The sequence below is a fragment of the Chryseobacterium echinoideorum genome (assembly GCF_007474535.1).
In the GTDB taxonomy this organism is placed as follows: domain Bacteria; phylum Bacteroidota; class Bacteroidia; order Flavobacteriales; family Weeksellaceae; genus Chryseobacterium; species Chryseobacterium echinoideorum.
This window is the reverse complement of the sequence record NZ_VKNW01000009.1, coordinates 1-56,849: the sequence shown is the minus strand read 5'-3', so window position 1 is coordinate 56,849 and position 56,849 is coordinate 1. Positions and strand designations below refer to the sequence as shown.

Below are 56,849 nucleotides of genomic sequence, written 5' to 3'. Positions count from 1 at the left end.
AACAAACAATTGCCGTCTGCCGAAGAATTGCCGATTTACCTGCCATATTGGGCCCGGTCACCATAATAATCTGCTGAGAATCTTTATCTAAGAAAATATCATTTGGAATATATTTTTCGCCTAAAGGAAGTGCATTTTCGATGATCGGATGTCTTGCTTCTTTCAGATCAATCGCAAAACTTTCGTTGAGAATAGGCTTAGTATAACTTTCAGATACAGCGAGTTCAGATAATCCGACAGCAACATCAAGCTGAGCAATAATATTAGAGTTTTCCTGAATTTTATCTATATAAATCATCGTATCGCTGCAAACCTTACGATAGAGTTCGTTTTCCAGAACACTTATTTTTTCTTCCGCTCCTAAGATCTGATTTTCGTATTCTTTCAGCTCTTCGGTGATGTACCGCTCCGCATTTACCAAGGTTTGTTTTCGCAACCATTCCGCAGGAACTTTATCTTTATGGGTATTCCTTACCTCAATAAAATAGCCGAAAACATTGTTGAAGTCTATTTTCAGACTGGAAATTCCGGTTCTTTCGATTTCTCTCTGGCACATTTCGTCCAGAAACCCCCTTCCTTTGCTTTGAAGTCCTCGCAAATGATCTAGCTCTTCAGAAATATTTTCTTTGATCACATTTCCTTTGGCAAGATTCACCGGAAGCTCTTCATTCAGGTGGTTTTCGAGCAAAAGAATAAGTTCTTCTAAATTATTTAAAGGTTCAAGCCATGCCAAAACATCTGCATGAGGATGGATCAATTCTTTAATTTTCTGAATATTGATTAAACTCTGCCGAAGATAACCTAATTCTTTCGGTGAAATTTTTTCAGCCGCCAGTTTTCCCATCAATCGGTCTAAATCTGAAATGGAACGCAATAAAATTGAAATTTCATATTTAAGCTGGTCGTTTTCGTTAAGGAAATCAATCAGAGAAAGTCTTCTGGAAATTTCATTTACAGACTTTAAAGGCAGGATAATTCTTCTCCTCAACAGTCTTCCTCCCATTGGTGTGGAAGTTTTATCAATAATATCTAAAAGAGATTTCCCTTTCGGATTACTGGGATAAACAATTTCCAGATTTCTCAGCGTAAAATGATCCATCATCAGGTAATCTTCCTGCGGAATGATCTGGATTTTGGTAATATGCGAGAGCAGATTATGATGGGTATCTTCTACAAGATAAGCAAAAATAGCTCCTGCAGCTGTAATTGCCAGTTGTGAACTTTCTACTCCAAAACCTTTTAATGAATTGGTTTTGAAATGATTTGTCAGTTTTTCGTAGGCAAAATTGTACTGATAAGCCCAATCTTCCAGTTTGAAAACATTCTTATTCTTAAGTTGCTCAGGGATCTGAACGCTACGCTGATAAATAATCTCGCTAGGGTCGAAAGTACTGACAATGTGAAGCAACTTTTCAAGATTTCCTTCACTAACCAAAAATTCCCCGGTAGAAACATCTACCATAGCGATTCCGTATTTTTCTTTTTCTTTATGAAGCGAAAGAAGAAAATTATTTTTTTTGGAAGTCAGAACCTGGTCATTAAATGTTACTCCTGGAGTTACCAGTTCTGTAACACCGCGTTTCACAATTCCTTTTACCGATTTTGGATCTTCCAGCTGGTCGCAGATAGCCACTCTCATCCCGGCTCTTACTAGTTTTGGAAGATAAGAATCTACAGAATGATGCGGAAATCCTGCCAATTCTATGTGTCCTTCTCCGTTGGCTCTTTTCGTTAAAACAATTCCCAGGATCTGGGAAGTTTTCACGGCATCCTGACCGAACGTTTCGTAGAAATCTCCCACTCTGAAAAGCAAAAGTGCATCAGGATATTTCGCCTTGATGGTATTGTATTGTGTCATTAAAGGAGTTTCTTTTTTCGCCGCTTTTGCCATGGAATCTGTCTTAAAATTGGGATGGTAAAAGTAAGAAATAAAACAGAAGCATTCAAGGAGATAAACTCCAAGATGCTCATCAGAATAAAAACTCTAAAAATAGTATCTTTGCAAAAAGAAACCAACCAAATATGACCATCAAAGAAAAACAGCAGGAAATCATTGACGAGTTTGCCTTTCTGGAAGACTGGGAACAGAAATATGAGTATATTATTGATCTCGGAAAAGAACTGAAAGGGCTTGCTGATGATAAAAAAACAGACGAAAATCTAATTAAAGGCTGCCAAAGCAAAGTGTGGATTGATGCTGACTTTAAAGACGGAAAATTGTTTTTCGATGCAGATTCGGACGGTATTTTGCCTAAAGGAATTGTTTCTCTTCTCATCAGCATTTACAGTGGTCATTCTACACAGGAAATTCTGGATTCTGATTTTGATTTTATTTCACAAATCGGTCTGCAGGAATTTTTGTCGCCTTCCAGAGCCAACGGATTGATGGCAATGACCAAACAGATTAAGTTTTACGCAGTTGCTTATCAATTGAAATCATAAAGCGTGACCAGAATTTTAGCATACCGTTTTTCAGCATTTGGAGATGTCGCCATGACCGTTCCTGTTTTCAGAGAGTTTTTGGAACAGAATCCTGATGTAGAAATCGTGATGGTTTCCAGAAAGAATTTCGAACGCTTGTTTACTGATATTCCGAATGTTACATTCCACGGAATTGATGTTGACGATTATAAAGGTTTTTTTGGAGTAAGAAGGCTTGCTAAAGAATTAATCCATCTGTACAAGCCAGATTATGTCGCAGATTTGCATGATGTAATCCGCACCAAAATTTTGAATAAAATATACACCAGAAAAGGTTTTAAAGTTTTCAAAATCAATAAAGGAAAACAAGAAAAAGAAGAGCTTACCGACATCTGGAATCTGAATAAATTTCGTCTTAAAAAAACAACGGAACGGTATGCGGATGTTTTCCGGGAAATGGGTTTCCAAATAGAGCTTTCACATCAGCTTCGCCCCAGTTCAGAAAAAAAATCCGGAATTGGCTTTGCGCCATTTGCCCAGCACCAAGGAAAAATGCTGCCTTTAGAAAAGTCATTTGAACTGGTAAAAATTCTTTCTGAAAAAAATACAATTTATTTTTTTGGCGGCGGTAAAAAAGAGATTGAAACCCTAGAACAATGGGAACAGCAGATTCCGAATACTAAAAGTCTCGCAGGGAAACTAAGTCTTTCGGAAGAGCTTGATAGAATTTCAAAACTTGAAGTGATGATCTCTATGGATTCTGCTAATATGCACCTAGCAAGCGTTGTAGGAACAAGATGTGTTTCCATTTGGGGATCTACGCATCCTTTTGCGGGTTTTTTAGGGTTTGGACAGAGCGAAGATGATACAGTACAAATCAATGATCTCAGCTGCAGACCGTGTTCGGTTTTCGGAGATAAAGAATGTTTCCGTGGAGATTGGGCTTGTCTTGGAGAGATCAGCATTCAGCAGATTTTAGAAAAAATATAACTGATGAAGATCTCTGTATGCATTCCCATCTATAATTTTGATGTGCGAGAACTGATTACGGATCTGAAACATCAAATTGAAAAAGATGCTCTTAATGCAGAAATTATTCTTATAGATGACGCATCTGGCTCTCAATTCAAACAAATCAATAAGGAAATCTCTCAACTCTGTGATCAGTCAGTTTTTCTTGAAAAAAATATTGGAAGATCTAAAATAAGGAATCTGTTTTTACAATATGCAAATGGTGATTACCTGCTTTTTCTGGATTGTGACGGAAAATTGGTTTCTAAAAATTTTTTGAAAAATTATTTTGAATTTTTAAATTTAAACACTACCTCTTCAGTTATTTACGGAGGAAGAACTGCAGTGCAAAAACTAACTTCTCCACAGTATATTTTAAGATGGAAATTTGCCTCTGAAAGAGAAAATCTGTCTTTAACTGAAAGAGAGAAAAAGCCTTATTTAAGTTTTCAGACCAATAATTTTGTAATCAGCAGAAAAATTTTTGAACAAGTACAATTCAACACTTCTCTTTATAAATATGGTTATGAAGATCTGATTTTTGCCATGGATTTAAAAGCGCTCCATATTCCGATTAATCATATTGAAAACCCGGTTTTAAATAACGATATTGAATCTAATGAAATTTACCTGAAAAAGGTGGAAGAATCTGTGGAAAATCTCACTATTTTACTGAAAGACGAAACATTCAACTCAAAATTATCTGAAATAAAAATTGTAAAAACCTATCAGTTGATCTCTGGTATTGGTATTTTGAAATTTGCTGTATCTGCAATTTTATCTGTTTTTGAAAATAGTTTTAAGAGGAATCTTTTGTCGACTAATCCAAATCTACGGTTTTTAGATTTATATAAGCTGGGATTGCTTTTAAGGGTAATGAAATAAAAAAAATCTCCCTTAAAAAAGAGAGATTTCTGTGGGTCCTGAGGGATTCGAACCCCCGACCCTCTGGGTGTAAACCAGATGCTCTGAACCAACTGAGCTAAGAACCCGAATTTTTTTGAAAGGTTTCGTTTCCTTTTCTGTGGGTCCTGAGGGATTCGAACCCCCGACCCTCTGGGTGTAAACCAGATGCTCTGAACCAACTGAGCTAAGAACCCTCTTTGTCGCTGTTTTCTCGATTAGAGTGGTGCAAATATACGACTTATTTAGAAATCTCCAAATTTTTTTCTAAAAATTCTCCCACTACAAAGTTGCTTCCACCAACAAAAATCATTTCTGATTCCCTACAATCTTGTTTTGCAGAAAGATAGGCTTCCTGCACAGAATCAAAAATTTTATAATTAATTTTTGTCTTCAATAGTAAATCTTCATAGTCTTTTGGATGACGACCGCGATGAATGGCTGGTTTAGCAAAATAAAACCTGGAATTTTCAGGTAGCAAAGCCATCACCTCATCTATTTTTTTGTCATTCACAAAACCCAAAATAACATGCTTGTGTTTATCAATATTTTCCAACTGTTGAAAAACATACTCCAATCCCGCCTGATTGTGTCCGGTATCGCAGATGATAAGCGGATTTTTTGAAAACTCAAACCACCTTCCGATAAAACCCGTGTTTCTCTGAACATTCAGCAATCCTTTTTCAATGTTTTGTTCAGAAATAAGTACGCCCAACTTCTTTAATTCTTCAATCAGTGCTAAAACAACTTTGATATTTTTCACCTGATAGCTTCCTTCCAGATCTGATTTTAAATCTGCCTCTATGTGCGTTGCATCAATTAATAGAGAATTTTCTTTTTCAGCTTTAGCTTTAATAATACTCTTAACCACTTCATTATCGTCTCCAAAAATTACAGGAATATTATTTTTAATAATTCCCGCCTTTTCAAAAGCTATTTCTTCAATAGTATTCCCCAAAATATTCTGATGATCAAGCTGAACATTGGTAATTGCGGAAACTAAAGGTGTAATAATATTTGTAGAATCTAACCTTCCGCCCAAACCTACCTCAATAATAGCAAAATCAACTTTCTGACGATAAAAATATTCGAATGCCATGATGGTGGTAAATTCAAAAAAAGAAGGCTGAATATCCTCTGGTAGATGCTGCAGTTTTTGAATAAAATCAACCACAAACTGTTTGTCACAATTTTTACCGTTTACTTTGATTCTTTCGGTAAAATCAATAAGGTGAGGCGAGTTATACAATCCTGTCTTGTAACCCGACTCCTGAAGAACCGAAGCCAGCATATTGCTTGTAGACCCCTTACCGTTGGTTCCGCCAATATGAACGCATTTTATTTTATCCTGCGGGTTTCCGAAAAAAGCACACAGTTTCCTGATATTATCCAATCCTGGCTTATAAGCTTTTTCACCATCAATCTGATAATTCGGAGCCTGCACAAAAAGCCACTCTACCGCTTCCTGATACTGTTCGTTTGTCATAATGCAAAATTCTCAAATCTTTTATTATTCTGAAACAATATTTTTTGTTTTTTGTAACTTTTTTCCGTTCTCTTCGTCTAATGGAGGAAAGCCAATACAAACACACCTATGAATGAGTTTGTGTAATTTGAAAAGAATAAATATTTCATCATTAAATCGCCATTGCAAATTTTGAAGCAAAAATCCCTGTAAATGTTGGCGAATATATATGACCTTTAAAAAAATAAACATCTACGTATGAAAAAAGTTTTGACGATTATTTTAGGATTATCCTTTGCCGGAATAAGTGCTCAGGAAAAATGGTCTCTGAAGGAGTGTGTAGATTATGCCGTGAAACACAACCTTCAGGTAATTCAAAATGAATATTCAAAACAAATACAGGATACCAATCTGAAAATTGCTCAGAAAAACTATCTCCCATCTGTAAGTGCAAATATGGGAAACAATGTGAGTTTCGGACAGGCATCTTTAGGAACGGGAAGTATCAGAAACGACAGATTCAGCAATAATATAAATATTGGAGCAGATGTTTTGATTTTTAACAACGGAAGACTGGAAAAAACAATAAGGAAAACAGAGTTCGATGTAGAAGCCAGCCAGTATGATATTGAAACAATTAAAAATGATATTTCGCTTCAGATTGCAAGACAATATTTAACTACCTTGCTCAATAAAGAGATTGTGAAAATCGCTCTAAGTGCAACAGAAAACGCTAAGAAACAATACGACAGAGCAAAAATCACTACGGAAGTTGGAACTACAGCGCAAACTATTGTTGCAGAAGCAGAAGCAGCATGGGCAAGAGAAAAACAAAACCTGAAAACTGCCGAAATCAATGTAGACAGAAGTCTATTTGCTTTAGCGCAGCTTCTTCAGCTTAAAGAATATAAAGATTTTGATGTGGAAGATGTGGAAATTTCCGAAACATTGAGTCCGCAGCTTATTTCGACAGATGATGTTCTGGAAACAGCTTATGAAACACAACCACAGGTAAAGGCCGCACAAAGCAGAATAAAGTCTGCAGAAGCTCAGACAGAAGTTACAAAAACAGCTTTCTGGCCAACATTAACCGCAAGCATTGGCATTGGAACATTTTATAACAACCTTTTGAATACCAATAATGTCGGAAGCAGTTTATTCTATGTGAAAGAGGGAAGTCTTTTTCAACAATATAAGGATAATTTCGGGCAACAGGGCGGAATCAATCTCAACATTCCAATTTTTAATAAAGGAATTACCAAACTTCAGGTAGAACAGTCAAAGATCAACGAATTTATTGCTAAAAATGCTTTGGAACAGCAAAAACAAGCTGTGAGACAAAATGTACAGCAAGCTCAGTTTGATGTAGATGCCAATTATGAGGTATATCTTGCCGCAGTAGAAGCCGAGAAAAGCACAAAACTGGCAATGGATTTTGCAGATAAAAGCTATGCAGCGGGACGTACAACTATTTATGATCTTAATATTGCAAGAAACAATTACGCTAATGCACAGGGTTCTGTGGAACAGGCAAAATATAATTATATTTTCAGTTTAAAATTATTGAATTTCTATGCAGGAATTCCGCTAAGCTTGTAAAATGTCTGTTCAGTCTTTACAAAATTATTTACCCGAGAACACTCTTCCATATTTAAAAAAATGGTTTTCAGATCATTATATTCATATTAAAATAACAAGAAACAGAGAGTCAAAGCTTGGAGATTACAGAAAACTGAAAGATCAGTCTCACGAAATTACCATCAACTCTACCCTTTCTCCACAGCTTTTCTTTTTTGTGCTTACTCATGAGCTGGCTCATCTCATCGCCTTTGAAAAATATGGTCGTAAAATAGCTCCTCATGGTACCGAATGGAAACAAACTTTCCGCCTTATGCTTTTAGAAAGCATTGATGTTTATTCAGAAGATTTAAAACCTTTCATTGCTAATTTTTCTAATGCTCCAAAAGCCAATTTTATGGCAAGTCCTGAATTGGTACAGTATTTTGACATGAGAAATGAAGATGATGGTTCAGTATATATCCATGAGCTTAAAAGTGGGGATCATTTTATATACAGAAGCGGAAAATACGTTTTGCAGGGTCTGATTAAAAAGAACTATCTTTGTATTCATCTGGCTACGGGAAGAAAGTATTCTTTCAGACCTTTGGCGAGAGTGATAAAATGCAGTTAAATATGTCGAAATCAGATCAATACTGCGTGATAATGGCGGGAGGAATCGGGAGCAGATTCTGGCCTTTAAGCACACAGAAATTTCCAAAACAGTTTCAGGATATTTTAGGAACGGGTCGTACCATGATCCAGCAGACCTATGACAGAATCAGCAAGATTATTCCTAACGAGAATATTTTTGTAATTACCAATAAAGAGTACACGGCGATTTCTCATCAGCAGCTGCCGGAAATTCCGGAACAAAACATTGTGGGAGAACCACTTATGAAAAACACCGCAGCCTGCAATCTTTATATGGCAAATAAAATCGCAGAGATCAATCCTGAAGCAACGATGATTGTTTTACCGGCAGATCACTTAATTTTAAAAGAAGAAACTTTCCTTGAAAAAGTAAAGCTGGCTTTTGAAATAGCCTCCAAAAACGATTACCTGGTAACACTAGGAATTACCCCAACAAGACCTGATACAGGATATGGATATATCCAGTTTGTAGAAACGAAAAATTCAGATTATTATAAAGTAAAAACATTTACCGAAAAGCCAATTCTGGAAATTGCCAAAAGTTTCCTTGAAAGTGGTGATTTTCTTTGGAATGCCGGGATTTTTATCTGGAATGTACAATCTATTCAAAAAGCTTTTGAAAATTTTCTTCCGGAAATGACACAGCAGTTTACCGTGTGTGAATACAATGCGGTCAATGAAACCAGCTGTATTGAGCTCATTTACCCTAAAATCCAGAAAATATCTATCGACAACGGAATTTTAGAAAAAGCGAAAAATGTGTATGTGATTCCTGCGGATTTAGGATGGAGCGATCTAGGAACTTGGACTTCTGTTTTCGAAAACAGCGAAAAGGATCAACATGATAATTCAATTAACATCAAAACTGCCCTCACTTACGATTCTAAGGGAAATATTATTCATATTAAAAATAATAAAGCTGTCGTCATAGACGGATTGAAGGATTTTATCGTTGTAGATACAGACAAAGTTCTTTTAATCTGCCCCAGAGAACACGATCAGCAGATTAAAGACTATGTTTTAGATCTGAAAAGCCTCAAAAAAGGCGAAAAATATATGTAAAATATGGCATGATTTGTGTCGAATTTCCAAAGCTATGACATTATATAAAAGTACTTTTTTTTCTGTTTTCTTATTTCTTGGGATATTTTCTTTTTCTCAGGAGAAGAAAAAATTCGTCAACGTGGAAGGAGTTTTATCTAAAATTTCACCTGATCACCAAACAGCAGATTTCTGGGTTTTGGTACATAACAGCTACGGAAGAAATAAAGAAATAAAAGTTTCCGGGACAAAAAAAGATTATACTCCGCAGTTTTCAGGATTTAGTCTGAGACCGGGAGAAAACAGCTTCTTTTATATCGTTTCAGGAAAAGGTGATCAAATAACTTACATTACTGATATTAAAGACCTTAAAGGCTTCATCGGAAAGGTAAACAATGTAGATGAGGCTGCCTTATCTGCTGTTCTGGAAGGATATATGATAGATGAGCAGTTTGTAGATGTTGCAGCCAATCATTACGAAGACAAAAACAATTACTATCTGGATTTGGGTAAAGTTACCTCAACCGAATGTCCTTACCAGAAGACCCATTATACATTAACAGTCAGCAAGGCGACAGGAAAGATTTCGAATGTAGAAGACCACGGATCGTATATGGAAGTGTATACTAAAAACTGCAAAAACAACCCAAGACTTTTAAAATTAGAAAAGAAAGAAGAACCAAAAGATGAACCATCAAAACAGTCTGCTAAAAAAAGAAGATAATTTTTACGAAACCGAGAGACTTCTCATTCGTCCTATGTCTCTGGAAGATGCCGATTTTATTTTTGAGTTGTATAATATGCCTTCTTTCATCCAATATATCGGAAACAGAAATATACTTACTGTTGGTGATGCAGAGACTTATATTCAATCTAAATTTTTACCTCAATTTGAGAAGCTGGGCTTTGGGAATTATCTCATTATTTTAAAAGAAGGAAATCATAAAATTGGCGGGGTAGGAATATTTGAAAGAGAAGGTCTGGATGTGATGGATATTGGTTTTTCCGTGCTTGAAAAGTTCGAAGGCAAAGGTCTGATGTTTGAAGCTGCACAAAAGATCATCTCAGTAGGAATGAGTGATTTTGGGTTAAAAAAAATTTCAGCCATTACAACTAAAGACAATTTTTCTTCCAGAAAACTTATTGAAAAACTGGGTTTAAAGTTCAAAAAAATGGTTACCATCCCGAATGACACAAAAGAACTGATGTATTACGAAACAGAATAAAATACAAATAAATATTCTTATCACGTATTCCGTTACAAAATCTTAAATTCGCAAAATATATTTATATCTCAACAATGAAAAAAACCTTATTTACCTTAGCTCTTCTTACCGGAGCAAACCTCGTATTCGCGCAAAAATCTTATACCGATGAGCAGAAAGCCTCCTATTATATCGGTCTTGATATCGCAGAAAATATGAAAAGACAGGGGTTCCCTGCGGATGCAGAACTTTTGGCACAAGGCATCAAAGATGCTCTTACCGAAAAACCTGCACTTTTCCCGAAAGAAGAAATGGGAACTTTCCTGCAAGGCTTTATGCAAAAGCAAAACGAAAAGAAACAAGCCGAAGCCAAAGTAAAAGCTGAAGAAAACAAAAAAGCAGGAGCAGATTTTCTTGCTAAAAACAAGCTGAAAAAAAATATAAAAACTACGGCAACCGGTCTGCAATACGAAGTTTTGAAAGAAGGTGATGGCAAAACAAAACCAACAGCTTCAAATACGGCAAATGTAATGTATACAGGAAAGCTGATGGACGGAACTGTTTTTGACTCTACCGATAAAAATGGAGGAAAACCTATTGAGCTCAACCTATCCAGCGTAATTCCCGGATGGACAGAAGGAATACAGCTTATGAGCAAAGGAGCTAAATACAGATTCTATCTTCCTTCCGATCTTGCGTATGGAGATAATGGAGCAGGAAACGTAATTCCTCCCGGAGCAACACTTATTTTTGATGTTGAGCTGGTAGATTTTAAATAATCATATATACTCTAATCTCTCAATTTAATTGATAAAAACCCTTTCATTTTTTTATGAAAGGGTTTTTTAGTTTTCGTTAAGCGTTTTTCATAATAATCGTCATCATCAAAGTTCATCATAAAATCAATATTTTATCAATTGATTTGCATAAAATGATATACCGATTTTGATCATTAATGAAAAAATAAAGTTTCTTACGTATAAAGACTATATGCTTCGAAAAAATTACCCTTCTAAAATTTGGGCTGCATGATCTTTTGTTCGAACTTTATCAATAACCTGTGTACAAACCCCTTTTTCATCAAAGATAAAAGTAGTTCTTACAATCCCCATAAATTCTCTGCCCATGAATTTTTTCATTTGCCAAACTCCAAATTTTTCGATCACATCATGGTTCTCATCTGCAATGACATCAAAAGGCAATTCATATTTATCACTAAAGCTTTTCTGTCTCTTCACAGAGTCTGCACTTACACCAAGCAATTGATAACCTTGGTTCTTCAGTTCAGAATAATGATCCCTCAAACTGCAGGCTTCTGCTGTGCAACCCGGCGTACTTGCTTTTGGATAAAAGAAAACAACAAGCTTTTTTCCAAGCAGTTTTTCTGATTTAACCGGCTCTCCATTCTGATTTATTCCTTCAAATTGTGGTAATTGGTCTCCTACTTTCAGCATAATGATTTATTTTTGTTCAAATTTAGTGTTTTCAATGACAAAAAAGCAAAGAGCAGAGTTGGTTCAGACCGAACTGGAAAAATTATATCCGGAAGTTCCTGTTCCGCTGGATCATACTGATCCTTATACATTAATGGTTGCCGTAGCACTTTCTGCACAGACAACAGATAAAAAAGTGAATCAGGTTACACCGGAACTTTTTGCTGTTGCAGGAACTCCGCAAAGAATGGCTAATCTGGAAGAATATCAGATCAAAGAGCTTATTAAAGAAATAGGGCTTTCTAATACGAAAGCCAAAAACCTGAAAAGAATGGCAGAGCTTCTCCTGGAAAGGCACAACGGAGTGGTTCCTCAAACCTATGAAGAGCTGGAAGCACTACCGGGAGTAGGTCATAAAACGGCTTCCGTAGTCATGAGTCAGGGATTTGGATTTCCCGCATTTCCTGTAGATACGCACATTCACAGATTGATGACGCAATGGAAACTCACTTCAGGCAAAAACGTCGTAGAAACCGAAAAAGACGCCAAAAACCTTTGGAAAGAGGACGTATGGAATAAACTACATCTTCAGATTATTTTTTACGGAAGAGAATATTCGCCTGCAAGAGGAAAAGGAGAAAAAGATTTTATTACGAAAATGCTGTTCGAAAAATAAGGTTTTTCTTTCTGATTACTGTTTTCAGATTTACAACTTAAAAAGTACACAGCCAAAATAAAAATATAATGAAATACAATGTCTTTACCACGAGCTGATTTAAAGTGTAAGTAAAACTAAAAAGTCACAAAAATTAATTTGTGACTTCTATTTTTAATGAGGTATTTCTTCTACCAGAATTTCGTTTCCGGCTTTGTCGTAGTAAATACAGGTGAACTGACCCAAATCGACAATCCATTTTTCAATTCCTGTTTCGGCGCAGTCTTCACAAAACTTCTTATAATCTGTTTCTCCCCTTTGATGGCTTTTCAGTTGTTGTATGAATTTCTCTTTATCCGTTTGATTTTCAATTGTCAGATCAGAATATTTAGGTTCAGACTTAGTAGCGAAACCATTTTCGCCAAAATATTCTGTATGGCTGTCTTTTACCCATGTTTCAAAAGATTTTACTCCTAATTCTTTGATCTCTTTAATGTAATCCGGAAAATCGGCTCCCGATTTTACCTTGCGGTGTGCTTTTTCAATTTGCTCTACTGTAAACATTTTTTTTCGTTGTATTTTTAATTTAATTATTTCTGCTTCTTCGCCCAAAGTTCCATTTTTCTGTTCAGAACATCCAAAGGAAGACATCCCTGATTCAGAATTTCATCATGAAATTTAGCCAGACTGAATTTTTTTCCCAATTCTTTCTGATATTTTTCTCTCAGTTCTCTTATTCTCAAAGACCCGATTTTGTACCCTAAAGCCTGTCCCGGCATTGCCATATATCTTTCAACTTCTGCAACTGCACCGGCTTCGTCATAGGCAATATTGTTCAAAAAGTAAGTAATTGCCTCTTCTCTGGTCATTTTACCTGTGTGAATTCCTGTATCCACAACAAGACGAACGGCACGAAGCATCTGGTCGCTCAAATATCCCATTTTCTGATACGGATCTGTATACAGACCGAATTCCGGACCTAAAGTTTCACAATAATGAGCCCACCCTTCTCCATAAGCTCCAAACCAACCGAATCTCATAAATTTTGGTAGATTGGTATTTTCCTGCTGTAAAGAAACCTGATAATGATGTCCCGGAATTGCTTCATGTAAAAAAAGAGATTCCATTCCGGAAGTAACATTGAATTTTGCAGGATCAGGAAGCGGCATATAAAATATTCCCGGGCGTTTTCCGTCGGGCGTTCCCTGAATGTATTCTGCACTTGCGCTTGCTTCTCTGAATTTTTCGGTCTGTCTGATCTCAAATTTAGTTTTAGGCGTAACGCTAAACATCGTTTTGAGTTTAGGAGTAATTTTAGCAAGTATCCCGTTAAAACCATCCAACACTTCTTTGGAGGTCTTGTAAGGCATTGCTTTAGGATCTGTTTTTACCGATGTAATAAACTGTTCTAATGTTCCGTTGAAACCTACCTGCTGCTTTACCTTTTCCATTTCAGAACGCAACATTGCTACTTGCCCCAATCCTATTTTATTGATTTCTTCGGGTGATTTATCAGTAGTTGTCCAGCTTTTAGCATAAAATGCATAAATATTTTCCCCATTAGGAAGACTGTTGTAACCATCAGTTTCTCTTGCTTTTGGCAGATATTCCTTTTCAAGAAAATCTCCCATTTTTTGATAAGCCGGGATGATATTTTTTAAGATAGACTCTCTGTAAAGTTTCGTCAGCTTTTCTTTCTGCTCTTTAGTAAAACTTTTGGGGAAATTATTGATCGGTCCGTAGAAAATATTTTTTTCCATATCTGTTGTCACAATTTCTTCTGATCTCATCTGGGGAATCATTTTTACAACAAGCTTTTTAGGTAAAACCATTTTATTGTTGATTCCTTCTCTGAAATTCTCTGTTGCGGCATTCATCCAGTCGGGAAACTTTTCCATTCTCTTGAGCCAGTCTTCATAATCTTTTTCGGTATTGAAAGGCTGACTTCCCTGTCCGCTTCCATATAAAGGAAAACTCAAAGGCAAACCTCCGAATTGCGTAAAAGGAATGTACTCCGGATGATAAGCGAAAGTTTCAATTTTATCATTCAGTGTAAAATCCAAAACATCATACACCACTTTATCTTCGTCTGAAAGAGTATTATAATCAACATTTCTCAGCTGAGTAAGCACAGAATTGTAAAATGCTATTTCACCCGAAATAAAATCTTTGTCAATATTAACCGGCAACTGATCATTGTATCTTAAATCTCCTTGAGAAGTGGCTTCTAAAGGATAAAGTTTTAAATATTGCTCATAATATTTGGAGGCAATAGAATCAATATTTGTAGGAGTAACTTTCGTAAGGGGCGAATCTGATTTTTTGCAGGAAGAAATTCCCAGTGCAATAAATATCCCCAGTGCAGCTTTCACTATAATCTTTTTCATAGGCTGATTTTTAATTTAATGTTCATATACTATTCGTTCAACAATAACTTTCCTGAGCCGAACGAAGTTGATATTAACAGTGGTCTGTAATCAAAATCATTATCCCTGATTTTGTATACATATTTATTTTTTAAATATTACAGAAACAAAAATAACCAATATCAGGATGTAAATTGATTTTATTACGCAGAATTTCATAAAAAAAATTTCAAAATATTTTTCACATTCACACATTTTTCTATCTTTGTCTGAACCATTTAACACTCATCGTATTACTGTTCTTTTTTTAAGAAATAATGAAAGGGATTTTAAAAATTTACCATCCGGACGAAACACTTAAATACAACATAAAAAGCTCTTACTGCAAGGCTGTTTATAGTAATCAAAAACACTTACTGGAAGTAGAAATCATCACAGATGACAGTCTGGATCATGTAGATGATGACTCGCTGCAATACAATTTTCCTCAAATTTCTATGGAGATTTTCGATTTCCCGATAGATTCTGATGAGATTGAAGGCAAAACTTTCCTCATCAATGACTCTGAGGAAGAAAGTTATACAGAAGTAGATTTATTTGATGATGAAGACGCTTTTATCTATGATAATGAATTGTGTTTTGAAAAAAATGACGAAAACGAACTTCAGGTAATCTGGAAGGGTACAATAGATGATTTTTACACCGGCTCAGATAGTCCTCTTCCTTTTCGTATGAAATGTGAATTTAAGCAGGATGAGATCATCGTAGACGAAGACTAAAAATAAATCTTATTAAAACAATATAAATTTCTTTTCAATATTTTGGAGAGAAATTTGCTTTTTAGGGAAAATACTCTCAAAAATAATTTTTTAAGCTTATTTTAAGATAAAATCTGATAATATTCGTTTATTTTTGTCGTTTAAACTATTGTAAATTATCATATAATGCTGCTAACGGAACTTACACAACTTTTGTTTGCACAGGCAACAACGCCTGCTGTTACAATTAATAAAACCGAATTTTCATTTTGGGAAATCCTCTTTCACGGTGGTGCTTTCGCAAAAATCGTGATGGTAACAGTTCTTACATTGGGTGTTTTCTCTGTATATCTTTTTTTTGAAAGATTTTTCTTCATCAGAAGAATGGCTTCCAAAACAGATTCTAATTTTATGAATAATATTGAAGACTTCATAAGAGACGGAAAAATAGAAGCTGCAGCAGATTATTGCAAAACCCAAAACTCCCCGGAATCCCGCATTCTGGAAAAAGGAATCTCAAGACTGGGAAGACCTGTTTCTGATATTGTCAGCGCAATGGAATCTCAGGCACAGATCGAAGTTGCCAATATGGAGAAAAACCTCAACCTTTTGGCTGCCGTACCCAGTATTGCTCCGATGTTAGGGCTTTTAGGAACGGTAATCGGGATGATTATTGCATTTTTTGATCTATCTCATTCTGAAGGAGCTTTTTCGCCAAAAACACTTTCAGAAGGTATTTACACAGCACTTGGACAAACAGCCGTTGGTTTGGCGGTAGCAATTCCTGCCAACTTTTTTTATAATCTTCTATTGACGAAGATTGATAAATTTGTTTTGAGAGCTCAAAATATATCGGGAGAATTTTTAGATATTATTAATAAACCTTTATAATTAAAAGGGATGAAAATTCAGAGAAGAAATAAAGCACACCCGGAATTCAGTTTAGCAGCGATGACAGACGTTATCTTGCTGATGCTGATTTTCTTTATGATTACCTCATCAGCGGCTAATCAAAGTGCAATTGATGTGAAGTTGCCACAAACCGCAAGTGTGGAGAATAATATTCCCAACCCGATGACAGTAAGTGTAAAACCCGATGGCACTTATTATGTGGATGACAGACCTGTAAGCCGGGAATTGGTAGAGCAAACTATCGTAAGTGATTTACAAAACAAATCTGCAAAATCTTTCACCATAAGAGCAGATGAAAGTACGATGCATAAAGACGTTGTTTTTCTAATGGAAATTGCCGAAAAACATAAACTGAGCATTGCTATTGCAACGGTAAAAGAATAAGAAATGAGAGGTTACACTATAGACAGAAACGAAGAAAATAAAGACAAAATCAAAAGTGCGGTAATTTCTGTGCTGATCTGGTCTGCCATTTTGTTATTCGTTTTCATCTACAAAATGAAACCTAAACCTTCTGAAAAAGAACCCGAAATTGTTACCACAATGCTTGTCAATTTTGGAGACAACAGAAACGGAGCCGGCATTGATGAACCCGCCAATCAGGAAGGGAGTTTAGCTGCACAAGCTATAGAAAACAGCAATGAACTCGTAGAAAATTCGGCTTCTGAACCTAAAACGATTATTACTCCGGATCCCAAACCGGAATCAAAAAAAACAGAGGCAAAAGACAGAATCATTACCGGAAATAATACCAAAGTTACAGTTCCCAAAAAAGAAGTTTCGGAAAAAAATAAAAAATCTACCGCAAGTTCTACGGTAAAAAGCACTAAAAGCTCAGCCAACACAACCAATTCCAAAACAGGAAGCGGGGATGGAAAAGGAACTGCAGCAATCGGAAATCTGATTAAAGGACGAGGCACAAAATCCGGAAGTCAGGGAACCGGAACCGGAATCGGCAACAACGGAGACCCTTTAGGCGGTGACGGAAATGGGGACAGTAAAGTAGGAATCGACAGAAGATTGGTAGGATATATTCCGGGAACAATGGGAAGAGGTGGTACACAGCCTGGTCATAACTGCTCAGCAAGCGGATCAATCACCATTGCATACACCGTTGATAAAGCAGGAAATGTAGTCACTGCAAGAAGATCAGGCGGAACCTCAGATCCTTGCGTAGTTTCCACTTCGGTTGGTTGGGTAAAGAAATATGTAAAAGCAGAAAAAGCGTCAGTATCTTCTACTGGAACCTATAATATAACTTTCTAAAAATACAAAAGCACTTTATTCAAGTGCTTTTTTTATTTCGCTGATCCTGTTGATAATGGGGAGTGCAAAAATACCGCTGGTTTTAAGATAAATCTCATAAAAGGTTTTTGCCTTGTCTAAAAAATCATTGTTATTGAGTACTTTTCCGTTGTAATAGAAAAGATTTCCAAGCATTTCATAATAATCTTTGTGATCACGCTCTTGTCTTTCCTGAACGATTTCAATGATCTCTTCTTTTGTTTTTGAAGAGAGGGTCACAAAATCAAACTTGAAAATATCTTTCATTAACGAATCAAAATCAAGTTCTTTTTGCATTAAACTTTCTTCAGGCTTGTCTAAAATCAGTTTTTCCAATGCTTGAGTTAACTGACGTATGAGTCTTAAGGTGAATTCTTTATCTGTTATCATTTTTCTGTATTTATCATTTTATCAATATCTGGCGTTGAATCTTTTTTAGAAATAAAACCAATAGTCCCTTCTTGGCTTCGATACATTTTAGATGCTAATTTTGCTCCAATAATAGCTCCTGAAAAAAGAATTAAAATGGCAATAATAAGAGTGACGCTTTTTGGATTCATAAAGTATATTATTGCTGAAATGACTGCTCCAATCAAGAAAGGAGAAAGAAATATTTGAACCCAACCGATTAATTCTATAAATTTCTCAAAGATATTACTTCTCATAATTAAGCAAAAAACATATAAGCCAATAAAATAGCAGTGATCACGCCTACCAAATCTGCCAAAAGCATCGCAATTACAGTATATCTCGTATTTTTAACAGCTACTGCACCGAAGTAAACTGCAATCACGTAAAATGTCGTATCCGAACTTCCCTGAAGTACGGCTGCCAATTTCCCTTGGAAACTATCGGGTCCGAAAGTTGCCATTGTATCCATCATCATTCCGCGGGCTCCGGAGCCTGATAAAGGTTTAATTAAAGCTGTCGGAAGTCCGTCTACAAATCTTGCATCAAGGCTGAAAAAATTCGCTACCCATTTCATGCCATCAATGATGACTTCAAAAACTCCGGAAGTTCTCAAAAGCGAAATGGCAATCAGCATTCCTACTAAATAAGGAATAATTTTCACACTTGTCGTAAAACCTTCTTTAGCACCATCAATAAAAGCATCAAATACATTTATTTTTTTATAAAGAGCTCCCAAAACAATGGCAATAAAGATAAAAAGTATCAATCCGTTGCTCAAAACCTGACTGAAAGTATCCAGATTTTCTTTGCTTAAACCAACTAAATAAGCGACAAGAAGCCCGACAAGCAAAGAAATCCCGCCGATATAGGCTAAAAGAACAGGCTGTAAAAGGTTTATTTTCTGATAAATTGATACAATAATCATTGCTGCCAATGTTGCTGCAAAAGTCGCTATCATACAATAAAGAAATATGTCTGTCGGATTTTGTGAACCGGCAGAAGCTCTCAATGCAATAATAGAAACAGGAATAAGGGTCATCCCTCCTGCATGAAGACAAAGAAACATAATCTGCGAATTGCTCGCTGTGTCTTTATTGGGGTTTAATGCCTGTAAACTTTCCATTGCTTTGAGTCCGAAAGGAGTTGCTGCATTATCTAAACCTAAAAGATTGGCGCTGAAGTTCATCAGCATATGTCCGAAAGCAGGATGGTTTTTTGGAATTTCGGGAAATAATCTTGAGAAAAAAGGCTGAATTAATCTGCTTAATAAATTGATTCCGCCTGCTTTTTCAGCAATCGCCATAAACCCCATAAAAAGAGCCATAATTCCTATTAATCCCAAACAAATTTTCACAGCGGTCTCAGAAGTTCCAATGACACCATCGGTTTGCTGAACCCGGTAGACCTGAACATTTTGCTTAAGAGAATCTGTTTTGTAGTGAATCCTGTTATTTACAAAATCACTGCTCTTCGTGAGACCTTCTTTTACAACAGGTGAAAACTCGTTCATCGTTTGAGTCGCAATTCGTACCGTATCTCCACCCCTTCCAACAACCATATCATTGAAAATGGTCTTATAATGACCCGAAGAAATATATTTAACGCTTGCAACGGCAATTGCAATAATGATAAATGCTGACCAAATTCTACTGAGAACCATTTTATTGAATTAATTTTAGAAAAGATAATAAATTAAAAGTAAAACCTAAAAAAACTTTTACTTTTTGAACTATTAAGATTGATTAGATGTTAAAATGATTAAGCGTAACTTACCTTAAATATTAGTTTTTTTAATCGTTAAAATCAAAAGTTATTTTTCATCCAAATACACCAAGAAGCCTTCAAAATCATCGTCTAAACTTTTTAAGACTTTTGCATGAGCCGTTTTTTTCTGCAATTCATCAATGAAAAAGCTTTTCTCAAAAAACTGCCGGTGGATTCCGGGTAAAAGTTCCATGAAATAATCCATCCCGATTTTATTGTTATGCAGATCCATTTTGGTTTCTAAAGGCTCATTCGGGAACAATTCTTCATGAAGATCTGTAATTTTTTTGCAGAAGTTAAAGGCTTTCTCCGGAGAAGATACTTTACTGCAGTACATCATAATAAGACAGCACCAAAAAGCATGTCTGAATGCATTTCCTTTTCCGTTTTTAGATGCTGTTTTAGGATAGAGCTTCTGCGCAATAGAAAAAGCTTTTACTGTTGCATAAAAACTTAGAACCGAAAAAAGAGGATGTGGCAAAACAGCAGATAAAAGCTTGAGAATTTTTTTGAAACTCATGCTTCGTATCGTATTGAAAATCACTTTAAAAGTTCTCATAAACTGCTGTTTTGTGGTTTAACTTCAATATAAAGCTATACAAGTTTTAAAATTAGATTAAATTATTATGGGTATTACAACAAAAAATCTCTCCCAAACTGAGAGAGATTTGTTTTATTAGTTGAAACTTTATGCTTTTGCAGCCAATAGATTTACTGTCTTAGATACTTTATCTTTTATTTCTGTTCTTTTCACGATAAAATCTACAAAACCTTTCTGTTGTAAAAACTCTGAAGTCTGGAAGCCTTCCGGTAGATCTCTTCCGATGGTCTCACGAATTACTCTTGGTCCTGCAAATCCGATCAACGCTTTTGGTTCTGCCATGATGATATCTGCTGTCATTGCAAAAGATGCGGTAATTCCTCCAAAAGTAGGATCACAAAGATAAGCAATGTACAAAAGTCCAGCTTCAGAAAGCTGAGCCAGTTTTGACTGTACTTTTGCCAGCTGCATCAAAGAGTATGTAGCTTCCTGCATTCTTGCTCCACCAGATTGGCAGATAATCATATAAGGAAGTTTTTTCTCCAGACAGTAATCTACTGCTCTTCTGATTTTTTCTCCCATTACAGAACCCAAAGAACCTCCGATAAAAGCAAAATCCATACACGAAACGACCAGTTTGGTTCCGTTGACATCACCGACCGCATTTCTGATAGAATCTGTAAGTTTTGTTTTTGCTTTTACTTCCTTCAAACGGTCTGTATAAGATTTGGTATCTTTGAAATTAAGCATATCAATGCTTTCAACATTAGCGTCCAGCTCTGTGAATTTGCCTTCGTCAAAAAGGATGTCAAAAAACTCTGCACTCCCTATTCTTACATGAAATCCGTCTTCAGGAGAAACATAGTTGTTTTTTTTCAGCTCCTCGTGTTCCACAACTTTTCCCGACGGAGTCTGATGCCAAAGACCTTTCGGCACATCCTTTTTCTCGTCTGTAGAAGTGGTAATATTTTGTGCTTTTCTTTTAAACCAGTCGAATGCCATTTATAAAATTTTAGATTTTAGATTTTGAATTTTAGATTTTAAAGGTCATTTAAAATTTATAATCCAAAATTTACAATTTATTTAAGCGTATTTACGTTATTTAAATCTTCAAATGCCTTTATCAGCCTTTTAGAGAAAGTTTCTTCTCCTTTTCTGATCCAAACTCTTGGATCATAGAATTTCTTGTTTGGCTTATCTTCTCCATCAGGATTTCCGATCTGAGTTTTCAGATATTCGATATTTTCTGTCATATAATCTCTGATTCCTTCTGTATAAGCAAACTGAAGGTCGGTATCAATATTCATCTTAATTACCCCGTAATCAATTGCTTCTCTGATTTCTTCTAAAGTAGAACCTGAACCACCGTGGAATACAAAATTGATTGGCTTTTCAGCAGTACCAAATTTCTCCTGTACAAACTTCTGAGAATTATCTAAGATTTTCGGAGTTAAAACTACGTTACCCGGTTTGTAAACTCCATGAACATTTCCGAAAGCAGCTGCAATTGTAAAATTGTCAGAAATAGCTTTAAGCTTTTCGTAGGTATATGCTACATCTTCCGGCTGAGTATATAATTTAGAATTGTCAACATCAGAATTATCAACACCATCTTCCTCACCTCCGGTTACCCCGATTTCAACTTCCAAAGTCATTTGCATTTTTGCCATTTTCTCGAAATATTCAGCTGAAATTTCAAGATTTTCTTCTAAAGATTCTTCAGAAAGATCAAGCATGTGAGAAGAATAAAGTGATTTTCCTGTTTGCTTGTAGAATTCTTCGTTAGCTTCCATCAAACCGTCAATCCAAGGCAACAATTTTTTTGCAGCGTGATCTGTATGCAGAATTACCGTTGCTCCGTAAGCTTCCGCCAAAGTATGAATATGTTTAGCTCCTGCAATACCTCCCAAAATAGCAGATTTCTGCGCATCGTTGCTTAATCCTTTTCCTGCGTTGTAAGCAGCTCCTCCGTTGGAAAACTGAATAATAACAGGTGAATTTAATTTTGCAGCAGTTTCCATTACAGCGTTTACGTTGCTTGAACCGATTACGTTTACTGCAGGTAATGCAAATTTATTTTCTTTTGCATACTGAAAAATATCTGTAACTAACTGACCTGTGGCAACTCCTGCCGGGAAAATTCTGCTCATATTTTAGCTTTTATATAAGATTAAGTTTAGTTTAAAAAATTCTTGTAAAGATAATATTTTTTGATCAATAATTAATTTCTTTTGTCTCTCCCCCACAGAAGCTTCTGTCGGATGGTTTCATAGAAGCTGAGATTGTCCGGCTGTACCAGCAAAATCTGGAAACCTGCTTTTCTGATCACAATTTCCTGATCTGTTTCAATATGAATCAATCTTGAATCTAATGAAAGTGAATATTGAGGAACGCGGCTTTCAACTTTAAATTTAATTTCTACTTTATCATTAACGACCAAAGGTCTCACATTGAGATTGTGTGGTGCAATGGGTGTGATGACAAAATTTTCGTTGTTGGGAGAAATGATAGGACCTCCGCAGCTTAATGAATAAGCAGTAGATCCTGTTGGGGTAGAAACGATAACTCCATCACCCCAGAAAACATTCAGAAATTCGTTATTAATGTAAGAATCTACCGTAACCATGGATGTTGTTTCTTTTCTGGAAATCGTAACATCATTTAATGCATAAGGAAAAAATGCATCTGATCTTGGAGATACTACTTCAATCACAGAGCGGCGGCTGGTTTTTATATTTCCTTTCAGTATAGAATCTAATTCTTTGAAAGCTTCTTCTTTGGTAAAACTTGCCAAGAAACCCAGTCGTCCGGTATTAACCCCGACAATCGGAATTTCCAGATCTTCAATAAAAGTTAATGAGTTTACAATAGTTCCGTCTCCTCCAAAAGTAAAGAATAAGTCTACTTTTTTCTCGATAAGGTCCTGTTTATGGGCAAAAGTCTCAAAAATCTTTGAAAACTGAAGCGCTTCTGCCATTTCGTTATACAAAACAGACTGTACTCCCCTGCTTTCCAGTTCAGAAATAAATTTGCTTAAATATAAAAAAGTATCAAGATCTTTTTTCTGAGAATAAATGGCTGCCTTCATATTAGATTTCTATAAATTTCTGTAAAAAGCCGAACCGGTCTTTCAACAAATCTGTTTTTTCGTCAGAATAGTATTTCTCTACAACTCTGTAGTCGTATCTGTCGAATGTTGCATCAATGGAAGCCAGATTTTCATTACTCATTTTTACAGTAACCTGTATCACCTCATCAGAAATCATACTGATAAAGCCTCCGTAAAATTTTGAGTTGTTGCTTTCAACAATATTGGCAATTTCTGTCATCGAATATTTTCTGGCAGGAATTTCTACGGTAATAATGGCTCCTGTTTCTGAAAAAAGAGGGTATCTTGACAATGTCTGAAAAACATCATCGCAGGTTATATATCCTAAGTACTTTTCAGATTTATTGATAACAGGTATCACATTCGCATTAAAAGTATAAAAAAGACGAATGCTGTCTAAAATATTATTGTCCTCAAAAATAGCAAAACGCTCAATCTGATGTTCCAGATTTTTGAGCAGACCCTCTTCTTCGTAGAGAAAGTCTTTGGCAATCGCACCATAAAAGTGATGAGATTTTTTGATGAAAATATGTGTATATCCAAATGCTTCTATTGTTTCTCTTGCCGATTCTATAGAGTCAGTAAGGTGAAAACACGGAAAATCTTTTGAGACATAGTCCTTGATAAACATTGTGCTAATTTATAAAAAATTCAACGAAACCATTTCCTAATAATAAAGTTTTTTTTTGAAATTTTAAAACTTTGAGTTAAAAATTTTGTCGGATTATAAAAAAAACGTATCTTTGTCGCCTTTCATTTTTACTTTTTATTAGATTTATTTCAAACTGCACTGTCTTTCGGACAGAAGCAGTTTTTTATTTTAGGGCTTTTGCAAACTCCCACATCACAATACCACCACAAACACTTACATTTAGAGAATGTTTGGTTCCCAATTGCGGAATTTCAAGAAAGGCATCAATATTTGGAAGTGCCTCATCACTGATTCCGTCAACTTCATTTCCTAAAATCACTGCATATTTTTTAGATTGTTCAATCACAAAATCCGAAATCATTTTGCTGTCTGATGTCTGCTCAATTCCGAGAATTTCAAAACCTTTATTTTTCAGATCGTCAATTGCCGTATTAATATCTTTTTCATAACTCCAGTCAACACTTTCTGTAGCTCCCAGAGCTGCTTTATGAATTTCACGGTGCGGCGGCTGTGGTGTAATACCGCAGAGTACAATTTTTTCAACCAAAAACGCATCTGCCGTTCTGAAAGCTGCTCCTACGTTATGCATACTCCTAACATTGTCTAAAATAACTACTAAAGGAATTTTATTGGTCTTTTTAAATGTTTCTACATCTATTCTGTTGAGTTCCTCAAGTTTTAATTTATGTACCAAAATAATTGATTTATTTCTTATTATTTATTTACGAATTCTTCTTTGACATTGGATTTTAATCTTTATAATATTGAAACCCTTCTTATTTCTTTCCGCCCATAATCTGATGTACATTCCTTTCGATATTCTGAGCAATAGCTTCCATCGGAATATCATTTTCATCATTATTAAAAGGATCCTCAATTTCTTCTGCAATGAGTTCCAGACTCATCAGAACATAATACACAAAAACGGTAAGCGGGATCATAAAATATCCGAGATTAATGACATACGCCACCGGCAATGCCAAAACATACAGAATGATAAACTTTTTAATAAATGATGAATAAGAATAAGGAATCGGTGTATTTTTAATTCTTTCACAGCCTCCGCAGACATCCAGAAAACCCGAAAGCTGAGTATCCAGAAACAGCATTTCCGTATCCGAAATCTTTCCTTCTTTTTTAAGCTGATATAATTTGTGGGAAAGAAGCACGATTAAATCCGAAGGTCCGTGATTCGTCAGCGATTTTTCAATTTCAGAATAATCTTCGTCTAAGGCAAGTCTGGTAGATTCTTTTGAAAGATGTTTTGCCAGAAAGTGAGGAAAATATTTTACATATCTTGCGATCTGATGCGCAGATTGCCTGTCATCCACAAGAATCGTATTGATTTTTATGGCAAAATTACGGGAATCGTTCACCAGTTTTCCCCAAAGCTTCCTGCCTTCCCACCATCTGTCATACGCTGTATTGGTTCGGAAAACCAGTAGTAATGACAGGACAAAACCCAGTAAAGAATGAATCATTCCTACATTGCTGACTTTTGACTTTGATGTTAAATGAAAATATTCAATCTCAAGATATTGCACACCATAAGAATATACCGACATCAAAACCATCGTCGGAAATAGGATTTTTAAAGTATCACTTTTATGTAAGCTGAAAAGAATTTTCAGAAAATGTTTCGTATTATAAACTCTCATGCAATTATTGTCTTTTGCAAAGATAATTGATAAAAATTTGCCTATGGAATCTGTTCAGGGATTTTATAGACCTTTTGCTATTGAGAAGCCGCTTTTTCAAAAACAGAAAGAATTTTTACCTCTTCATTTTCCCAGCAAAAAAAATCTGCGGCATTTTCCAGCTCGTACTGGTAGTTATTTCTGCCTTTATCTAAAACTTTTTTTACTGCCTCTGCAATTGACCCGGGTTGATGATTATGAATAATTTCCCCTACATCAAACTGCTTTTTGATATTTTCCATTTCCGGAAACGGTGTCAGAATCAAAGGCACCCTCGCCTGAATGCAATCTAAAACTTTATTGGGTAAAGAATAAAAATAACTTTCTCCGCCATTTTCTTCGATACTCATTCCGCAATCTGCCAATAATGTTTCTTTTCTCAAATCCTCCGGTAATAGTTTTCCTAAAAACTGTACCTTGTCCTGAAGTTTTTCCTGAGTCACCAATGCTTCATATTCTTTTTTCATGGGTCCGTCGCCTGCAATTTTAAAAATGACATTTTCAAGATGATGCATTGCCAAAATGGCTTTGTCAATTCCTCGAAACGGATTAATAGCGCCCTGATACAACAATATTTTTGGCTGATGATCCGAAATCTTCATATTCAACTCTATTTTTCTCGGCGAATTCTGAACAATAACCGGCTGAATTTTATACTGATCCTGAAACCATTTCCCATAGCTTTCGCTTGCCGTTATCATAAAATTCAATTTCGGAACAATTTTATTTTGCAGATACCGCCACAGTTTTTGAGACATTTTGCCCTGGATGGCAGGCATTTCGGAAAAAATTTCATGACTGTCAAAAATCAGAGGGATATTCCTTTTTTTTGAAATTAAATAATTCGGAAGAAGTGCATCCAGATCATTTGCGAGAAGAATGGTATTATTATCAGTTTTTGATTTAAGACAATGATACAACTTCCAGTTAAATTCAAAATAAGCCGTTTTTAAACTTTTTGAAAGCAGTGGAATCCTTGAAAAAGGATAAGGACGCTGCATGATGGCTTCTCCGCCCCAATTATTTCCGATAAGCTCAACATCATATCCCTTTTCATGTAAAGTTCTGCAGACTTTTTCTATTCTCTGATCGGTGTAAAGGTTGCTAAAAGCAGAAACAAGAACTTTTTTATAAGCCATTATTTCTTTTTTGCAGTCAGTAGATGGTAAATTTGCACAAAACAAATAATCCCGTTGGGAATAATAACCGGCCAAAGCATCCCGCTGAATACACCATATACCACAAAACAGATGCATCCGATAAGGTTAACAATTCTTATTTTGGTTAAATCTTTAAGAATAAAACTTAAAACAATAAAAACAGAAGCGGTATAACCAATATAAGTAGCGATTTCGGGATTCATGAGGAAAATTTGAGAACAACAAACTTAATCATTTTCAGGAAGATAAAAAACTTTTTTCTGCCATAAAGTCATTAATTGTTTTTTGGTAAAATATTTGTAATTTAGATAACGAATACAAAGCAACGCTGCTTTTATTCTAATGAGATAAATTATGGATTATAAGTTTTCACAAGGTTTGAGCCAAGTGTTCAAGCAAAGCAAAAATGAAGCTCGAAGGCTGAAAAGTGAATTTCTTAATACAGAACATCTACTTTTAGGTATTATAAAAACAGAAAACTCTGCAAAAGAAATCCTTCAGAACCTTAATGCGGATTTAACACAAATCAGAAGAAAAATTGAAACTTTAAATACAGCAAGTTTAAACCCTATTTCTGAAGAGGTTACCAATATTTCTTTCACTAAAATGGCAGATCATGCCGTAAAACGTGCAGAACTGGAATGCAGACAGTATAAAACAAATGAAATTAATACCGTTCATTTGCTTTTAGGTATTCTGTATAAATATGAAGATCCTACTTCCAATATTTTGGGAGCTTACGACGTTGACTATGAAGGAGTTTCAAAAGAGTACCAGACTATGCTGAAAAATTCTGGTCAATCCCCTCAAAATTCTGCTTATGATGACGATGATGACAGAGAAGATTTTGAGCAGATGAGAAAGCCGACAGGGAATTTGGGTTCTGCCAAAAGCAAAACTCCCACATTAGACAATTTCGGAAGAGATCTTACCTCTTTGGCACGTGATGGGAAATTAGATCCTGTGATCGGACGTGAGAAAGAAATTGAAAGAGTTTCTCAGATTTTATCAAGAAGAAAGAAAAACAATCCTTTGCTAATTGGTGAACCAGGTGTCGGTAAATCTGCAATTGCAGAAGGTCTTGCGCTAAGAATTCAACAGAAAAAAGTTTCAAGAGTTCTTTTTGGCAAAAGAGTGATTACGCTGGATCTTGCAAGTTTAGTTGCAGGGACAAAATACCGTGGTCAGTTTGAAGAAAGAATGAAAGCCATCATGACAGAGCTTGAAAAGAACCGTGATGTAATTTTATTCATTGATGAGCTTCACACTATTGTAGGGGCAGGAAGTTCTACTGGAAGTTTAGATGCTTCCAATATGTTCAAACCGGCTTTGGCCAGAGGTGAAATTCAATGCATTGGAGCTACAACGCTAGACGAATACCGCCAGTATATTGAAAAAGACGGAGCTTTAGAAAGAAGATTTCAGAAGGTAATGGTAGAGCCTACTACTATTGAAGAAACTATTCAGATTCTGAATCAGATCAAAGATAAATACGAAGAGCATCACAATGTAGTATATACTCCGGAAGCAATTGCTGCTTGCGTAAACCTTACCTCAAGATATATTACCGATCGCTTTTTACCAGACAAAGCAATTGATGCAATGGATGAAGCCGGATCTCGTGTATATATCAAAAACATGAAAGTTCCTACAGCCATTATTGATTTTGAAAAGAAAATTGAAGAAATCAAAGAATTAAAGCAAAAAGCTGTTAAAGCACAGGATTATCTGGAAGCCAGAAAACTGAAGGATGAGGAGGAGCGTTTACAAATGGAACTGAATTCTGCTCAGGATCAATGGGACAAAGATGTTAAAGAAAAGAAAGAAACCGTTTCAGAAGAAAATGTTGCAGAAGTTGTTTCTATGATGAGTGGTGTTCCCGTAACTAAAGTGGGCAAAAATGAGCTTGATAAGCTGGCTCAGATGGATGAGAAGCTCAACGGAAAAGTAATCGGACAGGAAGATGCGGTGAAAAAAGTGGTAAAAGCCATTCAGAGAAACAGAGCCGGACTGAAAGATCCTAACAGACCTATCGGAACCTTTATTTTCCTTGGAACTACAGGTGTCGGAAAAACCGAGCTTGGTAAAGTAATGGCAAGAGAGCTTTTTGATTCTGACGAAGCTTTGATCAGAATTGACATGAGTGAGTACATGGAAAAATTTGCCGTTTCAAGATTGGTGGGTGCGCCTCCGGGATATGTTGGTTATGAAGAAGGCGGACAATTGACTGAAGCCGTAAGAAGAAAGCCTTATGCAGTAGTTCTTTTGGACGAAATTGAAAAAGCCCATCCTGATGTATTCAATATTTTACTTCAGATTTTGGATGAAGGTCACGTTACCGACAGCTTGGGAAGAAAAATTGATTTCAGAAACACCATTATTATCCTGACATCCAATATCGGAACAAGAGATATTAAAGATTTTGGCGATGGTGTTGGCTTTGGAACCAATGCTAAAAAAACCAACTCAGACTCAAGAGCGAGAAGCACTATTGAAAATGCTCTTAAGAAAGCATTTGCTCCAGAATTTCTTAACAGAATTGACGATATCATTATTTTTAACTCTCTTGAAAAAGATGACATTAAGAAAATTATTGATATTGAACTCAACAAACTGTACGGAAGACTTGAAAAACTGAATTATAAAGTTGAGTTAACTGACGCAGCCAAAGATTTCATTTCAGAAAAAGGATGGGATAAAGATTTCGGGGCAAGACCGCTGAAAAGAGCTATTCAGAAATATATTGAAGATTTGTTAGCAGAAATGCTGGTTAATAAACAATTAACCGAAGGAGAAACCGTTGTTTTGGACTTGAATGAAGCGAAAGACGGCTTAGAAGGTAAAACTTCAAAACCTAAAAAATCATCTGCTGAAAAGTCACAGTCTTAGATTAAATAACTAAACTATAAAAAAAGAAAGCATCGGAGAATTTCTCCGGTGCTTTTTTGATTTATAAAAAATAAAGGTAATTCACTAAAGTCCTATCACAAATCCAATATTAGGAACTAGACCACTTGAGAAAATACTCGAATTTTCTTTCCACAAAACATTATACATCAGCCCAAGCTGTAGATAAGAATTATTGCCGATTCTCTGCATATAACCTCCACCAAGATACAAAGCGTCTTCGTTTTCAGTGGTTTTAAAATCATAAAACTTATCTTTATAATTAATGAAATAATGCTGATAATTGGCACTTACAAAGAATGTTCTTGCAATATAATAATTCAAAAAAGGACCTACTCCAAACATCGTTGAACTGTAAGCATTCGATTTCTGCCACGAAATACTTCCCAAAACTCCGCCTTCAAGATCATCGGTAAGTCTGTATCCCACTCTTGGAGCAGCTGAAAGGTTAAGATAATTATTGTTTCCGAAACCAAATCCGACGCCTCCTCCGAAAGTCCAACGGTTATTTTCAGGAGACGTATCTGCCGCAACCTGAGAAATCAGCAACCCTGAACATAAAACACATAAAGAAATAATTAGTTTTTTCATATATAAATCGTTTTTATCAATGTTTAAAATTATAACTTTTCTGCGAATCTTTTTAGTCGTATTTTTGCCGCATCAAACTAAGAACTCCCGTTAAGAGTTTCGTAAAATTGAAATAACATGAAAGTAGTTGTAGGATTATCCGGAGGAGTGGATTCTAGCGTTACAGCATATTTGCTGCAACAACAAGGACACGAAGTGGTGGCTTTGTTTATGAGAAACTGGAACGATGCTTCGGTAACATTAGAAGATGAGTGTCCGTGGATAGAGGACAGCAATGATGCCTTAATGGTGGCTAAAAAACTTGGAATTCCGTTTCAGGTGATTGATATGAGCGATCTTTACAAAGAAAGAATCGTAGATTATATGTTCGATGAATATCAGAAAGGAAGAACCCCCAATCCTGATGTTCTGTGCAACAGAGAAGTAAAATTCGATGTTTTTATGAAGACGGCAATGTCTCTGGGCGCAGATAAAGTGGCCACCGGACATTACGCAAGAGTAGATTCTACTTTTGACAAAAACGGAAAAGAAATTTTTCACCTTTTAGCCGGAAAAGACAATAATAAAGATCAGTCCTACTTTTTATGTCAGCTGAGTCAGGATCAATTGTCTAAAGCTTTGTTTCCGATTGGAGAATTAACGAAACCTCAGGTTCGGGAAATCGCTAAAGAAATCGGCTTGGTAACGGCAGATAAAAAAGATTCTCAGGGATTGTGTTTTATCGGAAAAGTAAGTTTACCGCAGTTTTTACAGCAACAATTGATTCCGAAAGAAGGCGAAATTGTGGAAATTTTTAAAGATTCTCCACTTTTTGCTGAAGAAATGCCTGAATTTTCATCAAAACAGGAAGAATTGGAATATCTGAGTCGAAAAGTCAATTATAAAAAACCCGACGGTAAAGTGATCGGAAAACATCAGGGCGCTCAGTTTTTCACGATCGGACAAAGTAAAGGACTTGGAATTGGCGGACATAAAGAAAGCTGTTTTATCATCTCCAGAGACATGGAAAACAATATTCTTTTCGTAGGAGAAGGACATCAGTTTCCCGGTTTGTTGAAAAGGGCTTTAAAAATTGATAACTCTGAACTGCACTGGGTCCGGGAAGATTTAAAACTGAAAAACGGAGAATCAATGGAAGTAATGGCAAGATTCAGATACAGACAGCCGTTGCAGAGAGCAACTTTGTATCAGTTTGAAGAAGGATTCTATGTAGAATTTGAAGCACCGCAGTCTGCTATTGCAGAAGGTCAGTTTGCATCTTGGTACATCGGTGAAGAACTGATTGGAAGCGGAGTAATTTCTTAAAACAAATTTATTTAAATAATAATCCTGAAGCATTCAGTTTCGGGGTTTTGTTTTTTCTCTATTATCTTTCCAACTAACTTATCAGCCAGTCTTTAAAATCTTTCACGCGGTCGCGGCTTACGGTAATTTCTTCCTTTGGTTGAAATTCAAGCTCAACTTTATAATTGGGCGAAGTGTGAATATTTTTGATGTAATCTGAATTGATGATAAACTGTCGGTTTACCCGGAAAAATTTCTTTTCATCCAGAACATCTTCCAGTTCTTCCAGCGTAAAATCCGAAGGATATGTTCTTTCCAGAGTCTGCAGATAGACAATTTTATTTTCACTGAAAAAACAGCTTACTTCATGCGTCTGAACGATTTTCAGGTTATATCCGATTTTCACTAAAATTCTGGAAAGCGTGCTTTTCTCCTTTTTAATTAATTGCTTAATTTCTAATGAATTAACAGAATTATCTGAAGGAATAAATGACTTGAATTTCTCAATTGCTCCTGCAAGATCTTCTTCCATGATTGGTTTCAAAAGATAATCTATACTATTGAGTTTAAATGCTTTTAAAGTATACTGATCGAAGGCCGTTGTGTAAATAATAAAGGCTTTGGTTGAGATTTTATCGAAAATATCAAACGAAAGACCATCACCCAAAACAATATCCGAAAAAATAAGCTGCGGATGATCATTTTCAGCAAGCCATTCTACTGCGGCTTCCACGGAATCCAGATTGGCAACTATTTCTAAATCAGGAAACAAACCTAACATTCTTTCAAGCTTTCTTGCAGCCGGCTTCTCATCTTCGATAATGACAGTTTTAATCATTTCTGAGGTATAATTTCAAAGTTAAATGTAATGCTAAAATTAAATAAATATTTCCGTTAAGAAACTAATGTTTTTTCAGATTATTCATTTCATTCTTGATGGCATTCTGTTCCCATTCAGAATTCAGAACAAATAATTTTACTGCTTTTACTGTAAGAACAACTGCCCAAACCGTCAGAACCAGTGATCCGTGAAAGGTATAGTCGGTGTTTATCCATTTAATAAAATTTCTTCCTAAGATAATTATTGCCACAATACCAAACCACATACAGTTTTTGTAGAATGATTTAAGCTCTTTTACTCGTTGCTGCGCTGATGTATGATTCATGATAACAGATTATTAATGATGGTTGATTAAAGTGATTTTGACTGATTTTTTTCCTGTTCCATGAGTTGGTTTATTTTTCTTTCCTCCCATTCTTTTCCGATTCCAAAAGTATTTAAACCATGAATTGTTAAACCCAATCCCCATCCCAACATTGGCCAGTAAAACCACAAATGCTCCGGTGATGTAAGTAGATTGATGATAAGTAAAAAAGGGATGACCAAACAATATGAGATCAGATTTCCGTAAAAACTTTTTAAGTCTTTAACTCTCTTTGCAGCTTTTTCGTACGCTAAATTTTCTTTGTTAAATGATAAATTTTCCATGATATTTTTATTTTAAAAATTAATTTGTTTTCTTGAGACAAATGTATGTCGGAAAAGTATCCTCAATCAACTTTATATAACCGAATGGTAGAAAAACACAACTGAATGGAGGTAATTAGGATATATAAACAAACCCCTCGCAAAATTGCGAGGGGTTATTTCTATCTGCTCAAAGTCGGGAAACTCCTATGTTTGTAAAGTAATAAATTTACAAAAAAAGCAAAAGGGATGAGAGAACATTTGGGGCTCAATAATCTAAAAGATATATTCGCGCAAAGAAACATCCTCATTCCTTTACTTCTTTTAGAGTTTGAACAGAATGTAAAGAGTTTATTAAACATCTAGAATAACAGTCAGGAGACAAAACGAAGGAAGATTTTGCTTTATTAAAATTTGCAGATATGAAAGTATTAAAACAGGTTTTAGGAGTCGATGTTGCACAGAATGAACTTGTAGTTGCTTTAGGACAATTGAAAGAAGATTTGACTACAGAAACGAGAGATTATCAGATTTTCAGCAACAATGAAAAAGGTTTTAAAAAGCTGATTAAATGGGTTTATGAGAAAAAAAGCACCGATGCAGATCTCGTTTTTGTGATGGAGTCTACGGGAGTTTATCACGAGCGGTTTGCTTATTTTCTTTATGATAAAGGAGAGAAAGTAGTAATTGTTTTGCCCAATAAAATAAGCAATTTCATGCGTACTTTGGACATTAAAACCATCACTGATAAAAGTTGTTCCATCGCTATTGCACAATTCGGATTAAGCAGAAAATTAGAGCAATGGCACCCTTCAGACAAAGTATATAAAGAGCTTCAGCAGTTAAGCCGGGAGAAAAACCAAGTGATTAGCGAGCGTGTTGTTTGCATGAATCAGCTTCACGCAGAAAAGACCGAAGCTATGCCCAATGCTAAAACCATCAAGCGTTTGAAAGCAAGAATTTCATTGCTTAAGAAACAGGAAAAAGAAATCAGTAGCGATATGCATAAAGAGGTTCGAAACAGCACTGAAGCTACCGATGGTGTGGCTTTTCTGAGTAGTATTCCGGGTGTTGGAAAAGCTACGGCTATTGCAGTTTTAGCAGAAACCAACGGTTTTGAATTAATGCGAAACAAAAAACAACTAACGAGTTATGCAGGGCTGGATATTCGGGAAAAACAATCGGGTACATCAGTAAAGGGCAAGCCTAGGATCAGCAAAAAAGGAAATAAAAATTTACGTAAAACGCTTCATTTTCCTGCAATGACAGCAGTGCGATTAAATAAGGAGCATCGCGAATTATTTTACCGAATTGTAAATAAAACAGGAATAAAAATGAAAGGTCTGGTTGCCGTACAAAGAAAATTATTGGAATTAATGTACATCTTATTCAAAAACAAAACATTTTACGAATCTAACTTTGAAGAAAATAGGGCGAAAAATCAAAAAGATTTCCACCCTACACAAGCTGACTCTTGGTCGCTTTAATTTTACAAAAATATTGAAAAACATTTGGTTTTTAACACAGAATCTTTGCGCGGATAAATAAATAAAAAGCCTCGCATTTTGCGAGGCTTTTTGTATTATAGCGCAGCTACATTTTTATTAAAGAAGTCTTTAAATTTTTTGGTAATAAGCATTTTATCTCTCCTAAAACGAGTACAACGAACTTTCGCAGCTCAAAATCAAAAAAGTCGGCGGAACGGCTTCTGTGCCACTTCAAACGGTTGATTACACCTAAAATATCCGTGGATGGATGACCGGGGATTAATGATCCGGTAAATGTAAATCGCTTAAAATTATTGTAATGTTTCAGGTGTGTAAATAAAGGTTCCGTTTGTTATGGCAGATAATATAAATAAGGATCTTTTTACAAAAGAAAAATATGTTGAAATATTAAATGAATTAAACCATAAAAGACACAACTCTTTGGTTGTGTCTTTTTTTAGAAACGATCACCGTCGAGAATATTTCCCAAACCTCCCAGAATACTGCCTTCTTCTTTTCGTTGTCCGGTTCCGAACTGAAGAATTCTTCCTGCAAGACGTGAAATAGGCAATGTCTGAATCCAGACTTTTCCAGGCCCCCGAAGTTGAGCAAAGAACACGCCCTCACCACCAAAAAGTGTATTTTTGATTCCGCCAACCATCTGAATATCATAATCAACCGTTTTTGTAAATGCAACAATACAACCTGTATCAATTTTAAGAATTTCTCCCGGCTGCAGGTCTTTTTCAATAACGTGACCCCCGCTGTGTACGAACGTCATCCCATCTCCTTCAAGCTTTTGCATAATAAATCCTTCGCCACCAAAAAGCCCGGTTCCCAGTTTTTTCTGAAATTCAATTCCCACAGAAACACCTTTTGCAGCACAGAGAAAAGAGTCTTTCTGACAAATTACTTTTCCACCCAGCTGGCTCAAATCCAAAGGAATAATTTTACCCGTATACGGAGCTGCAAAAGTTACATGCTTTTTACTATGAGCGATATTGGTGAAAACAGTCATAAAAAGATTTTCTCCTGTAAGCAGCCTTTTCCCTGCGGAAAAAAGTTTACCCATTAATCCTTTTTCGTTGCCATCTCCGAATAGCGTTTCCATTTTTATCCCTTCTGTCATCATCATAAAACTTCCAGGTTCAGCAATCACACTTTCTTGTGGATCAAGTTCAATCTCAACACACTGCATTTCCTCGCCGTGAATTTTGTAATCAATTTCGTGATTATTCATAATTTTATTTTTTTAATTTATTTAATACTAATTTGTTGAAAAATAACCTATTTTAGTTATAAAATCCATATTGATCTATGATACAACTTCCTTTATCTAAGCTTTCTAATGTAGGAACGACCATTTTCAGTCTGATGACACAGCTTGCCAATGACAATGAGGCAATCAATTTATCTCAGGGATTCCCGGATTATTCTGCGGATCCTGAACTTCTGAGTCTTGCAGATCATTATATCAAAAAAGGATTTAATCAGTATGCGCCGATGGGTGGAATGTTACCGCTAAAGGAAAAAATTGCGCAAAAAATAGAAAATTCTCATGGAGCCATATATCATCCCGATACGGAAATAACTATTACCGCAGGCGGAACGCAGGCAATTTTTACAGCTATTGCCACATTAATAAAAGATGGAGATGAAGTAATTATTTTTGAACCTGCGTATGATTGCTACGAACCTACCGTAGAGCTTTTTGGAGGAATCGTCAAAAGATTTAGGATGACTGCTCCAGATTATGTTATTAATTGGAATGAAGTTAAAAAACTGGTTTCAGAAAAAACAAAACTCATCATTCTCAATAATCCGAATAACCCTTCCGGAAAGATTTTAGCTGAAAATGATATACAGGAACTCATGGCGATTGTAAAAGACAACTCTATTTTTATCCTGAGTGACGAAGTATATGAAAACATCGTTTTTGACGGACATAAGCATCTAAGCATCTGCAAATATCCGGAACTCAAAGAAAGAAGTTTTCTTATCGCATCTTTCGGGAAACTTTTTCACATTACCGGCTGGAAAATAGGTTACTGCGCAGCACCGAAATCACTGACCGAAGAATTCAGAAAAGTACATCAATTCAATGTTTTTTGTGTAAATACCCCTTTACAGTTGGCATTGTCAGATTATATGAAAAATGAAAATAACTATCTCCACCTCAACCATTTTTTTCAGGAAAAGCGTGATTTTCTGAGAGAAGGTCTTAAAAACACCTCTTTTGAACTTCTGGATTGCGAAGGAACATATTTTCAGGCGGTAAAATATGATAAAATTTCTGATAAAAAAGACTTCGATTTTGCACAGGAACTTACCATTCATCACAAAGTAGCAACAGTGCCGTTTTCTTCTTTTTACAAAGATAAGATGAATGAAAATGTTATCAGATTATGTTTTGCAAAGAAAAATGAAACTCTCGAAAAGGCGATAGAAAATCTACAAAAGCTTTAAGAAAACCCTCGCAGGTTGAGACTAAATTTGCTCAATCTGCGAGAGAAATTATGTTTATTTTTAGAAAAACATTCCCCCGGAAACTTCAATTCTTTGCGCTGTAATCCATCCTGCATCTTCTGTACAAAGAAAAGCAACTACTCCGCCAATATCATCCGGCAAACCGGCTCTTCCCAAAGCTGTATTATTAGAAATCATTGCATTTATATTTTTGTCGTCTCTTGTTCTTCCGCCGCCAAAATCAGTTTCAATTGCACCTGGTGCAACTGCATTTACTTTAATTTTTCTATCGCCCAACTCTTTAGCCATATATTTAGTCAACATTTCGACACCTGCCTTTAATGATCCGTAAACAGATGATCCCGGCAAAGCAAATCTTGCCAAACCTGAGGAAATATTGATAATTCCACCTCCATCATTGATGAATGGTAAAAATTTCTGAGTTAGAAAGAATACACCTTTGAAATGAATATCTACCATCTCGTCGAGCTGTTCTTCTGTGGTTTCCGTAATTGGAGAATATAAAGCTGTTCCTGCATTGTTGATCAGGAAATCTATATTTCTGCTTCCTGTATTTCCCTCTAAATAATCACCTGCTTTTTTTACAAACTCGTCAAAGGTTTTCACCTTTCTTGTATCTAGCTGAAAAGCGACTGCTTTTCTTCCCAGAGCCTGAATTTCAGCTACGGTTTTATCTGCTTCTAATTTGTTTGAATTATAAGTGATAATTACATCTAAACCTTTACCTGCAATCTTTAATGCTGAATTTTTCCCCAAGCCCCTGCTTCCGCCTGTGATAAGGGCAATTTTTGTTTTATTATTCATAACTGATTTTTATTGATGTTACAAAATTGCTTCAATTTAAGAACCAAATTGTTATCAAAATCAATCTGAAATTTGCAAAATTCAAATCAAGAACGGAATTGCATCGGTGTAAATGACGTTTTACGTTTAAAAAAATTGGAAAAGTGAGCTATTTCTTCAAAACCTAATGCGTAAGAAATTTCAGAAATATTCCAGTTGGTTTGTCTTAGTAGAATTTTTGCTTCCTGAATGATGCGATCGGCGATAAATTCAGTAGTTGTTTTCCCTGTATTTTCCTTTAAATTTTTATTTAAATAATTGACATGAATTGATAATCTTTCAGCAAAATCATTAGCTATCTTCAATTGAATTCTTTGGTTTGGAGATTCAATCGGAAACTGCCTTTCTAAAAGTTCGATAAACAAAGAAACAACTCTTAAAGAAGCATTGTGAGTATTTTGAACTTTCTCGGCAGGTTGAAGCTTCTGTCCGTAATGAATTAATTCTGAAACGTAATTTCTGATTAAATCATATTTAAATTCATAATCTGAATTGATTTCTTTTTTGATTTTCGCAAAAATTAAATCTATTTCATCCGCCAGATCATCATCAATTTCGAAAATAGGAATTGCGCCCGGCTGAAGCAAAGGTAAATCTTCCAGAATATTCTGAGAAGAATTTTTATTGAAAAAATCGTCGGTAAATACACAGAAATTCCCAGATTGATTTTCATCTTCCGGAACATAATGATATGGAACTTTCGGTGTTGCAAATAATAATGCATTCTTTTTTACGGAAATTATTTTATCTGCATATTCTGCTCTGTTTTTGCCTCGAATTAAGCTTATTTTATAATACTTTCTCCTATTGTAAGGCATTTCGCAGGTTTTCTTAACTGTCGCAATTGTTTGCGCAATATCGAAAACATTAAAATGACCAATATCTTTATGAAGGCCCTTCGGAAAGATACTTTCCATATCCTTTCCCAGTCTTTGAGTCATTTCAAGATAAAAATCTTCTAATGATGCATGAGCAAGTTTTTCCATAAAGAGAAATTTGTAAAAATCAAATATAAGAATTTACCGAATTAATTATATGACATATCCTCCACTAATTTCTAAAATCCATTTACCATTTTTATATTCTGCTGAATAATCTATGGAACTACTACTTCCCCATTTTTTTATGTAAAAAATATTAGAATTATTTTTATTCTTTTTGATTTTCCCCATCCCGTGTGATGAAACATCCGTAATTTTCTGATAATCAGTTTTTGATTGTAAACTTTCAGGAATAAACAAAACATGATATTTAGGATTTATCTGATGAAAATAATCGCAGTCACTGATAAAAACTTCAAAATAATAATTGCTATTGCGTAGATTTTCAGATCCATAATCGGGCAACAACATTTCATAAAGCCGGGTAAACTTATTGTTTTCAGACTTAAACAACGGATTCAAATCAAGAAAATCATTTACTCCATCTCCATCAGTATCTTTATTAGTAGGATTTAAGCCAAAATTCTTTTCAAAAATATCATTATAGCCATCATTATCAGAATCTTTTATCAGATCTTCCAATTTTATTTTAAACAATTTTCCATCTTCAATAGCAGAATAATCATCATAGCCCGGTAATCCCGGAACTCTTATGATTTGAACAAAACTTCCTTCCAGTTCCAAAAAACCATTATTGATCATCGGTTTTTCCTGAAATTTGTTGATATAATAATGACTGAAACTTAATCCTAAAAAATAAGCAGAAGGTTTTTCATTTTCAATTTTACAGAGCCAGAATCCGAGCTGATTCTTGCCAAAAGCATACTCTATATTACCGATTTTTTGCTGATTAGAAAAAGTAAATTGCTTTGAAAATAAATCATTGAAAGTTTTAAATTCCGAATCATATTCTTCCCATTTCTTTTCTATAATTTCTTCTGATTTCGACTTTATACTATCTTTTTTAAAACTTATAAATTTCCTGAGATCAACGATTTGTAGATAATCCGGCTTTTCAGCAATGATCTTTTTCACATTGTATTTCTGAGCCTGTCTGTAATAATTATCGTTTATTAATTCCTCATCATTTTTAAAATGTTTAAGCCAGCTATCATCAGAAGTTGTAAAACACCTGTCTTCCATATTTTGGGAGCACGAAAAAATCAGAAATAATAAAAATAAATATCTCATGCAATGTTTTTTTACATCCAACAAAAAACGCTCCCAAATTCTTGGAAGCGTATTTAAAATATTATATAACTAACTTTTAATATTTTTAAACATTAAATCTGAAGTGCATAATATCACCGTCCTGAACGATGTACTCTTTTCCTTCTACAGAAAGCTTTCCGGCTTCTTTTACTTTAGACTCTGAGCCATAATTCACATAATCATTGTATTTGATCACTTCCGCACGGATGAAACCTTTTTCAAAATCTGTGTGAATCACTCCTGCTGCTTGTGGAGCCGTCCAACCCTGCCCTATTGTCCAAGCTCTTACTTCTTTTACACCAGCCGTAAAATACGTCTGAAGCTTCAGTAAATCGTAAGCTTTTCTTATTAAACGATTAACACCAGGTTCTGTAAGACCTAATTCGTCAAGAAAAATTTCTCTTTCTTCATAAGTTTCCAGTTCGTTGATATCTGCTTCGATCTGAGCTGCTAAAACAACAGTTTCAGCACCTTCATTTTTTGCCATTTCTTCAATCTTTCCAACCCAGTCGTTTCCGTTTTTTATAGAATTTTCATCTACATTACAAACATATAAAACTGGCTTATTGGTTAAAAGCTGAACATCTCCGATAATAGATTTCGTTAAATCATCAACTGCAAATTCTCTTGCATTTCTACCGTCTTCAAGGTGTTTTTGCAGCTTTTGCAGGGTTTCATAAACCAGAATATCTTCTTTTTTTCCGGATTTGATGAACTTCTTTGCTTTTTCAACAGCTTTTCCTACTGTTTCTAAATCTTTCAACTGAAGTTCAATATCTATAATTTCTTTATCTCTCAACGGATCTACCGATCCTTCAACGTGTACAATATTTCCGTTATCAAAACATCTTAAAACGTGAATAATCGCTTCACATTCACGGATATTGGCAAGAAACTGATTTCCTAAACCTTCTCCCTTACTGGCTCCTTTTACAAGACCTGCAATATCTACAATCTCTACAACGGCAGGTAAAACTCTTTCAGGATTTACCAGTTTTTCAAGCTCAAATAATCTTTGATCCGGCACAGAAACAGTTCCCAAATTGGGTTCTATAGTACAGAAAGGATAATTTGCCGACTGTGCTTTAGCATTGCTTAAGCAATTAAAAAGAGTTGATTTACCTACATTCGGTAAGCCTACGATTCCACATTTCATAATGAAATTTATTTTATGGTTGTGTTACAAAGCCTCACAGTTTCATAACATTAAATTCAAAGTTCAGATTTAAAGTTTAAGATGATTACTTTCAACTTTCAGCGTGCAAAGATAGTATTTTTAAGATGTATTTCATAATAAAAAATCTGCCAAGAATTTTGACAGATTTTCAGAAATAATTTTAATTAATTGATGTTTATGGGTTATCTCCAGTCGCTTCCTGTGCTAAAGAAACATCATTGGGAGCAGACTCCAGTGCTTTATCTAGTGTAAATAATGACTCGTTGGATGCCTGATCTCCTCCTGCTATTTTCAGCTTATCTATAAGATCCTGAGCTAAAGTTTCTTCCTCAATCTGCTCCTGAACAAACCATTGCATAAAATTCCACGTTGCCCAGTCTTTTTCATCCAACGACATGTCGACCAATTTGTAGATGGAAGTAGTATTATCCACCTCATGCTTAAAAACATTATCAAAGCATTCTGTAAGAGACTTAGGATCATTCGGCGGAGCCGGAATCGCATCAACTTTTGGTTTTCCGCCACGATTCAAGACATATTCCATAAATTTTATAGAATGATTTCTTTCTTCCTGCGAGTGACGATACAAAAAATTGGCAATTCCCTGATAACCTTTATCATCTGCCCAAATTCCGTATGATAAAAAAGTGTGGGAAGCATGAATTTCTTTATTCATTTGATCGCTCAATGCTTTTTCAATTGCAGGTGAAAGTCTGTTGGTATTCATAATTGTATATTTTATTGTGATTATGATTAAAAATACAAAAATGATTCCCCGAAGATTATTTTTATAAAAATTTTAATTACAATAAAATCAACGAATTGTATTTCAGATAATTAGGGATTTAATTTATAGTGAATCTAAAATAAAAAAATTATTCAAAAAAGTAATAATAATTAATAATAAGGCGACTAAGTTTAAAACAGTATATTAATTTTTCTTTGTAAGTTTAGCCAGATAAGAATATTCATCCTGCACCACTTTTTCTATTATAAAACCATTATTTTCGACAGCATTTTTTAAAGTATTAAAATCAAGATAAAGCCATTTGATAGGATCTTCCGATTGATCTTTATAATGAACGATATAATCAAGCTCTCCGTAATAGCCTTCTGCAGGAATATAAACTCCGCCATCTTTATCCACATCAAACATATAGATAATGTCTGTGCTGTCAATCAAGATTTGTCCATTTTTATTGAGCAGTGAATGCAGTTTCTGCAGATAAATATCAATTACTTTCAGACTTTGAAAAATTCCGGTTCCATTCATAAGAAGAAGAATAGTATCATATGTCTCTCCCGAAAAATTCAGTATATTCTCCACAACAGCCTGCTTAATTCCTCTCAGCTTACAAACCTCAACTGATTTTGGCGAAATATCTAATGCAGTAACATTTAAGTTTCTTTCGTTTTGAAGATATAATGAATGAGAACCCGCTCCTGCTCCTACATCGAGTACTTTTCCTGAGGATGCTTGTAAAGCTTTTCTTTCGATTATATTCATTGATTTAAAATCTCTGAAGAGATATTCCACCGGAAGCTCATCAAGCTCAGAAATTGAGGTTTCAGTCTGCAGATCTTCAGGATTTTCGTTGTGAAAATAATCCCATATTGCCTGTCCCATTAAATCTTTCATATTTCAATGTATAGTCTGCAAAGATAATAATGTATGAGTTTACTGATTTTAATTTTAAACAAAAAATTTTAAATATATTTGTAATCATCTAAATTCTTAAAAAAGTAACAATCACCCAATTTTAAACAAATTACTATGAAACAGACTATTCTTATATCCGCTTTTTTATTGTCTCAATTTGGGACATCACAAATACTCACTACTCAAAACCAAAAAATAATTGATGATAAAGGAAATAACATTCAGCTTAGAGGACTAGGATTGGGCGGTTGGATGCTGCAGGAAGGCTATATGCTGAAAACAGCAGAGTTTGCTGGTCCACAATATAAAATCAAAGAAAAAATTTCTGAACTTATTGGTGAAGAGGGAATGAAAAAATTTTATAAAGCGTATCTAGATAATGGAATTACTGAAAAAGACATCCAATTTCTGGCTAAAACAGGCTTTAATTCCGTAAGGTTACCCATGCACTACAATCTTTACACGCTGCCAATTGAAAAAGAACCTGTAAAAGGGCAAAATACCTGGATCGAAGAAGGATTTCTAATGACAGATCAGCTTCTTCAATGGTGTAAAGACAATAAAATATATCTTATTCTGGATCTTCATGCCGCTCCGGGTGGACAAGGAAATGATGTCAACATTTCAGATAACGACAAAAGCAAGCCATCACTTTGGAAAAACGAAGAAAACCAGAAAAAAACAATTGCTTTATGGAAAAAATTAGCAGAACGATATAAAGATGAAGCGTGGATCGGAGGCTATGATCTCATCAATGAACCTAATATCAACTTTACCGGTAAAAACCCAAATGGAACTGATGAAATGTCGAATGCTCCGCTTTGGAAACTACAGAAAGAAATTACAGAAGCCATAAGGTCTGTAGACAAAAAACATATCATTTTTCTGGAAGGAAACGGATGGGGAAACAACTATAACGGTCTTACTGAGCTTTGGGACGACAACCTTGTATTCAGCTTTCATAAATACTGGAATAATAATGATGATGCAACTCTGAAATTTATTTTAGATTTAAGAGAAAAATACAATATCCCTGTCTGGCTTGGTGAAACCGGGGAAAACTCAAATGTGTGGTTTACACAGCTTATTGAGCTACTAAATAAACACAACATAGGCTATGCTTTCTGGCCGATGAAAAAAATTGATAATATTGCCGGGATCACCAACGTAAAAATTACTCCAGAGTATCAGAAACTTTTAGATTACTGGAAGAACGGAGGCAAAAAACCAACAAAAGAATTTTCCGAAAAAGCTTTGATGCAAATTGCTGAAAACTACAAATTCAGTAATGTGGAAATAAAGAAAGATGTGATTGATGCGATGTTCAGACAAACCAATGAAAATTTAACAAAACCATTCAAATACCATCAAGCTCCGGGAAAAATATCTGCTGTAGATTATGATCTCGGGAAAATAGGACTCGCTTATGATGATCAAGACTTTATTAATCTTTGGGTGAGTGATCCTGAAAAAAGATCCGAATGGAATTCCGGAAACCAACTAAGAAATGACGGGGTTGATATTTACAAAACCAATAACAATATCTATTATGTAGGCAAGACTGAAAAAGATGAATGGCTTCAATACACCATTCAGTCAAACACAGACAGGAAATATAATATTGCCTTGCAGTATTCTGCCGTAAAAGATTCGGAGATAATCATTGAAGATCACAACGGAAAACAAATAACAATCATAAAATTGCCATCAACAGGAGGATATGAAAACTGGAAAACAACTTCTGCAAAACCAATCAATCTCAGAAAAGGAGAAAATAAAATCAGAATAAGATTTAGAAACGACGGAATTAACTTAAGCTATTTCGAGTTGAACTAAACTCGCATTTCATCATTTGATGAAATTTCATTCTCAAGCAATATGAAAAACGCTCTCAGAAACAACAATCAGTCTGCGCTTACAAATGCATTTGAATATTTAAAGTCTCATTATAAATTCATTGGTATTCTGACTCTGATTTTAATTTCGTTTTACGTTATGCTGTTTATCTGGTTAATGCTGACTACAGTTGGAAGTCACTTCTAATTTTTTTATATTTGATTATCAAAGGGCTGTCTCAAAACACAAATTTATTTGACTTTTGAGACAGTTTCTTTTTTTAAATTAACAAAATGAAAAAAATTAAATTTCTATTTCTGCTCATTTCGACAATTATTTTTGCTCAGCAATCTGTTTTAGATCAAAAAATAAACACGATCATCAAAGATAAAAATGCTACAGTCGGAGTTGCTGTATTGAGCATTGAAGACAATTTCCGATATAATAAAAACGCCAATAAAAAGCTGCCGATGCTCAGTGTTTTTAAGTTTCATATTGCGGCAGCAGTTTTAGACCGGGTAGATCAGGGGAAACTGTCTTTAGATCAGAAAATTTTCATTACAAAAAAAGATTTGCTGGAGGATACGTGGTCGCCCATCCGCGAAAAATTCCCCAACGGAAATATCGAAATGAGTCTTGGTGAAATGATTTATTACACCGTAGCATGGAGTGATAATAATGGTTGTGATATACTTCTAAGATTAATTGGTGGTACGGAAACTGTCCAAAAATTGATGGATTCTAAAGGCGTAAAAAATTTCCGAATCAAGAACAATGAGGAGCAGATGCACAAAGGAATACAATATTTGTACGATAATTATACAACTCCGCATTCTTTGGCTCAACTTTATAAAGATTTTTATCTTGGCAAAATTTTGTCTAAAAAATCAACAGACTATTTATACAATATCATGCTTAATACCGAAACCGGTACCAATAAGCTGAAAGAACAGCTTCCCAAAAAAACAATTGCTCACAAAACAGGTTCATCAGGAAAAACCGGAAATCTGACTGTAGCCGAAAATGATTCGGGAATAGTAACCCTGCCGAATGGCAAGCATTACTCAATAATTGTTTTTATCAGCGATTCTACAGAGCCTGAAGCAGTAAATTGCCAAATGATTTCGGATATTTCAAAAACAGTTTGGGATTATTTTAATAAGTAAAATTTAAAGCTTAATTTTAAAACCATAAAAATGAAGAAAACTTTTTTCATATTAAGCTTAGTCTGTTTTGGGTTTTTCTTTGCTCAGAAAAGCGAAAACTATCTCGAAATCAGCTATAACAGTATCTGCTGCGGAACTCCTTCTACAGAGCCGGTGATGAATTATATCTCCTTATTTCAGAAAAAAAACAAAACAAAACCGTTTGAAATCTTCCGCCAATCGGGTTTGGGGCGTGAAGGTGAGTTTAAATTATTTGTAGGAACAGACCAGCTGAGTCCGAAAATAAAAACAAAATTTACTGCAGGACTGCAAGATGTTGTCAACTCACAAAACAAAACCAATAGCAAAACAAGCAAAGGAAAAGTTGATTTCAGCAGTTCAGAAACTGTAAAAAAAGCTGCTTTATTAAACATTGATAATTTAATTATATATAAAAAAGAACAATCAAAATGATCACAAACATTGTAGTTATCGGAGCAGGAACCATGGGAAATGGTATTGCACATACTTTTGCACAAAGCGGATTTAGTGTAAATCTTGTAGATGTTTCTCAGGACGCTTTAGACAAAGGCTTGAAAACCATTACCACCAATCTCGACAGAATAATTGCAAAGGGAAACCTTACCGAAGAACAAAAGGCAGAAACCTTAGGAAATATCAAGACTTTTACGGAGCTGAAAGATGCCGTAACCCATGCTGATCTTATTGTGGAGGCAGCAACGGAAAATCAGGATCTGAAACTTAAAATCTTCGGTCAGATGGATGATTTAGCTCCGGAAAACTGCATTCTGGCGACCAATACTTCCTCTATTTCTATTACGAAAATCGCTGCCGCTACAAGAAGAGCAGATCAAGTGATCGGAATGCATTTTATGAATCCGGTTCCTATTATGAAACTGGTAGAAATCATCAAAGGCTACTCTACATCCAAAGAAACTTTTGATGCGATCTACACCATGAGCAAAACTTTGGGCAAAGTACCTGTAGAAGTAAACGATTATCCCGGATTTGTTGCCAACAGAATTCTGATGCCGATGATCAACGAATCTATCGAAACTTTATACAACGGTGTTGCCGGAGTTGAGGAAATTGATACGGTAATGAAATTGGGAATGGCTCATCCGATGGGACCACTTCAGTTAGCCGATTTTATCGGTCTTGATGTTTGCCTTGCTATCCTAAATGTAATGTATGACGGTTTCAAAAATCCTAAATACGCTCCGAATCCGCTATTGGTCAACATGGTGATGGCAGGAAAATTAGGTATGAAATCAGGAGAAGGCTTTTATGATTATTCTGAAAGCAAAAAAGCCGAAAAAGTGGCAAAAATGTTTGCAAAATAAAGAAAGGAGTGGGTTTGTGAATCGTTCATAGTTAATTTTTTAATAGCTTAAATTTTAATTCACTTTAAAAAGTGATTGACTTCGCAAAATTCATTCATTTCACATTTCATGAAATTAAAAGAAAAAAATATTCAGATATTATTGGTCATCATCACTGTTTTGATGACCATTTTTCGTTTTCTGCTCAACGAGAAAGGACGTACAAGCCCGGATTCTATCCGTTTTATGCGGTTTGCAAATATTTTCCCAACTATTGATAACACGACAACGCCATTAGGTTATCCTTTAAGTATCAAATTTTTTACTCTGTTTGGGCTTGACGAGTTCTGGAGCAGCAAAATTGTGGGATTGACGGCTTTGGCAGCGATTCTTTTTTTTACTTACAGGAAAAACTTTTTTTTCAGAGAAACACTTGTAGTATGCTCATTATTTAGTTTTGTGTCTATTTTCTCCTTCACCATGAGCGAAGCTTTGATCTTGCCTTTTGTAGTATGGTTTCTATATATTTCATCGCAAATTATTTCAGGAAATTTAGAAAAAGGAAAAGCTGTTTTTTATCTTTCTTTAAGTTTGATTTTACTTTATAACATACGATACAGTGCACTTTTTATCATGGGCGGAACCGGATTATTCGGTTGGGTTTTCCTGAAAAGAAAATATGCTTCCTCATTCATCATTTCCGGAATTACTGGAGGGATTTTTGTAGTTTTATACAAATTCTTTTTCATTGATTATTTTAATGAAAATTATGTAAAAGACTTTCTGGAAATAGGTCTGCATCCCACTTCAAAACTGTTGAAAGAATTATTTTTAGGACTCTGCACCACGTTCAATCCTTTTATTCATATGGCGGATCCTAATGGCGGAATCATTAATTATGGAATTTATGGTTTAGGAGCATTCAATATTCTTTTTATGATCTTTCTTTTCGTTAAAACAAAGCTTAGCGAAACAGAAGTATTTTTTATTTTTATCGGAGTTTTCGGGATTATCTGTTCCTATTTCATTCAATATTTTTACTCCGTAAACGCTATAGATTATCGTTTGCTTGTTACTTTCAGTATGCCTTTATGGTTATTGTATTTCAGAAAAATGTTTCAGATTTCAGGTATGAAAACTTACGCTGCAGGATTTTTGAGTATATGTTCCGGCTTGTTTTTCACACTTCTTTCCCGGGGAAATTATCTTGAAAACAGAAGAGAAATAAAAAATTTTCTGGTAAATGAAAAACTTGATAAAAAACCGATAAAATTTTATCTGGAGACCATGGAAGATCTGGAAAAAATACAGGTTGCCGAGCTGATAAGCACCGTGAATGCTAATATAGAGCTCACTTTTAAGCCGCAGGACACACTTCGTAAAAATACGTTAACAAGGTATAAAGTTTTACAAAAAATTAAGATTGACAAGAACAAATACCAATAATTTTATATATCTTTGATAAAGTTTAAACATTAAAAAAATGAAGTTACCAAAGTTTTTATTAGCAGATAATTCAGACTTTCCTGAAGATTTGTTTGTAGTACACACAGAATATCCAAGATTTATCTTAAACGTTGAAGAAGAGGAAGTAGAATGGCTTGATGATCTTGAAGGAGACGACGAAGAGACGATGGCAGACGAAGCTACTAAAGTAGTGGAAGCAGCATTCAAATGGTGTGACGAAGAGTTGGCTAAGTACGACGAAGAAGAGGAAGACTAAAATTTACTCATAAAAAAAGGAACTCAGCTGAGTTCCTTTTTTATTTATTATTCTGACTTATTGAATTTCAACAGCAGAAGATTATCCTGATACAATTCCAATGTATTTCCAGAAACAACATATTTATTGGCTTTCTGAAGCATATCCAAGAAATTCCTTTCAACAGACATATTATCGCACGCCATTTTCGTAGAACCTACGCCTGAAGTTTCAAACTTCCCCGAAATGGTATCCATCATCACTCCGCCGAAAAAACGGTTACAACCGGAATTTCCGTTGATCTTGGCTCCTTCAATATGCAAAGTTGGAGACTGTCCTCTCACATTATCTGCTAAAGTCCACTTTGTATTGGCAATCGAAGGCTGCTCTTTTCCAACTTTTGCTGAAGATGTATTTTTCATTGTTCCGCAAGATGCCAAAACGGCAAATGTACATATCCCTAAAAAAAGATTTTTCATTGTATACTTTTTTATTATTTCATGCCAGTTCGGCTTTATCACTCGAAAAAACGGTTTGTTCTTTTTGATAAGAGCCAAATTTACGCAATTTAAGTTGATTTATTTATACTGAATATCCATTCATTTCTGATAAAAATATTGAGTATGTTTGAATTTTAATTAAAGAATTATATGTTTTCAGTCAATAAAAAAAACAATTATTTTTTAATTCTACTCTCAAATTGAGGGTTTATCGTACCTTTCAATTCTTCCCATGAAACCGGGATCACAATATCACCTGCCGCATAAGCAGTAATTTCATAAGGACTGTAATGAAAATACAGACTTTTATCGTCAAAATAAAAATTATCATTAGCAGGAATAGTATCTACTAAAAGCATATCCGAATTTTTTACCGTCTCTTGCCCGGAAGTAGTTCCGCTTGGTATTTTATCAATATTTTTCTTTAAAAGTTCTTCCAGCTTTGCCTTTTCTATATTGGTAATATCTTTCAGCTGAAGCTTTTTGTTATTTTTCAGATCAAAAACTCTTTCAGAAAAACCATAATTTCCATGGGCGCCACCTTCGTATGAGCTGAACAGATATTCAATCTGAAGAAAATCTTCGGAAAGAGATTTTAGTTTCATATAAGAGCCTGTTTCCCAAGTCTGAGGATTGGTTAAATTTCTCATCCAGCCTGAATCTTTATTTTTTACTGATGAAAAATAATCCTGTCTGTCTTTTTCGAGAAATGTCTTTAACCCTTCTTTGGAAAAATCGGTAATTCCATCTTTATAGTAGTAAATACTGTCTAGAAGCGCTTTGTCTTTTACAGATGGAAAAACCAGCATTTTGGCTTCGTAATTTAGAGATAGCTTCTCATTTATTTTTGCGGAATCTTTTACTGAAACCGAATCAACAACAAATTGATGATCTTTAGTTTCCATCTGAACTGCATTTTCTGTATTTTCAGAATTGTTTTTTTTGCAGGCAGTAAAAAGAAATACTGTAGAGAGTGCTGCAAAAGCAATTGTTTTTTTCATATATAAATTATTTTTTGAGAGTAAATACAAAAATCATTCATCTTTTATTCACTTAGTAAAATTTCATACATCATCATTACCTTCCGAAGAAAAGTTTTCTTCTGTTAAGATTCAGAAAAACATTTCCCAATTCATCAATCACGTCACTTGGCTGCATCGATTCTTTGGAATACCTTTCAGCAGCAAAATCTGCACTTTTACCGTGAAGCCAGACTCCTAAAACAGACGCTTCTTCAGAAGAATATTTTTGAGCCAAAAGTGAAGTAATGATTCCTGTAAGTATATCTCCGCTTCCGCCTTTTGCCAGACCAGAATTTCCGGTAATATTATAATAAACTTTTCCTTCAGGAGTAATAATCTGGGTGTGATGATCTTTTAATACAATAATAATATCCAGTTCATTAGCTTTTATTTTAGCTAAGCTCAATCTTTCAAATGAATTTTCTGTTGTTCCGAATAGTCTTTCAAATTCTTTCGGGTGCGGTGTGATGATTGATTTTTTCGGAATCAAATCTAAACGATGTTTTTCTTGTGAAAGAATATTCAAAGCATCTGCGTCCAATACCAATGGAGAATGATAATTTTCAAGAAATTTTAGCAGAGATTTTTCCGTACTATCTTCAGTTCCCAAGCCCGGACCAATTCCGTAAACGGTATTTTCCTGTATTTCAATGTGGGAAATAACTTTTTCTCCGCCATTGATAAACATGACTTCCGGACAGCTTGTCTGCAATATTTCGTAACCGCAATCCGGAGCCAAAACAAATGTAAGACCTGAACCTGTCTTTAATGCTGATTTTACAGCCAAAACAACGGCTCCTATTTTACCATAACTTCCCCCTGCAATAACGGATTTGCCATAAGTTCCTTTATGCGAAAAATCATCTCTTGGTTTGAATATTTCTGTGACCAATGTATCATCTATCACAAAATCATCAGTTTGAGCGGTTTCTATGAATTTTGAGCTTAGTTTTATATCCAACACAACTACTTTTCCGGCATAAATTCCATTTTCAGGATGTAAAAAAGATTTTTTCCAGCTTTGAAATGTTAGTGTGACATCCGCTCTAAAGATAACATCATCCTTGCTGTTGATTTTATCTGCAAACATTCCCGACGGAATGTCTATTGATATTTTAGGGTTATTCTTTTTGTTTAAATTTTCAATCAGCTTTTGATTTCTGCCATCCAGCTTTCTTGATAAACCGATTCCGAAAAGCGCATCAATAATAATGGTTTGTTCATCAGATCTTAATTTTTCGATTTCATCAAAATCTTTTAAAGAAATCCCTGAAATTTCTTTTAGTCTTTTAAAATTGACCAATGCGTCTGTAGAGAAATTTTGATCTTGCTGGTCAAAAAAAACATCTACGTCAAAACCTCTCAAATAAAGAAGTCTGGCAATTGCGAAGCCATCACCGCCATTGTTGCCGTTACCGCAGCAAACATAGAACTTTGTGTAGTGCTTTACGTTTTGTTCCACCCATTCCACACAGCTTAATGCAGCTCTCTCCATCAGATTGACTGATGAAATGGGTTCATTTTCTATCGTAAACTGATCTGCTAATCTTATTTTTTCTTTAGGAAGAATTTTCACGCGATTCGATTTTAATAAATTTAATCATAAATATTAAAGACGACTAAATTCTTAATGCAAAAAAATACCCAAACAACATTATATTATTATTTTAATTGATAATTTTGTTTAAACAACTAAAAAAACAATTATGGGATTTGTAAAAGAATTTAAAGAATTTGCTGTTAAAGGAAATGCATTTGATCTTGCAGTAGGGGTAATTATTGGTGGTGCATTTGGAAAAATCGTAACCAGCGTTATTGATGATTTGATTATGCCTGTTGTTGCAGCAGTAGCCGGAAAGCCAGATTTCAGCAGTATTTATTTTGCTATGGGTAAAGGTGCTGAAAATATACCTGCAGGATCTACGCTAGCAAAAGCAAAAGAAATTGCTCCTGAAGCAGCCATCTTTGCTTATGGGAATTTTATTACTGTAGCAATCAATTTTCTGCTTCTTGCACTTGTTGTTTTTTTACTTGTAAGAACAATCAATAAAATGAGAAAAACTGAAGCAGAAACACCGGCGGCTCCGGCTGCTCCTACTACCACAGAACAATTGTTATCTGAAATTCGTGATGAATTGAAGAAAAAATAATATTGACGAAAAAAAAGATCCGCTATAATTTTTTAATTATGGCGGATCTTTTTATTACATTTGAAAAATACTCGAAATCTGATCGGCTAAAGAAAGTCCGATCCTATCCTGGGCCTCAAGTGTTGAAGCACCTGTATGAGGAGTCACAGAAATTTTCGGATGAGAAATGATTTGTTTGGAAGGTGTAGGTTCGTTAATGAAAACATCCAGTCCTGCAAATCTTACTTTTCCTGAATCTAATGCCTCTAATAGAGCCTTTTCATCAATCACCCCACCTCTTGAGCAATTGATAATCGCAACACCATTTTTCATTATTTCAAATTCCTCCTTAGAAATCATATAACCGTTTTTCTGGGCCGGAACATGAAGAGTTATAAAATCCGCATGCTTCAATACATCTTGTAACGGTTCTGTTTCAATGTCTACATTAATGTACTGATTATTATAAAAAGTTACTTTTATGCTGGCTTTTCCGATCATATTATCTGCAGCAATCACTCTCATACCCAATCCTAATGCTATTTTTGCTACTTCCTGACCGATTCTTCCCATTCCAACAATACCGATAGTTTTTCCTTTCAGCTCAATTCCTGCAGCATAGTTTTTTTTGAGTGAAGCAAATTCTGTATCTCCTACCAAAGGCATTTTTCTGTTAGAATCCTGTAAGAATCTTGCTCCAGAAAACAAATGTGCAAAAACAAGTTCAGCTACCGATTCTGAAGATGCCGCAGGCGTATTGATGACATGAATTCCTTTCTCTCTTGCGTAATCTACATCAATATTATCCATTCCTACTCCACCGCGTCCAATTATTTCCAAAGAAGGACAGTTATCTATAATATCTTTTTTTACCTGAGTGGCGCTTCTTACCAAAAGAGTACGGATCTTATGGTCATTAATGTAATTTAAAAGAGACTCCTGTGGAACTTTTTGGGTGATCACTTCAAATCCTTTTTCCGTTAATGCATCAATTCCTGACTGATCTAAACCGTCATTTGCCAAAACTTTCATAAATAAATATCTTGTTTAAAAGTTGAAAGATTTAAAAAATTAATATAAAGGATATTCTTTACCTATAACTTTTAAATCTTTTAATTTGTTTAATCTTTAAAAACCTCTATGGTAACTTGCTTTTCAACCAAATCGGTAAATTTACCTTTATATCTTGTTGCTCTCACAAGGTGATTATCAATCCAGTGATAGTTTCCGCCTCGAGGCTTTCCGCACAAAACACTGTGATATTTAAACCCATGCTTATCAAGCCAGTCAATAGTTATTTGCTTTAAATTTTCTGTACGTGAAGTAAAAAAACAAATTTGATGACCTTCGTCATACCATTTGTTAATCGTTTCAAGAGCATCATGGTATGGTTCACAGGTTACCATTCTTTCCGGCTCTTCGTTGGGAACATCATCCGTAATTGTTCCGTCTATATCAATAAGATAATTTTTAATTCCGTCTTTCAGAATGGGACTGATGTGCTCAATATATTCTAATTCCATCGCTGTAATTTTAAAGTGCAAAGTTACGTTTTATGTTTCAAACAACTTTATCAATTGTTGTTTATGTTAAAAATTTAACCTAAAAAGTGATTAAAAGAGGACAATGGTGAATATTTTATTACATATTTCATAATTAAGCTTATATTTTTTATGATTATAAAAGATGATATTTTCATAAATAGTAAAAAAACTAAACATTTATTTTACAAAATCATGTATTAAGCCTAAATTTGTAGGAATGGAAGAGTTGGTAGTATTAGTAAATCCACAAGATGAAGTTTTAGGTCTCATGGAAAAACAGCAGGCACATATCAATGGTTTGCTTCACCGTGCATTTTCGGTATTCTTATTTAACGAAAAAGGTGAAATGCTTTTACAGAAACGTGCGACCGGGAAATATCACTCCCCTTTAAGATGGACAAATGCTGTATGTTCGCATCCGAGATTTGGAGAAACCTACCTTGAGGGTGCAAAGAGAAGACTTAAGGAAGAATTGGGGATTGATGCTGATATTTCAGAAAAATTTCATTTTATTTACAAAGCCAATGTTGGAGATGGATTGTGGGAACATGAACTAGATCACGTATTTACCGGAATTTATTGTGATGATTTTAATCTTAACGAAGCAGAAGTAGAAGAAGTACGGTACATTTCATTAGAAAATTTAGACAAAGAAATTTCAGAAAACCCTGATCTTTTCACGGAATGGTTTAAAATCATCCTCCAAGAATATAAATATCATTTTTAAAAACACATGAAAAAATTATTTTTATTATTCACTTTTTTATACAGCATTGCTTCATTTTCACAAAAAATAAAAACTGAGCTTTACGAAAGTGAAAACTATTCCATAGAAACTCCTGATACATGGAAACTGACTAATGATGAGGGAATTATAAATATTTTTCCTACAAGTCAGATTGGAGCAATTACTATTTCTGAATATCATGATCTGGATTTGCCAAAAACAGAAGTGAAAAAATTTATTCTCGCATTGTATCAATCTGGAGATGATGAAAGAACAGTAAAAAATACAGGTAATAAAAAAGGTTACACAGAATATCTGTATGAATATTTAGACGAAAAAGAAAAAATATTCTGGGTCACAAAAGTATTTCAAAAAAACAAGGAGCTTTACCTTATAACCATCAATTGCCAGCATAAACACTGGAACGGAAATTATATGAAGCTTTTTAACGAAGCTTTTGAAAGTTTTAAAATAAAAAAATAAATATCTACATATGAAAAAAACAGCTTTATATGATAAGCACGTTTCTTTGGGAGCGAAAATAGTACCTTTTGCAGGTTTTGAAATGCCTGTACAATATTCTGGAGTAACAGAAGAACACTTTGCCGTAAGAGAAAAAGCAGGATTATTTGACGTTTCCCACATGGGACAGTTTTTTATTGAAGGAGCTGGTGCAAAAGATCTTTTGCAGTATGTAACCACCAATAATGTAAACGCTCTTGAGAATGGAAAAGCTCAATATTCTTGTCTTCCGAACGAGAACGGAGGTATTGTGGATGATCTTATCGTTTACAAAATGGATGATGAAAAATATTTCGTTGTAGTAAACGCTTCCAATATTGATAAAGATTGGGATCACATTTCAAAATACAATACTTTTGGTGCTGTCATGACAAATGCTTCGGACGAAATGTCTCTGTTGGCAGTTCAGGGACCGAAAGCAACTGAAATTTTACAGAAATTAACTGAAACAAATCTTTCTGAAATTCCATATTATAACTTTACTGTTGGTTCTGTTGCCGGTGTAAATGATGTAATTATCTCAAACACAGGCTACACAGGAAGCGGCGGTTTTGAAATTTATTTTAAAAACGAATCTGCAGAAAAACTATGGGACGCTATTATAGAAGCAGGATCTGAAGAGGGAATTATTCCATGCGGATTAGCTGCAAGAGATACTTTAAGGCTTGAAAAAGGATTTTGTCTATATGGAAACGATATTGATGACACAACTTCTCCAATTGAAGCAGGATTAGGATGGATTACTAAATTTGACAAAGATTTTATATCAAAAGAAACTTTTGCAAAACAAAAAGAAGAAGGAATAAACAGAAAATTGGTAGGTTTTGAGCTAACTGAGAAAGGTGTTCCAAGACACGATTATTCCGTTGTAGATGCAGAAGGAAACGTAATAGGAAAAGTGACTTCCGGTACACAATCTCCGATGAAAAAGATCGGTTTAGGAATCGCTTATGTTGATAAACCTCACTTCAAAATAGGCTCTGAAATATTCATTCAGGTAAGAAATAAAAGTATTCCGGCAAAAGTAGTTAAGATGCCTTTTGTTTAAGAATTTTATCCCTCAACAAAAAACCGCTTTATTGTAAAGCGGTTTTTTGTTATTTTAATTGAGATGAGTTCTGCTTAATGAGTTGTGACTTGATGATGAATTGATGATGAGTTGGAGTATTTTTTGAATGAGGAGCCAAAAAAGTAAGGGCATAAAAAAACCTCATACATTATTGTATGAGGTTTGTAAAAAAACTGGCGGCGACCTACTCTCCCGCTTTCGCAGTACCATCGGCGCTGGTGGGCTTAACTTCTGTGTTCGGAATGGGAACAGGT

Annotated in this window: 62 protein-coding genes, 2 tRNA genes and 1 rRNA gene (1 of these 65 running past the window's edge); 29 read left to right on the top strand and 36 right to left on the bottom strand. The window is 34.9% G+C overall.

What is annotated here, in order from left to right:
• Positions 1-1,891, bottom strand: partial view of a DNA mismatch repair protein MutS gene (mutS, locus tag FOL89_RS12485; protein WP_144283133.1) — the 5' portion only. It extends 698 nt beyond the left edge of the window; 1,891 of the gene's 2,589 nt are visible here — the first part of the coding sequence; it begins with the start codon at positions 1,889-1,891; its stop codon lies off the left edge, out of view.
• Positions 1,892-2,022: 131 nt separating this feature from the next.
• Between mutS and FOL89_RS12480 the strand changes: the two genes are divergently transcribed.
• The 3 genes from FOL89_RS12480 to FOL89_RS12470 are packed head-to-tail and all read left to right on the top strand — an operon-like array spanning position 2,023 to position 4,317.
• On the top strand, positions 2,023-2,442 hold the full coding sequence (locus tag FOL89_RS12480; RefSeq protein ID WP_144283132.1) for a SufE family protein: 420 nt from the start codon (positions 2,023-2,025) through the stop codon (positions 2,440-2,442).
• 3 nt (positions 2,443-2,445) lie between these two features.
• A complete protein-coding gene (locus tag FOL89_RS12475; RefSeq protein ID WP_228444912.1) occupies positions 2,446-3,411 on the top strand; it encodes a glycosyltransferase family 9 protein in 966 nt (321 codons plus the stop codon).
• Between the two features lie 3 nt (positions 3,412-3,414).
• Positions 3,415-4,317 (top strand): glycosyltransferase family 2 protein, encoded by a 903-nt coding sequence (locus FOL89_RS12470; protein ID WP_144283131.1) that lies wholly within the window; start codon positions 3,415-3,417, stop codon positions 4,315-4,317.
• Between the two features lie 32 nt (positions 4,318-4,349).
• Here the strand turns inward: FOL89_RS12470 and FOL89_RS12465 are convergent.
• The 3 genes from FOL89_RS12465 to FOL89_RS12455 form a co-directional block, all read right to left on the bottom strand.
• Positions 4,350-4,424 (bottom strand) — tRNA-Val (locus FOL89_RS12465).
• 33 nt (positions 4,425-4,457) lie between these two features.
• Positions 4,458-4,532 (bottom strand) — tRNA-Val (locus FOL89_RS12460).
• Between the two features lie 44 nt (positions 4,533-4,576).
• On the bottom strand, positions 4,577-5,821 hold the full coding sequence (locus tag FOL89_RS12455) for a bifunctional folylpolyglutamate synthase/dihydrofolate synthase (RefSeq protein WP_144283130.1): 1,245 nt from the start codon (positions 5,819-5,821) through the stop codon (positions 4,577-4,579).
• A 237-nt stretch (positions 5,822-6,058) separates the two neighbouring features.
• Between FOL89_RS12455 and FOL89_RS12450 the strand changes: the two genes are divergently transcribed.
• From FOL89_RS12450 to FOL89_RS12425, 6 genes are all read left to right on the top strand, one after another.
• The gene (locus FOL89_RS12450; RefSeq protein ID WP_144283129.1) at positions 6,059-7,399 is read left to right on the top strand and encodes a TolC family protein; all 1,341 of its coding nucleotides are present in this window, start codon (positions 6,059-6,061) and stop codon (positions 7,397-7,399) included.
• Between the two features lies 1 nt (position 7,400).
• The gene (locus tag FOL89_RS12445) at positions 7,401-7,991 is read left to right on the top strand and encodes a SprT-like domain-containing protein (protein WP_144283128.1); all 591 of its coding nucleotides are present in this window, start codon (positions 7,401-7,403) and stop codon (positions 7,989-7,991) included.
• 2 nt (positions 7,992-7,993) lie between these two features.
• Positions 7,994-9,073, top strand: a complete 1,080-nt coding sequence (locus FOL89_RS12440; protein WP_228444911.1) for a mannose-1-phosphate guanylyltransferase — start codon at positions 7,994-7,996, stop codon at positions 9,071-9,073.
• 34 nt (positions 9,074-9,107) lie between these two features.
• Entirely contained in the window at positions 9,108-9,776 is a 669-nt protein-coding gene (locus tag FOL89_RS12435) for a hypothetical protein (protein WP_144283127.1), read from the top strand.
• Complete coding sequence (locus FOL89_RS12430; RefSeq protein WP_144283126.1) at positions 9,739-10,278, top strand: GNAT family N-acetyltransferase; 540 nt, start codon at positions 9,739-9,741, stop codon at positions 10,276-10,278. Before FOL89_RS12435 ends, FOL89_RS12430 begins: the two co-directional genes overlap by 38 nt.
• Before the next feature lie 74 nt (positions 10,279-10,352).
• Positions 10,353-11,036: an FKBP-type peptidyl-prolyl cis-trans isomerase gene (locus tag FOL89_RS12425; protein WP_144283125.1), complete on the top strand. Its 684-nt coding sequence runs from the start codon at positions 10,353-10,355 to the stop codon at positions 11,034-11,036.
• 225 nt (positions 11,037-11,261) lie between these two features.
• Here the strand turns inward: FOL89_RS12425 and bcp are convergent, their stop codons facing one another.
• The gene (bcp, locus tag FOL89_RS12420; RefSeq protein WP_144283124.1) at positions 11,262-11,711 is read right to left on the bottom strand and encodes a thioredoxin-dependent thiol peroxidase; all 450 of its coding nucleotides are present in this window, start codon (positions 11,709-11,711) and stop codon (positions 11,262-11,264) included.
• A gap of 34 nt (positions 11,712-11,745) precedes the next feature.
• On the opposite strand from bcp, the gene FOL89_RS12415 reads away from it, so the two are divergent.
• The gene (locus tag FOL89_RS12415) at positions 11,746-12,366 is read left to right on the top strand and encodes an endonuclease III domain-containing protein (protein WP_144283123.1); all 621 of its coding nucleotides are present in this window, start codon (positions 11,746-11,748) and stop codon (positions 12,364-12,366) included.
• Positions 12,367-12,519: 153 nt separating this feature from the next.
• Here the strand turns inward: FOL89_RS12415 and FOL89_RS12410 are convergent, their stop codons facing one another.
• Positions 12,520-12,909 (bottom strand): DUF1398 domain-containing protein, encoded by a 390-nt coding sequence (locus FOL89_RS12410; RefSeq protein ID WP_144283122.1) that lies wholly within the window; start codon positions 12,907-12,909, stop codon positions 12,520-12,522.
• 26 nt (positions 12,910-12,935) lie between these two features.
• Positions 12,936-14,732: a DUF885 domain-containing protein gene (locus FOL89_RS12405; RefSeq protein ID WP_144283121.1), complete on the bottom strand. Its 1,797-nt coding sequence runs from the start codon at positions 14,730-14,732 to the stop codon at positions 12,936-12,938.
• Positions 14,733-15,028: 296 nt separating this feature from the next.
• Between FOL89_RS12405 and FOL89_RS12400 the strand changes: the two genes are divergently transcribed.
• The 4 genes from FOL89_RS12400 to FOL89_RS12385 all read left to right on the top strand — a co-directional run bounded on the left by FOL89_RS12400 (position 15,029) and on the right by FOL89_RS12385 (position 17,647).
• Positions 15,029-15,490, top strand: a complete 462-nt coding sequence (locus tag FOL89_RS12400) for a hypothetical protein (protein ID WP_144283120.1) — start codon at positions 15,029-15,031, stop codon at positions 15,488-15,490.
• Between the two features lie 165 nt (positions 15,491-15,655).
• A complete protein-coding gene (locus FOL89_RS12395) occupies positions 15,656-16,360 on the top strand; it encodes a MotA/TolQ/ExbB proton channel family protein (protein WP_143882984.1) in 705 nt (234 codons plus the stop codon).
• A 9-nt stretch (positions 16,361-16,369) separates the two neighbouring features.
• Positions 16,370-16,765 (top strand): ExbD/TolR family protein, encoded by a 396-nt coding sequence (locus tag FOL89_RS12390; RefSeq protein ID WP_144283119.1) that lies wholly within the window; start codon positions 16,370-16,372, stop codon positions 16,763-16,765.
• Positions 16,766-16,768: 3 nt separating this feature from the next.
• Positions 16,769-17,647 (top strand): ferric siderophore ABC transporter substrate-binding protein, encoded by an 879-nt coding sequence (locus FOL89_RS12385; RefSeq protein ID WP_144283118.1) that lies wholly within the window; start codon positions 16,769-16,771, stop codon positions 17,645-17,647.
• Positions 17,648-17,662: 15 nt separating this feature from the next.
• On the opposite strand, the gene FOL89_RS12380 is transcribed toward FOL89_RS12385, so the two are convergent.
• From FOL89_RS12380 to FOL89_RS12325, 12 genes are all read right to left on the bottom strand, one after another.
• The gene (locus FOL89_RS12380; RefSeq protein WP_144283117.1) at positions 17,663-18,055 is read right to left on the bottom strand and encodes a hypothetical protein; all 393 of its coding nucleotides are present in this window, start codon (positions 18,053-18,055) and stop codon (positions 17,663-17,665) included.
• Entirely contained in the window at positions 18,052-18,330 is a 279-nt protein-coding gene (locus FOL89_RS12375; RefSeq protein ID WP_144283116.1) for a hypothetical protein, read from the bottom strand. The genes FOL89_RS12380 and FOL89_RS12375 overlap by 4 nt, the downstream gene beginning before the upstream one ends.
• Positions 18,331-18,332: 2 nt before the next feature.
• Positions 18,333-19,736 carry a nucleoside recognition domain-containing protein gene (locus FOL89_RS12370; protein ID WP_144283115.1) on the bottom strand — a complete coding sequence of 468 codons (1,404 nt, stop codon included), beginning with the start codon at positions 19,734-19,736 and terminating at the stop codon, positions 18,333-18,335.
• Between the two features lie 150 nt (positions 19,737-19,886).
• The gene (locus FOL89_RS12365; protein ID WP_144283114.1) at positions 19,887-20,399 is read right to left on the bottom strand and encodes a DUF6973 domain-containing protein; all 513 of its coding nucleotides are present in this window, start codon (positions 20,397-20,399) and stop codon (positions 19,887-19,889) included.
• Positions 20,400-20,528: 129 nt separating this feature from the next.
• Positions 20,529-21,383: an acetyl-CoA carboxylase, carboxyltransferase subunit beta gene (accD, locus tag FOL89_RS12360; protein ID WP_144283113.1), complete on the bottom strand. Its 855-nt coding sequence runs from the start codon at positions 21,381-21,383 to the stop codon at positions 20,529-20,531.
• Between the two features lie 77 nt (positions 21,384-21,460).
• The gene (gene fbaA / locus FOL89_RS12355) at positions 21,461-22,531 is read right to left on the bottom strand and encodes a class II fructose-bisphosphate aldolase (RefSeq protein ID WP_144283112.1); all 1,071 of its coding nucleotides are present in this window, start codon (positions 22,529-22,531) and stop codon (positions 21,461-21,463) included.
• A 71-nt stretch (positions 22,532-22,602) separates the two neighbouring features.
• A complete protein-coding gene (locus FOL89_RS12350; protein ID WP_144283111.1) occupies positions 22,603-23,469 on the bottom strand; it encodes an NAD kinase in 867 nt (288 codons plus the stop codon).
• Between the two features lies 1 nt (position 23,470).
• Entirely contained in the window at positions 23,471-24,121 is a 651-nt protein-coding gene (locus FOL89_RS12345) for a CBS domain-containing protein (RefSeq protein ID WP_144283110.1), read from the bottom strand.
• Between the two features lie 184 nt (positions 24,122-24,305).
• On the bottom strand, positions 24,306-24,836 hold the full coding sequence (locus FOL89_RS12340; protein ID WP_144283109.1) for an RNA methyltransferase: 531 nt from the start codon (positions 24,834-24,836) through the stop codon (positions 24,306-24,308).
• An 82-nt stretch (positions 24,837-24,918) separates the two neighbouring features.
• A complete protein-coding gene (locus tag FOL89_RS12335; RefSeq protein ID WP_144283108.1) occupies positions 24,919-25,800 on the bottom strand; it encodes a bestrophin family protein in 882 nt (293 codons plus the stop codon).
• Between the two features lie 77 nt (positions 25,801-25,877).
• Positions 25,878-26,978, bottom strand: a complete 1,101-nt coding sequence (locus FOL89_RS12330) for a glycosyltransferase (protein ID WP_144283107.1) — start codon at positions 26,976-26,978, stop codon at positions 25,878-25,880.
• Positions 26,978-27,202, bottom strand: coding sequence for a uroporphyrinogen decarboxylase (locus FOL89_RS12325; RefSeq protein WP_144283106.1), 225 nt, complete (start codon positions 27,200-27,202; stop codon positions 26,978-26,980). The genes FOL89_RS12330 and FOL89_RS12325 overlap by 1 nt, the downstream gene beginning before the upstream one ends.
• A 151-nt stretch (positions 27,203-27,353) precedes the next feature.
• Between FOL89_RS12325 and FOL89_RS12320 the strand changes: the two genes are divergently transcribed.
• Entirely contained in the window at positions 27,354-29,888 is a 2,535-nt protein-coding gene (locus FOL89_RS12320; protein WP_144283105.1) for an ATP-dependent Clp protease ATP-binding subunit, read from the top strand.
• An 84-nt stretch (positions 29,889-29,972) separates the two neighbouring features.
• Here FOL89_RS12320 and FOL89_RS12315 read toward each other — a convergent pair whose 3' ends face one another.
• On the bottom strand, positions 29,973-30,497 hold the full coding sequence (locus FOL89_RS12315) for a hypothetical protein (RefSeq protein ID WP_144283104.1): 525 nt from the start codon (positions 30,495-30,497) through the stop codon (positions 29,973-29,975).
• Positions 30,498-30,614: 117 nt separating this feature from the next.
• On the opposite strand from FOL89_RS12315, the gene mnmA reads away from it, so the two are divergent.
• On the top strand, positions 30,615-31,802 hold the full coding sequence (mnmA, locus tag FOL89_RS12310) for a tRNA 2-thiouridine(34) synthase MnmA (protein ID WP_144283103.1): 1,188 nt from the start codon (positions 30,615-30,617) through the stop codon (positions 31,800-31,802).
• A gap of 73 nt (positions 31,803-31,875) precedes the next feature.
• Here the strand turns inward: mnmA and FOL89_RS12305 are convergent, their stop codons facing one another.
• The 3 genes from FOL89_RS12305 to FOL89_RS12295 all read right to left on the bottom strand — a co-directional run bounded on the left by FOL89_RS12305 (position 31,876) and on the right by FOL89_RS12295 (position 33,270).
• Positions 31,876-32,619, bottom strand: coding sequence for a LytR/AlgR family response regulator transcription factor (locus FOL89_RS12305; RefSeq protein WP_144283102.1), 744 nt, complete (start codon positions 32,617-32,619; stop codon positions 31,876-31,878).
• Between the two features lie 64 nt (positions 32,620-32,683).
• Complete coding sequence (locus tag FOL89_RS12300) at positions 32,684-32,947, bottom strand: 2TM domain-containing protein (RefSeq protein WP_144283101.1); 264 nt, start codon at positions 32,945-32,947, stop codon at positions 32,684-32,686.
• Between the two features lie 26 nt (positions 32,948-32,973).
• Positions 32,974-33,270: a 2TM domain-containing protein gene (locus FOL89_RS12295; RefSeq protein ID WP_089744623.1), complete on the bottom strand. Its 297-nt coding sequence runs from the start codon at positions 33,268-33,270 to the stop codon at positions 32,974-32,976.
• Positions 33,271-33,671: 401 nt separating this feature from the next.
• Here FOL89_RS12295 and FOL89_RS12290 point away from each other — a divergent pair, with 401 nt between their 5' ends.
• Entirely contained in the window at positions 33,672-34,736 is a 1,065-nt protein-coding gene (locus tag FOL89_RS12290; RefSeq protein WP_144283100.1) for an IS110 family RNA-guided transposase, read from the top strand.
• 457 nt (positions 34,737-35,193) lie between these two features.
• Here the strand turns inward: FOL89_RS12290 and FOL89_RS12285 are convergent, their stop codons facing one another.
• Positions 35,194-35,976, bottom strand: coding sequence for a TIGR00266 family protein (locus FOL89_RS12285; protein WP_144283099.1), 783 nt, complete (start codon positions 35,974-35,976; stop codon positions 35,194-35,196).
• A gap of 77 nt (positions 35,977-36,053) precedes the next feature.
• On the opposite strand from FOL89_RS12285, the gene FOL89_RS12280 reads away from it, so the two are divergent.
• Positions 36,054-37,202 carry a methionine aminotransferase gene (locus FOL89_RS12280; RefSeq protein ID WP_144283098.1) on the top strand — a complete coding sequence of 383 codons (1,149 nt, stop codon included), beginning with the start codon at positions 36,054-36,056 and terminating at the stop codon, positions 37,200-37,202.
• Positions 37,203-37,262: 60 nt separating this feature from the next.
• Here FOL89_RS12280 and FOL89_RS12275 read toward each other — a convergent pair whose 3' ends face one another.
• The 6 genes from FOL89_RS12275 to FOL89_RS12250 all read right to left on the bottom strand — a co-directional run bounded on the left by FOL89_RS12275 (position 37,263) and on the right by FOL89_RS12250 (position 43,035).
• Positions 37,263-38,027, bottom strand: a complete 765-nt coding sequence (locus FOL89_RS12275; protein ID WP_144283097.1) for an SDR family NAD(P)-dependent oxidoreductase — start codon at positions 38,025-38,027, stop codon at positions 37,263-37,265.
• 86 nt (positions 38,028-38,113) lie between these two features.
• Positions 38,114-39,052, bottom strand: coding sequence for a helix-turn-helix domain-containing protein (locus FOL89_RS12270; RefSeq protein WP_144283096.1), 939 nt, complete (start codon positions 39,050-39,052; stop codon positions 38,114-38,116).
• Positions 39,053-39,097: 45 nt separating this feature from the next.
• Positions 39,098-40,150 (bottom strand): thrombospondin type 3 repeat-containing protein, encoded by a 1,053-nt coding sequence (locus FOL89_RS12265; RefSeq protein ID WP_228444910.1) that lies wholly within the window; start codon positions 40,148-40,150, stop codon positions 39,098-39,100.
• Between the two features lie 133 nt (positions 40,151-40,283).
• On the bottom strand, positions 40,284-41,375 hold the full coding sequence (gene ychF, locus FOL89_RS12260; RefSeq protein WP_144283094.1) for a redox-regulated ATPase YchF: 1,092 nt from the start codon (positions 41,373-41,375) through the stop codon (positions 40,284-40,286).
• A 196-nt stretch (positions 41,376-41,571) separates the two neighbouring features.
• The gene (locus tag FOL89_RS12255; protein ID WP_144283093.1) at positions 41,572-42,123 is read right to left on the bottom strand and encodes a ferritin; all 552 of its coding nucleotides are present in this window, start codon (positions 42,121-42,123) and stop codon (positions 41,572-41,574) included.
• A gap of 204 nt (positions 42,124-42,327) precedes the next feature.
• Entirely contained in the window at positions 42,328-43,035 is a 708-nt protein-coding gene (locus FOL89_RS12250) for a class I SAM-dependent methyltransferase (protein WP_144283092.1), read from the bottom strand.
• 135 nt (positions 43,036-43,170) lie between these two features.
• On the opposite strand from FOL89_RS12250, the gene FOL89_RS12245 reads away from it, so the two are divergent.
• From FOL89_RS12245 to FOL89_RS12220, 7 genes are all read left to right on the top strand, one after another.
• Positions 43,171-44,892, top strand: a complete 1,722-nt coding sequence (locus FOL89_RS12245; RefSeq protein ID WP_144283091.1) for a cellulase family glycosylhydrolase — start codon at positions 43,171-43,173, stop codon at positions 44,890-44,892.
• Between the two features lie 42 nt (positions 44,893-44,934).
• On the top strand, positions 44,935-45,099 hold the full coding sequence (locus FOL89_RS17815) for a DUF5362 family protein (RefSeq protein WP_185146975.1): 165 nt from the start codon (positions 44,935-44,937) through the stop codon (positions 45,097-45,099).
• An 86-nt stretch (positions 45,100-45,185) separates the two neighbouring features.
• Entirely contained in the window at positions 45,186-46,058 is an 873-nt protein-coding gene (bla, locus tag FOL89_RS12240; protein ID WP_144283090.1) for a class A beta-lactamase, subclass A2, read from the top strand.
• A gap of 30 nt (positions 46,059-46,088) precedes the next feature.
• On the top strand, positions 46,089-46,511 hold the full coding sequence (locus FOL89_RS12235) for a hypothetical protein (RefSeq protein WP_144283089.1): 423 nt from the start codon (positions 46,089-46,091) through the stop codon (positions 46,509-46,511).
• The gene (locus tag FOL89_RS12230; RefSeq protein ID WP_185146980.1) at positions 46,511-47,401 is read left to right on the top strand and encodes a 3-hydroxybutyryl-CoA dehydrogenase; all 891 of its coding nucleotides are present in this window, start codon (positions 46,511-46,513) and stop codon (positions 47,399-47,401) included. The genes FOL89_RS12235 and FOL89_RS12230 overlap by 1 nt, the downstream gene beginning before the upstream one ends.
• Before the next feature lie 108 nt (positions 47,402-47,509).
• Positions 47,510-48,826 (top strand): hypothetical protein, encoded by a 1,317-nt coding sequence (locus FOL89_RS12225; RefSeq protein WP_144283087.1) that lies wholly within the window; start codon positions 47,510-47,512, stop codon positions 48,824-48,826.
• 37 nt (positions 48,827-48,863) lie between these two features.
• Positions 48,864-49,103 (top strand): hypothetical protein, encoded by a 240-nt coding sequence (locus tag FOL89_RS12220; protein ID WP_143884612.1) that lies wholly within the window; start codon positions 48,864-48,866, stop codon positions 49,101-49,103.
• Positions 49,104-49,150: 47 nt separating this feature from the next.
• Here FOL89_RS12220 and FOL89_RS12215 read toward each other — a convergent pair whose 3' ends face one another.
• From FOL89_RS12215 to FOL89_RS12205, 3 genes are all read right to left on the bottom strand, one after another.
• Complete coding sequence (locus FOL89_RS12215; protein WP_144283086.1) at positions 49,151-49,561, bottom strand: META domain-containing protein; 411 nt, start codon at positions 49,559-49,561, stop codon at positions 49,151-49,153.
• Positions 49,562-49,758: 197 nt separating this feature from the next.
• Positions 49,759-50,583: an RsiV family protein gene (locus tag FOL89_RS12210; RefSeq protein WP_144283085.1), complete on the bottom strand. Its 825-nt coding sequence runs from the start codon at positions 50,581-50,583 to the stop codon at positions 49,759-49,761.
• A 76-nt stretch (positions 50,584-50,659) separates the two neighbouring features.
• The gene (locus FOL89_RS12205) at positions 50,660-52,180 is read right to left on the bottom strand and encodes an NAD(P)H-hydrate dehydratase (RefSeq protein ID WP_144283084.1); all 1,521 of its coding nucleotides are present in this window, start codon (positions 52,178-52,180) and stop codon (positions 50,660-50,662) included.
• 130 nt (positions 52,181-52,310) lie between these two features.
• Here FOL89_RS12205 and mscL point away from each other — a divergent pair, with 130 nt between their 5' ends.
• Positions 52,311-52,754 (top strand): large conductance mechanosensitive channel protein MscL, encoded by a 444-nt coding sequence (gene mscL, locus FOL89_RS12200; RefSeq protein WP_144283083.1) that lies wholly within the window; start codon positions 52,311-52,313, stop codon positions 52,752-52,754.
• A gap of 54 nt (positions 52,755-52,808) precedes the next feature.
• On the opposite strand, the gene FOL89_RS12195 is transcribed toward mscL, so the two are convergent.
• Together FOL89_RS12195 and FOL89_RS12190 are read right to left on the bottom strand one after the other, a co-directional pair.
• On the bottom strand, positions 52,809-53,765 hold the full coding sequence (locus FOL89_RS12195; protein WP_144283082.1) for a D-2-hydroxyacid dehydrogenase: 957 nt from the start codon (positions 53,763-53,765) through the stop codon (positions 52,809-52,811).
• A gap of 89 nt (positions 53,766-53,854) precedes the next feature.
• Positions 53,855-54,256, bottom strand: coding sequence for an LNS2 domain-containing protein (locus FOL89_RS12190; RefSeq protein WP_144283081.1), 402 nt, complete (start codon positions 54,254-54,256; stop codon positions 53,855-53,857).
• A 238-nt stretch (positions 54,257-54,494) separates the two neighbouring features.
• Between FOL89_RS12190 and idi the strand changes: the two genes are divergently transcribed.
• The 3 genes from idi to gcvT are packed head-to-tail and all read left to right on the top strand — an operon-like array spanning position 54,495 to position 56,574.
• A complete protein-coding gene (gene idi, locus FOL89_RS12185; RefSeq protein ID WP_144283080.1) occupies positions 54,495-55,004 on the top strand; it encodes an isopentenyl-diphosphate Delta-isomerase in 510 nt (169 codons plus the stop codon).
• Between the two features lie 6 nt (positions 55,005-55,010).
• The gene (locus FOL89_RS12180; RefSeq protein WP_144283079.1) at positions 55,011-55,487 is read left to right on the top strand and encodes a hypothetical protein; all 477 of its coding nucleotides are present in this window, start codon (positions 55,011-55,013) and stop codon (positions 55,485-55,487) included.
• Between the two features lie 10 nt (positions 55,488-55,497).
• The gene (gcvT, locus tag FOL89_RS12175; RefSeq protein WP_144283078.1) at positions 55,498-56,574 is read left to right on the top strand and encodes a glycine cleavage system aminomethyltransferase GcvT; all 1,077 of its coding nucleotides are present in this window, start codon (positions 55,498-55,500) and stop codon (positions 56,572-56,574) included.
• A gap of 192 nt (positions 56,575-56,766) precedes the next feature.
• On the opposite strand, the gene rrf is transcribed toward gcvT, so the two are convergent.
• Positions 56,767-56,849, bottom strand: a 5S ribosomal RNA gene (rrf, locus tag FOL89_RS12170); the annotation flags it as partial.

Bases quoted from the DNA above. Each gene is read 5' to 3' on its own strand.
- FOL89_RS12480 (WP_144283132.1), top strand. From the start codon at position 2,023: ATGACCATCAAAGAAAAACAGCAGGAAATCATTGACGAGTTTGCCTTT.
- FOL89_RS12470 (WP_144283131.1), top strand. From the start codon at position 3,415: ATGAAGATCTCTGTATGCATTCCCATCTATAATTTTGATGTGCGAGAA.
- FOL89_RS12455 (WP_144283130.1), bottom strand. From the start codon at position 5,821: ATGACAAACGAACAGTATCAGGAAGCGGTAGAGTGGCTTTTTGTGCAG.
- FOL89_RS12450 (WP_144283129.1), top strand. From the start codon at position 6,059: ATGAAAAAAGTTTTGACGATTATTTTAGGATTATCCTTTGCCGGAATA.
- FOL89_RS12445 (WP_144283128.1), top strand. From the start codon at position 7,401: ATGTCTGTTCAGTCTTTACAAAATTATTTACCCGAGAACACTCTTCCA.
- FOL89_RS12440 (WP_228444911.1), top strand. From the start codon at position 7,994: ATGTCGAAATCAGATCAATACTGCGTGATAATGGCGGGAGGAATCGGG.
- FOL89_RS12435 (WP_144283127.1), top strand. From the start codon at position 9,108: ATGACATTATATAAAAGTACTTTTTTTTCTGTTTTCTTATTTCTTGGG.
- FOL89_RS12430 (WP_144283126.1), top strand. From the start codon at position 9,739: ATGAACCATCAAAACAGTCTGCTAAAAAAAGAAGATAATTTTTACGAA.
- FOL89_RS12425 (WP_144283125.1), top strand. From the start codon at position 10,353: ATGAAAAAAACCTTATTTACCTTAGCTCTTCTTACCGGAGCAAACCTC.
- bcp (WP_144283124.1), bottom strand. From the start codon at position 11,711: ATGCTGAAAGTAGGAGACCAATTACCACAATTTGAAGGAATAAATCAG.
- FOL89_RS12415 (WP_144283123.1), top strand. From the start codon at position 11,746: ATGACAAAAAAGCAAAGAGCAGAGTTGGTTCAGACCGAACTGGAAAAA.
- FOL89_RS12410 (WP_144283122.1), bottom strand. From the start codon at position 12,909: ATGTTTACAGTAGAGCAAATTGAAAAAGCACACCGCAAGGTAAAATCG.
- FOL89_RS12405 (WP_144283121.1), bottom strand. From the start codon at position 14,732: ATGAAAAAGATTATAGTGAAAGCTGCACTGGGGATATTTATTGCACTG.
- FOL89_RS12400 (WP_144283120.1), top strand. From the start codon at position 15,029: ATGAAAGGGATTTTAAAAATTTACCATCCGGACGAAACACTTAAATAC.
- FOL89_RS12395 (WP_143882984.1), top strand. From the start codon at position 15,656: ATGCTGCTAACGGAACTTACACAACTTTTGTTTGCACAGGCAACAACG.
- FOL89_RS12390 (WP_144283119.1), top strand. From the start codon at position 16,370: ATGAAAATTCAGAGAAGAAATAAAGCACACCCGGAATTCAGTTTAGCA.
- FOL89_RS12385 (WP_144283118.1), top strand. From the start codon at position 16,769: ATGAGAGGTTACACTATAGACAGAAACGAAGAAAATAAAGACAAAATC.
- FOL89_RS12380 (WP_144283117.1), bottom strand. From the start codon at position 18,055: ATGATAACAGATAAAGAATTCACCTTAAGACTCATACGTCAGTTAACT.
- FOL89_RS12375 (WP_144283116.1), bottom strand. From the start codon at position 18,330: ATGAGAAGTAATATCTTTGAGAAATTTATAGAATTAATCGGTTGGGTT.
- FOL89_RS12370 (WP_144283115.1), bottom strand. From the start codon at position 19,736: ATGGTTCTCAGTAGAATTTGGTCAGCATTTATCATTATTGCAATTGCC.
- FOL89_RS12365 (WP_144283114.1), bottom strand. From the start codon at position 20,399: ATGAGAACTTTTAAAGTGATTTTCAATACGATACGAAGCATGAGTTTC.
- accD (WP_144283113.1), bottom strand. From the start codon at position 21,383: ATGGCATTCGACTGGTTTAAAAGAAAAGCACAAAATATTACCACTTCT.
- fbaA (WP_144283112.1), bottom strand. From the start codon at position 22,531: ATGAGCAGAATTTTCCCGGCAGGAGTTGCCACAGGTCAGTTAGTTACA.
- FOL89_RS12350 (WP_144283111.1), bottom strand. From the start codon at position 23,469: ATGAAGGCAGCCATTTATTCTCAGAAAAAAGATCTTGATACTTTTTTA.
- FOL89_RS12345 (WP_144283110.1), bottom strand. From the start codon at position 24,121: ATGTTTATCAAGGACTATGTCTCAAAAGATTTTCCGTGTTTTCACCTT.
- FOL89_RS12335 (WP_144283108.1), bottom strand. From the start codon at position 25,800: ATGAGAGTTTATAATACGAAACATTTTCTGAAAATTCTTTTCAGCTTA.
- FOL89_RS12330 (WP_144283107.1), bottom strand. From the start codon at position 26,978: ATGGCTTATAAAAAAGTTCTTGTTTCTGCTTTTAGCAACCTTTACACC.
- FOL89_RS12325 (WP_144283106.1), bottom strand. From the start codon at position 27,202: ATGAATCCCGAAATCGCTACTTATATTGGTTATACCGCTTCTGTTTTT.
- FOL89_RS12320 (WP_144283105.1), top strand. From the start codon at position 27,354: ATGGATTATAAGTTTTCACAAGGTTTGAGCCAAGTGTTCAAGCAAAGC.
- FOL89_RS12315 (WP_144283104.1), bottom strand. From the start codon at position 30,497: ATGAAAAAACTAATTATTTCTTTATGTGTTTTATGTTCAGGGTTGCTG.
- mnmA (WP_144283103.1), top strand. From the start codon at position 30,615: ATGAAAGTAGTTGTAGGATTATCCGGAGGAGTGGATTCTAGCGTTACA.
- FOL89_RS12305 (WP_144283102.1), bottom strand. From the start codon at position 32,619: ATGATTAAAACTGTCATTATCGAAGATGAGAAGCCGGCTGCAAGAAAG.
- FOL89_RS12300 (WP_144283101.1), bottom strand. From the start codon at position 32,947: ATGAATCATACATCAGCGCAGCAACGAGTAAAAGAGCTTAAATCATTC.
- FOL89_RS12295 (WP_089744623.1), bottom strand. From the start codon at position 33,270: ATGGAAAATTTATCATTTAACAAAGAAAATTTAGCGTACGAAAAAGCT.
- FOL89_RS12290 (WP_144283100.1), top strand. From the start codon at position 33,672: ATGAAAGTATTAAAACAGGTTTTAGGAGTCGATGTTGCACAGAATGAA.
- FOL89_RS12285 (WP_144283099.1), bottom strand. From the start codon at position 35,976: ATGAATAATCACGAAATTGATTACAAAATTCACGGCGAGGAAATGCAG.
- FOL89_RS12280 (WP_144283098.1), top strand. From the start codon at position 36,054: ATGATACAACTTCCTTTATCTAAGCTTTCTAATGTAGGAACGACCATT.
- FOL89_RS12275 (WP_144283097.1), bottom strand. From the start codon at position 38,027: ATGAATAATAAAACAAAAATTGCCCTTATCACAGGCGGAAGCAGGGGC.
- FOL89_RS12270 (WP_144283096.1), bottom strand. From the start codon at position 39,052: ATGGAAAAACTTGCTCATGCATCATTAGAAGATTTTTATCTTGAAATG.
- FOL89_RS12265 (WP_228444910.1), bottom strand. From the start codon at position 40,150: ATGGAAGACAGGTGTTTTACAACTTCTGATGATAGCTGGCTTAAACAT.
- ychF (WP_144283094.1), bottom strand. From the start codon at position 41,375: ATGAAATGTGGAATCGTAGGCTTACCGAATGTAGGTAAATCAACTCTT.
- FOL89_RS12255 (WP_144283093.1), bottom strand. From the start codon at position 42,123: ATGAATACCAACAGACTTTCACCTGCAATTGAAAAAGCATTGAGCGAT.
- FOL89_RS12250 (WP_144283092.1), bottom strand. From the start codon at position 43,035: ATGAAAGATTTAATGGGACAGGCAATATGGGATTATTTTCACAACGAA.
- FOL89_RS12245 (WP_144283091.1), top strand. From the start codon at position 43,171: ATGAAACAGACTATTCTTATATCCGCTTTTTTATTGTCTCAATTTGGG.
- FOL89_RS17815 (WP_185146975.1), top strand. From the start codon at position 44,935: ATGAAAAACGCTCTCAGAAACAACAATCAGTCTGCGCTTACAAATGCA.
- bla (WP_144283090.1), top strand. From the start codon at position 45,186: ATGAAAAAAATTAAATTTCTATTTCTGCTCATTTCGACAATTATTTTT.
- FOL89_RS12235 (WP_144283089.1), top strand. From the start codon at position 46,089: ATGAAGAAAACTTTTTTCATATTAAGCTTAGTCTGTTTTGGGTTTTTC.
- FOL89_RS12225 (WP_144283087.1), top strand. From the start codon at position 47,510: ATGAAATTAAAAGAAAAAAATATTCAGATATTATTGGTCATCATCACT.
- FOL89_RS12220 (WP_143884612.1), top strand. From the start codon at position 48,864: ATGAAGTTACCAAAGTTTTTATTAGCAGATAATTCAGACTTTCCTGAA.
- FOL89_RS12215 (WP_144283086.1), bottom strand. From the start codon at position 49,561: ATGAAAAATCTTTTTTTAGGGATATGTACATTTGCCGTTTTGGCATCT.
- FOL89_RS12210 (WP_144283085.1), bottom strand. From the start codon at position 50,583: ATGAAAAAAACAATTGCTTTTGCAGCACTCTCTACAGTATTTCTTTTT.
- mscL (WP_144283083.1), top strand. From the start codon at position 52,311: ATGGGATTTGTAAAAGAATTTAAAGAATTTGCTGTTAAAGGAAATGCA.
- FOL89_RS12195 (WP_144283082.1), bottom strand. From the start codon at position 53,765: ATGAAAGTTTTGGCAAATGACGGTTTAGATCAGTCAGGAATTGATGCA.
- FOL89_RS12190 (WP_144283081.1), bottom strand. From the start codon at position 54,256: ATGGAATTAGAATATATTGAGCACATCAGTCCCATTCTGAAAGACGGA.
- idi (WP_144283080.1), top strand. From the start codon at position 54,495: ATGGAAGAGTTGGTAGTATTAGTAAATCCACAAGATGAAGTTTTAGGT.
- FOL89_RS12180 (WP_144283079.1), top strand. From the start codon at position 55,011: ATGAAAAAATTATTTTTATTATTCACTTTTTTATACAGCATTGCTTCA.
- gcvT (WP_144283078.1), top strand. From the start codon at position 55,498: ATGAAAAAAACAGCTTTATATGATAAGCACGTTTCTTTGGGAGCGAAA.